We start from the raw sequence: 56534 nt of genomic DNA, 5'->3' as shown, positions 1-56534 counted from the left end.
TTTTTTATCCGCGTAACCACGGTTATAGATGTCAAAAACGGCTTCAGACAGCTGCATACAATCTTCGCCGCGTGTGGTGGCATTGCGGTAAAAGCCGCGCACCTGGTGCGGTTTCGTGATGTAATTCTCTGGTATTTTCCGGATGGCGGACCGGATGAGTTTCACCGGGTCTTTCGCCGCGATCACCACTTCTTTCAGCCCAACGCTCACAGGCTCCAGTTCAATGTGAAGGACCACGCCGGCCTCCAGTGCGGCCAGCGGCAGGTATTTTACCCTATAACCCAGGCTGGAAATACGCAGCGTGTCAGTGGCGATATGGGACACGACCAGCCTGAATTCACCCAAACTGTTGCTGACGGTGCCGGTACCGCTCCTGTTCACAGTGATGTTCGCGCCCGGAAGCGGCGTTTTGCCGTGTGCGCCTGAAATGTGGCCCCTGATCTCTACGGGCGCCTGCGCATGGGCAAGGGCGGGCATACCAAGGAAAAGGAGGACGAAGGGATAAAACCTGTCAAGCATGGCGATATTGTTAAGGGTCAAAAACGGTGATCAAATGTATACATCCCGTTACTTCCCTGTGTTTCGCCGGCTGTTAAAAATTGTATAATAAAAAAACAGCCACCCTTGCGGATGGCTGTTCAATTATTTATTAAAAAAACGGCGCTTATGCTGCTTGCTTGGCTTTCTTTGAAACCTTGATCTTAGCGGTTGCCGTTTCACGGAGCTTGATAATGCCTACCCAGTGCATGGCTTTCATCACGGGATAAGTGGGGTCGAACTCGTACCATTTTTTGGCGAAGTTCGCGCTGTCTTTATGCTTGTGGTGATTGTTCTGGAACAGTTCACCCAGCAGGAAGATGCCCCAGGGTTCGGAGTTACGGGAATGATCGCCGTTGTCGAAGTTGCTGTAACCGTATTTGTGGCCGCACCAGTTTACCACCGCGCCCTGTACAGGCCCAACCAGGAAATGGATCGGCAGCAGCAGCCACCACCAAAGGCTGGGCGCGAATACTGCGTAGAACGCCACGTAGATACCTACCCATGCAAAACGCGTCCAGCGGGAATCGCCGAATTTGTCCATCGCGTCCCAGGTGGGCAGCGGGTCTTTGGTGAATTGCGGCTCCGGCGTGCGGGTGCCGGTCACAAAACCTGCATAGATCTCGCGGGTGTGCGTCATCATATGCCATACATCCTTGAAGAAGTGCGGCGAATGCGGGTCGTGCTCAGTATCGCTGTACTCATGGTGCATGCGGTGCATTACGCCATAAGCCCTCGGAATCAGGTAAGAAGAACCCTGGAAGAACCAGGTGCAGAAATAAAACACGCGCTCCCAGCCTTTGCTTGTATCATACATCTGGTGAGATGCATACCTGTGCAGGAAAAATGTATGAAAGAACAAAGAGAGGAACCAGTGTGAAAAAAAGAATATCAGGATCGCTATCATGTTATACCACTCGTTAAAAGATAAAGAAAATGAACCGCAAAGGTAACTTAAATATTCTCTCCAGGGCAATTATTTAACGCCGTGTTAATGAATATATTAATATGTGATATGAAGGGCGCGGCCCCTACTCTATCCGCACCCGCCGCAATTCCAGCAAATTCAGGCCATTGCTGGTCAAACCGCTCACATTCGGCTGGCGGAAACGCACAGAAATATCGTAGAACAACGGTACCACCGGCGCATCGCTGATCACCATCTGGTCCATTTCCTGGTAAAGCCGGTAACGGAGGGAGTCGTTCGTTTCCAGCAGGGCCTTTTCGTACAGCTTGTCGAAAGCCGGGTTGTTGTAACGCGTATAGTTGGGCGGCGCGGGATTTTTACTGTAGAACATGGCAAGGTAGCTCTCCGCATCGGGGTAATCAGCTATCCAGCTGGCACGGAAAAATGGCACGGCCGATTTGGCCACCTGGTCCATGAGCGTTCCCTTCTGGATCGCTTCCACGTTCACCTGTATCCCGATATCCTGCAACTGGTGCGCCACGTAATTGGCCAGGTCTATATAAATGGGAATAGACACCAGCTTGATCGGCGGCAACCCTTTCCCATCAGGGTACCCGGCTTCTTTGAGCAACTGTCTTGCTAAAGGGATATTGTAATGATAGCCCTTAACGACAGCAGTATCAAAGGAAGGCAGGCCTGCGGGCACAAACCCTGATGTGGCGGGAATGCCGATGCTGTTGCGCAGGTAGGTCATCATTTTCGTACGGTCGAAACCGTAGTTGATGGCCTGCCGGATGCGGATATCCTGCAAGGGAGAACCTTTCACGCCAGCCTTCTCCGGGTCCATCACGATCCCGAAATATTCGGTGTTGAGGTAAGGCGCTTTCACCAGCGAGATCTTCCCTTCCCATTCTTTTTTTAATTCTCCCTGTTTGGTAAGTACTTCATCTTTGAAAGAGGTTTCGATATCGTTCACGAAATCGAGCTGGCCCTGGCGAAAGAGCAGGAACTCGGTGCCTTTGCTGTCCACAAAGCTCACCTTTACCGCATCAAGATACGGAAGCCGCCGGCCCTGTTCGTCTTTTTCAAAGTAATTCGCATTTTTATGCAGGATCAGCGCCTGGCCTTCGTCCCAATAATGAAAGATGAACGGGCCTGTGCCTACCGGGTGTTTGCGGAAATCCTTCCCATATTTCTCCACTGCTTCATGCGGCACAACCGAACAATACTGCATACTGAGAATGCCCATGATCGGGTGGAACGGCCGCAGCAGCGTGAGCTGGAACGTGCTGTCGTCAAGCGCGCGGAAGCCGTTTGCGGGATCCACTTTATCGTTGAATATCCATGCGCCCGGCGACGCGGTGGAAGGCTCCATCACTCGGCGGAAACTGTACACTACATCTTCAGCCGTCATCCTGCGGCCTTTGCCGCCGGGAAACACTTCATGGTCATGGAAAAACACATCGTTCCTTAAATGAAAAGTATAAGTGCGCCGGTCTGCAGACACCTCCCAGCTCCTGGCCAGCGAAGGCCGGATGTTCAGCAGGCTGTCCGGCTCCACCAGCGTGTTGTACAGCTGGCGCACGGCCCACATGATGGCCTGGTTCTTCGCGAAGGCGGGATCCAGCGAAGGAATGCCTTCCTGCTGGTTGTAGCGGAACACCATCTTATGCTGGCTGCTACGCTGGCCGCAGGCAAGCAGCAGTATTGAAAACAAAACGGCTAAGTATCTCATAAAGCGGCTTTAAGGTAGCCAGAAAAATGCAGCCATCCAACACGCCACCGGTCAAAAAAGCAATGGCTGTTTCCCGCAACTAAATTATATTGCTCATCAAATCTGACCTGAATGAGACGCATACTCCCGGTATTCTTCGCCGTTATTCTCAGCACAACCGCCTACAGCCAGCAGTTCACCCGGCAAGACACGCTGCGGGGCACGCTTACAGCAGATCGTTCCTGGTGGGACGTTACCTTTTACGACCTGAGCGTGCGCGTCAACCCTTCCGAAAAATCCATAGAAGGCACCAACGTGATCCATTACCGCGTTACCAGGCCGGCGCAGCGACTGCAGATAGACCTGCAATCGCCGCTCATCCTCGATAAAGCGGTGCAGAACGGGCAGGAGCTTGCCTTTACAAAAGACGGTGATGCCTGGTTCATCACCCTGCAATCGCCTCAAACACAAAATTCCATCCAGCAGCTGACGCTCACCTACCACGGCCTGCCCCGCGAGGCCAAACGCGCTCCCTGGGATGGCGGCATCGTTTGGGGAAAGGATTCCCTCGGCCGCCCCTGGATCGCTACCGCCTGCCAGGGCCTCGGCGCCAGCGTGTGGTGGCCCAATAAAGACCACCAGACCGAAGAGCCGGACAGCATGCGCATCCGCGTGACCACCCCGCGAGGGCTTGGCAACGTTTCCAATGGAAGGCTGATGGATGTGTACGTGAATGAAGACCGTTCCGTGACCACCACCTGGTTCGTAAACAATCCCATCAACAACTACGACGTGGCGCTCAACATCGGCCACTACAAACATTTTTCAGATCAATACAAAGGCGAGAAAGGCACGCTGGACCTGGATTACTGGGTGCTGGATTACAACCTGGACCGTGCAAAGGCCCATTTTGAAGTGGTGAAACCCATGATGAAATGTTTCGAGCACTGGTTCGGCCCCTACCCTTTTTACGAAGACAGCTACAAGCTGGTGGAAACGCCGCACCTGGGCATGGAGCACCAGAGCGCCGTCGCGTATGGCAACCAGTATAAAATGGGCTATCGCGGCACCGATCTTTCCGGCAGCGGCTGGGGCCTGAAGTGGGACTTCATCATCATCCACGAAAGCGGCCACGAATGGTTCGGCAACAACATCACCACGAAAGACATTGCTGATATGTGGGTGCATGAGTCCTTCACCAACTATTCCGAAACAATATTTATCGGCTGCCAATATGGTATGGACGCCGCAAACGCTTATGTACAGGGCATCCGCAATAAGATCGCCAACGACAAGCCTATTGTGGGGCCTTATGGTGTGAACACAGAAGGCTCCGGCGACATGTATTACAAAGGCGCCAATATGCTGCATACCATCCGCCAGATCATCAACAACGACGAGGCTTTCCGGAAAATACTGCGCGGGCTGAACAAGACCTTCTACCACCAAACCGTGACCTCAGCCGATGTAGAGCAGTACATCAGCAAAACCAGCGGGAAGAATTTCAGCAAGGTGTTCGACCAGTACCTGCGGCATACCAATCCTCCCGTGTTTGAATATTCCATAGAGGGCAACCGCCTGCGGTACCGCTGGGTGGCAGACGTAAAGGGTTTTGACATGCCGCTGAAGGTGGATGCGGGAGACGGGAAATCCCAGTTCATTCAACCGGGAACGGAGTGGAAAACACTGACGTTGAAAAATGCTGCAAAATTTTCAGTGGATAAGAATTTCTATGTGAAGACCAGGAAGGTATAATGCTGACAGCCCGTCATTGAGGAGTCCCGTCATTGCGAGGAGCAGCAAAGGGATCCGGTGCAACAGAATACGCGACGAAGCAATCTCCTCAATGTATTGGAGTATATCAAATTCAATGAAAGAGATTGCTTCGTCGCCCCAGCCGCTTAGCTCTGCTGCTCCTCGCAATGACGTTTTTTCCGCGCATTTAGCCGCACTTCCCTAATATCCTGTTAAAATTTATTGCCGTAACTTCATTCATACCAAAACCGCAAGAAACAGGTTGTACAGGCATGAAAACGAGTGTTATTTGCAATAAAAAAACGATGCACCATTACGAAAAAATTGCAGCCGCCATCGCATACATCCATGCGCATCACACGGAGCAGCCTTCGCTGGATGAGATCGCCGCTGCCGTACACCTGAGCCCGTATCATTTTCAACGCCTTTTTACGGAATGGGCCGGCGTAAGCCCGAAGAAGTTCCTGCAATACATCAGCCTGCAGCATGCAAAAGGTTTGCTGGCAAAAGATCATACCGTGGAACAGGCTACTTTCGAAACCGGCCTTTCCGGCACCAGCCGCCTGCACGATATGTTCGTGAACCTGGAAGCGATGACGCCCGGCGAATACCGCAATGGCGGCGAAGCCCTCACCATCCGTTATCATTTCATGGATACCGCGTTCGGCCCGATGCTGGCCGCGGCTACCGAAAAAGGCATCTGCTCCATCGCGTTTGCGGACGACCGTACAGCCGCACTCGAAGATCTGCGCCGCCAATGGCCCCAGGCGAAATTCCTGGAAGAAGTATCTCCTTTCATCAGCAGCGTAAAAGCATACTTTGAAGAAATGGAGCAGGATACGGCTAAAGCGAAAAATGAAAAGGCGATCCGCCTTCACGTGAAAGCCACGCCCTTCCAGCTGAAGGTTTGGGAAGCGCTGCTGAAAGTGCCCGCAGGGCAGGTAGCCACCTATGCCCGCATCGCGGAGCAGATCAGCCACCCGAAAGCGGCCCGCGCAGTGGGTACTGCCGTGGGCGACAACCCGGTGGCCTTTCTCATCCCCTGTCATCGTGTAATAAAGTCCACAGGCATATTCGGCGGATACCATTGGGGGCCTGTGCGTAAAACTGCCATCCTGGGCTGGGAATCCGCAAGGAATCAGCCGCTTGTATTAACCGCGGCTGAAGAATAGTCCACGCTGGCCCCGTGTTTGTGGGTTTACGGGAAAAAACTGTTATGGATAAACAGAAGATCAAGGCATTTTTCGCAGCGTATGAACAGCGGTTCAACGATTCCCTTGCGGGCAAGCCTATAGACGTCGAGAGCCAGGTGGCTGCTTTTGCCGATTATATCGTGGGCACCAATCCCAATTCCACGATGGGCGGGAAAAATGATGATACGTATAAGGACTTTATATTAAAGAACCAGGATTTCTACCGCAACATCGGTACGAAATACATGAAGGTGATAGACATGGAGCTCATCGAACTGGATGATTTGCATGCCGCTGCAAAGGTCTATTGGGATTCCGGTTACGAAAAGGACGATAAGGAGATCAGTATCCGGTTCTATGTGATCTACCTCCTCTCCTTCGCGAAAAATATGATCAGGATATTTGCTTTCATTACCGGCGACGAAGAGAAAGTGCTGAAAGATCATGGCTTGATGCCCGAAGAAAAATCATAGTTCCTTCATGCGCGTTCCTTATCTTTGCTGCATGCGAAACAGAGTGGTCAGCATGGGCGATGCGCTCAAGGAATACCTGAACAAAAGCCGGTTCAAACCGCGGCTGATGGAGGTGCGCATCCAGGAAAACTGGGAACAGGTGGTGGGCAAGACCATCGCCCGGTATACGGAAAGCGTGCAGCTGTTTGACGGGAAGCTGGTGATCACTACCACGGTGGCGCCGCTGAAGCAGGAGCTGAATTACTCTAAAGACAGGATCATCAAGCTGGTGAATGATATGCTGGGAGAAGAGATCGTGAAGGAAGTGATGATCCGTTAGTGCGTTTCGCCGGCCAGGGCCACATCTTCATCCGCTGCTGCAGGAACTTCATCTTTATTTTTCCTGCCTTTATCCTCCCTCACTTTTTCATTGATCTTATTGGCAATACGGGATACATCGCTCATGGTGAGCTTTGTTTTCAGGTGCACCATCACCATGTCTTCCGCGTCGTTGATCAGTACGACCAGATTGTCTATCCTGTCGTCGGTTTTGGCATTGCCCAGCACCTGCACATGGCCTTCGGGATGGCGGATGTCTACCAGGGGTTCATATTTGCTTTCATTGTAGAGGTCTTCTTTCAGCCGGTCGACAGATTCGCGGGACACAGGCTCCCCGTTGTCCATTTGAATGGTATAGAGTTTCACGCTTTTCACTTTCTTCAGCAGCAGTTTTACTTCGCGGGCGTCACCATCCCAGGCGCTGCCGGGAATGAACCAGCTTACAATGCGCAGTGGCAGGAAGCTGAGGCCGATGCGGTGGGTTTCGGCAACGGCGCAATGTTCGTTGGTGAACCGGCGCAGCTGTTTGCGCTGGGCGGAGGCGGTGATGGCCATCGTGCAGGCGAGGGAAGAAAGTAAAATTATGCGTTTCATAGAGAAGCTGTTGGAGGGTAATGGTTTATGGATGGAGTGAAGAAATACGCCGCGGATGGATACGGCGTGTTCCTTATTTTTTCCATTTTTTGTTTTGTTTGTTCTTGAGCTGGCCCAGGTTCTGGAAGCCGTCTATATTCATGCCGCCGGCTATTTCGCTGATCTCGCTGATGCTGAAATCGCCGAAGAGCGTGAGCGCCAGGAACTCATCGGAGCTGCCTACCAGCATTACCAGTTCCTGGATATTGCCTTTGGCATTTTCACGGACCATGAACTTCAGGTCGGTGTCCTTATCGCGGAGCGACATCAGCTCTTCCATGCCCCCGCCCAGGAACTGCGCGGCTTCGCGGTAGAGTTTCTGACCGTCTTTAGTGTCTTCCTTCATCAGGATGCGCAGGCCTTTGAGTTTGGCGGCCAGTTCGGTCACCTTTTTGGCGTCAGGGTCGTCGCTCGAGAACTTCGAGAACATGTTGAACATTTTGGGCGTGATGTTGATCACGGTAAACGACTCATCGTCCTGGTACTTCTGGAAGAATTTGTCGATCGTGCTTTGCGCCAGCGCAAGTTCGCTGCTGCATAAGACACATATGATCATGATAATTCTTTTCATTGTTCGGAATTTGTGTTGCTGATAATAAATAATTGGTATGCAGTTCTAGAATAGCCATTAGTTGTGATTGCCCTGTATGATCTCCTGCGCTTCATTGAAGTAGCCCAGTTTCTCCATCTGCGATTTCCCCTTGTTCAGGTTGCGGCTCAGGATCTGGAGGGCGCGCTGTGTCTGTTCATAAGCCAGCTTCGGATCTTCGTAGGTATCCCTGAAGGCCGTTGTTTCTTCGGATTGCCCGTGCAGCTTCAGTTGGTATTGGTTCACCGAGTATACCATGCCGGCGGCGGCCAGCAATACGGCGGCGTATTTCATCCAGCCCTGCCAGAAGGGGCGGATGATCTTTGTTTCCTTTGCTGTTTCCCAGGGCGCGCGGCGGTCTGTGAACAGTTCGGGCATGTTAAATTCCTTTTTTTCAAAAGCACCCTCCCCTTCCGCATGGAAATACCGGAACAGCGGCGCCGCTTCCTGCAGGTCCGCAGGCAGGGGCTCTTCGTGGGCGGCGTAAAACACGCGCAGCTCCGCTTCTTCCGCTTCGGTGGTTTCGCAGGCCCAATACTTTTCCAGTAAGGCCCTGATGTTATTGTATTCCATACACATGCAAATTTTGTAGTTGTTCCCGCACCTGTTTCCTGGCACGGTGCAGGTTTACTTTTACTTCACTCAGTTCTATTTCAAGCACTTCGCCGATCTCCTGGTAGCTCAGCCCGTCTATGTCCCGCAGCTGGAGAATGGTCCGGTATTTTTCGGGCAGCCGGTGGATGGCGCCGTGCACCCTCCGCATCAGGTCACTTTTTTCAGTGCTCTGATGCGGGCTGTGATGGGTGGCGGGCACTTCGCCGGCACGTTCCAGGTCGTCAGTTACCCGGTATTTCCGGCTCTTGAGCTTGTCCAGCGCCAGGTTCCGCGTGATGCGCATGCACCAGGCCTCCAGGTTCTGCAACTCGCCCATTTTATCTTTGTTGTTCCACACCTTCACGAAGGCATCCTGGATAATATCCTTAGCATCCTCTTCGTTGCCCAACAGGCGCAGCGCGAAGCGGTACAGCTTCTCCCTGAAAGGCATGATTAAAGAGATAAATACTTCAGACGACATATCACAGTTTTAGTTTGGCGGAAGGAAGCACTCCTTTTTGTTGTGTGTTACATAAAGAAGACGACTGCCAAATGTCTTTGTTACAAAATAACAGAAAATATTTCTGTTGTTTTGAAAACCAGCTAGTTAGAGGTGCCGATCTTATAAGAGCGGGAGAATAGGCGGGGTTTAATTCCCCAGCCTGATACGCGGGTCAATAATGCTGTACAGCAGGTCCGCCAGCAGGTTGATGATCACGAAGATGCCCGCTGTTACCAGCACGGCGCCCATTACCACGGGGAAGTCGAATTTCTCCAGCGCATCTACCGTTACTTTGCCGATGCCTTTCCAGCCGAAAATATATTCTACAAAGAAAGCGCCCGCCAGCAATTCGGCAAACCAGCCGGTAATGGCCGTGATCACTGGGTTGAGCGCATTGCGCAGCGCGTGTTTGTAAAGAATGACGCGGCTGTTGAGGCCTTTGGCGTAAGCGGTGCGGATGTAATCCTGGTTCAGCACGTCCAGCATGGCGCTGCGGGTAAGCTGCACGATAATGGCCAGCGGCCTGATGCCCAGCGTGATGGCGGGCAGGATGAGGTTGCGGATGTTGAGGATGCGGCCCTCGAAGGGATCTATGTCGAACAGGCTGCCGGTCATGTGCAGGCCGGTATAGTCCGCAAGCACGAACCCGAAGATGTAAGCCAGCACAATACCGGTGAAGAACGATGGTGCGGAAATGCCGATCACGCTGGCGAACACGGCGCCGGTATCCATCCAGGTGTTTTGTTTGACGGCGGATAAAATGCCCAGCGCAATACCCGCCACTGTAGCGAAGATCATTGCAGCCAGCGCCAGCACCAGCGTGCCGGGCAGGGCTTCCATCAATATCTCCCATACGTCTTTCTTCCCCTGGTAGCTCCTGCGCAGGTAGGGCGTTTTCAGCACCAGCGCCTTATTGCCGCCCGTGCTGAAAAGCGCCACGCCGTTCAGGGATTCTTTCAGCTCCTGCCGGGTATGAATGCCGAGCGGGCTCAGGTCGTTCAGGTACAGCAGGAACTGGATGCTTTTCGGCTGGTCAAGATGAAGCTCCTTCCGCACATTTTCCAGGGACGTGAGGTCCGTGCGCTGCCCCAGCGTAAGCCGCGCGGGGTCTGCCGGCAGCACGTTGAACAGCAGGAAGATAACGATCACCACACCCAGGAGCACCAGGATGCCGTAACCGAGCTTGCGGAGGAAAAAACGGAACATTATTTAAAACCAGGTATGTCGTTATAATGCCATTTGCCTTTGACCACGGCTTTTTCCAGCAACAGCAGGCAAGGCGTACTGCGCCCCGCGGTCTTGATGGCGGTGCCGTCCATCTGCAGGAACTGGAAGCTGATGCCCCGCTCCTTTTGGAACTGCTCCACCTGCTCTTTATTTGAACTTGTCACGCCAAACAGCATGATCTTTCCTTCTTTGAACTGCTGCTCCAGGGCCTGCATCTTCTTTTCCCAGCCTTTCCCCGCTTCACGCACGTCGCGCACGAGGAAGAGGTATACGGGCAGCGATTCCATCAGCACGCCGCGGTTCATATTGTTGCCGTCGAAGTCGGTGAGCACAAAGTCCTTGATGGCGGGTTCGGCATTGCCTTTTTTTACCAGCTTGTCTTTCCGGTCCACGAACTTCCAGGTGCTGTCTTGCCAGGGATAGTTTTCCGTGGTGTATTCCTGCTGCTTGCCGTCCTTTTCATAGATCAGCACGGTTTCGTACACGTCGGGCGTGGAGCCGGGCGGCACTTTCATTTTTTCCATGATGTTGTTGCCCACTTTGTAAGGAAGGCAGTCTACCACCGGCAAATGTGCCAGGGTAAACCATTGCAGCGCAATGGGAAACAGCACGGCCAGCGCCATGATGATATTCGTGGCCTTCGGCGGGAATACGGGCTGTATGCGTTTGTGGTAAATGAAAATAACGAGGATCATCACCAGCAGGATAAGGTCTTTATAAAAGGACTGGTCTGCCGTGAGCTTGATACAGTCCCCAAAGCAGCCGCATTCCCGGATGAGGCCGCTAAACAGGGCGAAGCCGGTGAGGAAGGTAAAGAATATAATGAGGATCAGCAGCAGGAAGGAAAAGAACCGCATGCGGTAACCCAGCAGCACGGCAAAGCCTGCGATGATCTCAAAAGCGTTCATAACGAGGGAAAAGGCGAGCGAGGCCGGGATAAGGAAATGCAGGTGGAGCACTTCAAAGAACTCGTCCATTTTATAACTCAGGCCCAGTGGGTCGTTGGCTTTGATCAGCCCGGAAAAAATGAACAGCACGCCTACGAGGATGCGGAATAGGATCAGGATCGGTTTCATCAGTTAATTTAGTCTTTTTTAGCGGCCTGATGGAACCTCGCCGGAAAGGCTCGGTTTCATTGGTCTTTTTTAAAGGTCGGATGGAACTTCGCCTAAAGGCTCGGTTACACGTTGGTTTTATTTCAGTCTCAAAATATCAATTATTCTGTTTTTCTTCTATCAATATAAGTGCAAACACCGCATAATTAACGATATCCACATAGTTAGCGTCCATTCCTTCGGAAATGATGGTTTTCCCGTCGTTGCGGAGTATCTGCTTGATGCGCAGCAGCTTGGTCAATATGAGGTCCACGAACGATTCCTGGCTCATGCTGCGCCAGGCTTCGCCATAGTCGTGGTTCTTGGCTTCCTTTACTTCGCTGATGAATTTTATTTTCGCGTCATACAGCTTTGCCACGGTCTCAACGGGCAGGTCGGTATACGGATCATCCCCGCCAAGGTCCATCTGGATGAGCGCGATCACCCCGTAATTGATAATGCCCCTGAACTCGTTGCTGATATCGTCCGCCACTTTCTGCACGCCCAGCTCCTGTATGGTACGGATGCGCTGGGCTTTGATAAAGATCTGGTCTACAATAGACACCGGGCGCAATACCCGCCAGCTGGTGCCGTAGTCTTTGGTTTTTTTGAGAAAGATTTCCTTACTGCTGTCAATCACCTGCTGATAAGTCATTCAATGCGGATTTATAATTCGAATTACGGCAAGGCTAATCATTTTTTACGATACCTTTGAAGGTATTCCTTCATTGTTAATACCTTATTAGCGCTTGGGTTTCAAAAATACATTATTACGCAAAGATTTTACCATCCGCTGCCGCGGAAAGTTGATACCGCTCGCCCAGCCGCTGGTGATGGGTATTATTAATATCACGGACGATTCCTTTTACGCCAACAGCCGGAGCCGCAGCCTGCAGCACATCGTAGCCCGCGCCGGCGAAATGCTGGAAGCGGGCGCCGCCATGCTGGACCTTGGCGCCCAAAGCACCCGCCCGGGGGCTGAAGAAGTAGGCGCCGCGGAAGAACTGGAGCGCCTGCTGCCCGTTATCCATGCGCTGGTGAACCACTATCCCGAAGCGGTCCTTTCCATTGATACCTACCATGCGTCCGTGGCCGAAAAATGTATCCTGGCCGGTGCCGCCATTATTAATGATATCAGCGCGGGGGAAATGGACCCGGATATGATCCCCGCAGCCGCGGCCCTCAAAGTGCCTTACATTGCCATGCACATGCAGGGCACGCCGGCGGATATGCAAAAGAACCCCCGGTATGAGGATGTAGTGCAGGAAGTACTGGATTATTTTATCTACAAAACAGACGCCTGCCGCCGCGCCGGTATTGCGGATGTGATCATCGACCCCGGTTTTGGTTTCGGGAAGACCCTGGCTCATAACTACCAGCTGCTCAACAGGCTGGAACTGCTGCACCTGGCCGGCGCGCCCATCCTGGCCGGCGTTTCCCGCAAGAGCATGATCTACCGCCTGCTGGGCGGCACCCCGGCGGAAGCCCTGAACGGAACCACCGTGGTCAATACCATTGCTTTGCAGAAAGGCGCCTCCATTTTACGGGTGCACGACGTAAAAGAAGCCCTGGAAGCCGTGCGGATCGTTTCTTTTTTGCAGGACGTTTAGCTAAGACAAATATTTTTATTTTTACGACATGAAGGATGTATACCAATTTTATGGATTTGAGTTTCGCTGGCTGAACGTGATAGACCTGCTGATCGTTATTTTTCTCGTCATCCAGCTGTACCGCCTGCTCAAAGGCAGCCTGGCCTTTAATATATTCCTGGGGCTGCTGATGGTGTATGCCGCCTTTTTCCTGGTGCGTTCGCTCCAGATGCCTATTTTGACCAATATCCTGGAGAATTTCATCAACATCGGGCTCATCGCGATCATCATCATCTTCCAGCCCGAGATCCGCAAGTTCTTGCTGGTGCTGGGGAAAAAGACGCCCCTGAGCAAAGACAGCTTCCTCACCAAGCTGTTCCTGCCAGACCGTTTTAAAAGCTATAAGGAAGAAGAACATATCATCAACGAAGTGATCACCGCCGTGAGCCATATGGTGGCCAGCCATACGGGCGCGCTCATCGTGATCGCCACCACTTACCGCGTGAAGTTCGATACCGCGTCGAGCATTGCGATAGACGGCAACGTGAGCGCCAAGCTGGTGGAAAGCATTTTTGAAAAGAACAGTCCCCTGCACGATGGCGCACTGATCATCGTCGGGAACAAGATACTGGCCGCGAAAGTGATACTCCCCATGTCTGAAAACCCCAACCTGCCCACGCGCATCGGCATGCGGCACCGCTCGGCGGTCGGCATTACAGAGCATAGCGACAACCTGGCGATCGTGGTGTCTGAAGAAAGAGCCACCATTTCTTACGCGAAAGACGGCCAGCTCACGCAGAACGTGTCGCTGGAAGAGCTGAAAGTGAAGCTGTATGAAGTGCTGGTAGACGGGTATTAATTTTCATTCTGCTCCCAAAAATACAAAGTCCCCCGAAATGCTTCGGGGGATCTATGTTTGGGGGGATGACTCTATATGATAATAAGTTATTGCTCCAGTTTCACATCCAGCTGCTGCCCTTTTACCTGTACCGTGTATTTCCCGGCGGGAAGGGTGGCTAACTGCAACGTATATACGCCGCGCGCGTGTCCTGCTTCCAGCGGTATCATTCTCACGGGCACCTGTTGCGCGTCATAAATGGTGCATTGCACCGTTCCCTGCTGATAAGCGAGCGTGGGCACTTGTATGCGCACCTGTCCCCTGTTGGCAGGCAGCTGCTGCATATCAGTCACATTCATATGGATGAAAAAAATTAAGCTCCAGCAATTCATAAAGAACCTTTTATAGGTTGATCTTGGTTCTTTACAGGAGGTGGTCAAAAGATTGGATGGTCAAATATACAACTATTTAATTCCTGTTATATGTGGATTTTGTTAACTCGGTGTTAACCAAGCCCTAAGCGTTCAGAATACATCTTCGAGATGTATGATTTCCATGGGGTTATTGCCTGTTAATGTAATGGCAATAATGTCGAAGCGGACTTCCCTGGCATGGGGCATAAAGTGTTCAAGATAACATTCCGCCACCCTGCGCATATGTTCTTCCTTGACGCCGTTCACCGCTTCTTCCGGCATGCCGAACAGCTGGCCGCTGCGCGTTTTCACTTCCACGAACACGAGCGTCGGCCCCTGCATGGCAATGATGTCTATTTCCTTCCTGCCCGATCTCCAGTTGGTATGGAGGATGGAATATTGTTTACCGCGCAGGAAATCAGCCGCGATCTCCTCCCCCTTTTTACCCAGCGTATGATGAGAAGCCATCCTATTTATATATTTTTACAGCTCAACAATATGAAAATGCCTGACCCGAAATTATTCTATCTCAAAGGAAAAGTACAACATTACGCCTGGGGCGGATTCAAATACATCCCTGAATTGCTCGGCCTGCCGGTGACGGACAAGCCCAGCGCGGAATACTGGATGGGCGCCCACCAGAGCGCCCCTTCGCAGCTGGAAACCGCCTCCCCCCTGCCGCTCAACGAATATATCGCATCCGATCCAGCGGCTATTCTCGGCCAGGAGGCGGCGGACCGTTTCGGGGAACTGCCTTATTTATTTAAGATACTGGATGTGAAAGATATGCTTTCCATCCAGGTGCACCCCACCAAAGCCGAAGCCGAAAAAGGATTTGCGCGGGAAAACGCGGAAGGCATTCCCCTCAATGCGCCGCACCGCAATTATAAAGACGCCAACCACAAGCCGGAGATCATGGTGGCGCTCAGCGAGTTCTGGCTGCTGCATGGCTTTTTGCCTGAAGACAAGCTCAGGAAAGTGTTGCAGGACGTGCCCGAGCTGCGCTCACTGGCAGGCATATACGAAAAGGAAGGTTATTTCGGTTTATACAAGACCGTGATGGAAATGCCGCAGGAAGAAGTGAACACCATGCTGCGCCCGCTGGCGGAGCGCGTGCTGCCGCCCTACCAGGCCGGTACCCTGCAAAAGAACGATCCCGCTTTCTGGACGGCCCGCGCCATTGCCAACGACCCCGAAGGCATGAACCGGCTGGACCGGGGGATCTTCTCCATTTATTTCTTCAACATCGTGTATGTGTCACCGGGAGAAGCCGTGTTTCAGGACGCCGGCATTCCCCACGCCTACCTGGAAGGCCAGAATGCGGAACTGATGGCCAATTCGGACAACGTGCTGCGCGGCGGTCTTACGCCCAAGCACATCGACGTGGCTGAACTGCTGAAACACACGCGCTTTGAGGCCGTTCACCCGAACATCCTGAAAGGCGAACCCCTGCAGGAGGGCAAAGAAAGGATCTACCCCACGCCCGCGCCGGATTTCGTGATCAGCACCATTCTCCTTAAAACAGGCGAAACTTATATCCACATTGCCAACGCGCCGGAAATCTGGATCGTGCAGAGCGGTCAGGGTAAAGCCGTAGGGTCTGCCGAGCTGCCGCTGGCAAGAGGCACTACCGTGTTTGCGGCTTACGGCGAAGCCTATTCCATTGTTGCTGATACCGAACTGGTGATCTTTAAAGCATCTATTCCTTAATTGATTATATTTGTATTGCTAAAGCAAATGTTTGCATATATGAAGAAAGAAACATTATCCAGGGTTTTACTGATCGGCGGACTGATATTCCTTACCGTTCTGGCCCGTTTGATCACGAACCATCTTCTTATCTATAACTTTACAGCCATGGGCGCGGGCGCGCTGTTTGCCGGCGTGGTGCTGAAGGACAAGAAGTATGCTTACGTGGTGCCCATCCTGGCGCTGTTCCTCAGTGATTTGTTCTTCCAGCTATTTACGTCCATCCAGGGCTTCTATGGCGGCGAGATGTTCTTCGTTTACGGCGGGTTCATCCTCATCACTTTTATCGGCACAAGGATCCGCAAAGCGAACGCAGGAAATATCTTCCTGGCTTCCATTGCTTCAGGGCTGGTATTTTACCTGATGTCCAACTTCGGTACCTGGCTCTTCCGCGACACCTACCCGCACACGCTGAGCGGCCTGATGAGCTGCTACTGGGCGGCTGTGCCGTTCTACCGCAATGAACTGTTCGGCAGCTTCTTCCTCAACACGATCATGGGCAATGTATTCTACAGCGGCGTGCTCTTCGGGGCTTACGCACTGCTGAAACCCGTGTTCATCAAGGAAGAGGATAAACAATACGCTTAATACGCCTTAAGTACCCGATACAAATAAATGGGGAGGTAAAAGTATCATTCTACTTTTACCTCCCCATTTGATTTTGAAGCAGTATTTGGTCAGCCCTAATGCTATCAGAAATCAACTGTTTCTGTACTTTCCCAATCCGTTTCCGTGATGATAGGGTTGAGATCTGTGCGGCTGCTCGCGGAGACAGTTACCTCTATTTTCGTAAGCACGTTACGTTTGAAGCGGATGGTCTTTTCGCCCTATTATTTTACGTCCCAGTCCAGGAACCAGTATTGCTCGTGTTTCACCTTACGGTAAGCGGGCAGGTTCACCGGGATGCTGAACAGCGGGCAGTCCGTTACCACGGTATGAAATTCCCCGTTCTCCCCGCAAACGTCTACCCCGGCGGCTTCGAGGTCCGCGATCAGCACATCGTCCAGCTGGCGGCCCAGGAAATTTTCTCCCAAATGTTCATTGCAGGAAACGATGCGGCATTTGACGCCCTGCTCCAGCATGCGGTATACCAGCATCTTGCGGTCCAGCTGCCAGAGCGGCAACACAGCGCGGAGCCCTGCCGCGGCGCAGACCTTTTCTTCCCAATCGCGGTGCGGCTGCAGGTCTATGTCGCCAAACACGGCGGCGGTGGCCTGGTATTGTTCGCGTATAGTAGTGAGCGTTGCGGTGAAATGCTGTTCGTAATCAGTCCAGGTGGAAGGCTGCAGGTGGATGGGAAGGCCCAGCGCGGCCGCCTGCTGTTGCAGGATAGCCGGCGGAAGGCCGTGGGAGCGGGAAATGCGACCGTTCTCGTTCAGGATATTGAGCAGCGCGACGGGCCTGTGCCCTTGCTGTACGGCCTGCATGAAAGCGAAGCAGCTGTCTTTGCCGCCGCTCCAGGAGCAGATGATATTTTCCGGGGATTGGGTCATGGCTGGTTATAAAACCGTTATTGGAGAAGCCCCTCATTGCGAGGAGCGGCAGAGCCAAAGCGGGCGGGGCGACGAAGTAATCTCCTACATTGGATTAACGTACTCCAAGCCATGGAAGAGATTGCTTCGTCGCGTCTCCTGCGGCAGAGCATCCCTAGTCGCTCCTCGCAATGACGGTCTTTTCGGAATCTTCGGAGCCGGTTTAATCATCCAGCTTCAATACCGCCAGGAAGGCTTCCTGCGGTACTTCTACGTTGCCGATCTGGCGCATACGTTTTTTACCTTCCTTTTGTTTCTCCAGCAGCTTGCGTTTGCGGGAAATGTCGCCGCCGTAACATTTGGCGGTTACGTCCTTACGCATGGCGCTGATATTTTCCCTCGCCACGATCTTCGCGCCAATGGCCGCCTGTATGGCGATCAGGAATTGCTGGCGCGGCAGCAGCTCTTTCAGCTTTTCGCAAAGCTTGCGGCCGAAGTCCTGCGCGCGGCTGCGGTGGATAAGGGCGCTGAGGGCGTCTACTTTTTCGGCGTTGAGCAGGATGTCCATTTTCACGATATCGCTTTCGCGGAAACCGATGGGTGAATAGTCGAACGAGGCGTAGCCGCGCGTCTGGCTCTTGAGCTTATCGTAGAAGTCGAACACGATCTCGGTGAGCGGCAGCTCGAACATCAGCTCCACGCGGGTGGTGGTAAGGTAGCTCTGGTTCAGCAGCAGGCCGCGTTTGCCGAGGCAAAGCGTCATGATATTACCGATGTATTCCGGTTTGGTGATGATCTGCGCACGGATCCAGGGTTCTTCGATGCGGTCCAGCTTGGTGGGGTCCGGCATTTCGGAAGGATTGTTCACGATGATCAGCTTGTCTTTGGTATCGTATGCCTTGAAACCCACGTTGGGCACGGTGGTGATCACGGTCTGGTTGAACTCGCGTTCCAGCCTTTCCTGGATGATCTCCATGTGCAGCATGCCGAGGAAGCCGCAACGGAAGCCGAACCCAAGGGCCTGGGAGGTTTCCAGCTCATAGGTCAGCGATGCATCGTTCAGCTGGAGCTTGTCCATGCAATCGCGCAGCTCTTCAAAATCTTCGGTCACCACGGGGAAGATGCCGGCAAATACCATCGGCTTCACCTCTTCGAAGCCCTGGATGGCTTCTTTGCAGGGATTGGCCGCGAGGGTGATGGTATCGCCCACTTTCACTTCCTTGGCGTTTTTGATGCCGGTGATAATGTATCCCACATCGCCCACGTTCACCTGGTTCTTTGGCTCCAGGCCGAGCTTGAGGATGCCCACTTCGTCCGCCTCGTATTCCTCGCCGGTGTTCACAAATCGGATCTTGTCCCCTTTGCGGATAGAGCCGTTGTACACGCGGAAATAAGCGATGATGCCGCGGAAGGAATTGAACACGCTGTCGAATATCAAAGCCTGCAGCGGCGCGTCCTGCTGGCCTTCCGGGGCAGGGATGCGGTGCACGATGGCTTCCAGTATTTCTTCGATGCCGATGCCGGACTTGCCGGACGCCAGCAGGATGTCTTCTTTTTTCACCCCGATCAGTTCAATGATCTGGTCGGTCACTTCTTCGATCATGGCGCCTGCCATGTCGATTTTATTGATAACGGGGATGATCTCCAGGTCGTTTTCCAGGGCGAGGTACAGGTTGGAAATGGTTTGCGCCTGGATGCCCTGGGCGGCGTCTACCAGCAGCAGCGCGCCTTCGCAGGCGGCCAGCGCGCGGGATACTTCGTAGGAGAAGTCCACGTGGCCGGGCGTATCTATCAGGTTAAAGATATATTGCTCGCCATTGTTGGCCTTATAGCTCATCTGGATGGCGTGGCTCTTGATGGTGATCCCCTTTTCCCTTTCCAGGTCCATATCGTCCAGCACCTGCGCCTGCATGTCGCGGTCAGAGATGGTTTTGGTAAATTCCAGTAAACGGTCCGCCAGGGTACTTTTACCATGGTCGATGTGGGCGATGATGCAAAAATTCCGGATATTCTTCATATATAAAAAACAATTACGAACCGTCAGTCACGGATAACGAATGATGTAAAAATGGCGTTCAGCAAAGACTACCGGCAGCCCCCGGGCCCAATGGGCCTTCATTCGTGATCCGCAGCTGTCAATTCGTAACTCATTATTTGCGCAAAGGTATTAAATTTTGTTCTTCTTTTATGTGTGGAGAAGGGCTTTTGGGGGTATTTCTTTACTTTTAACAGCAAAAACAGAACATGGCACTGCAACAATCATTTGAAGAGGCCGTGGCGGCCAGCAAAACACTGGATTCCAAACCGGATAACGACATTCTCCTGCAGCTCTATTCCCTCTACAAACAGGCCACCGAAGGCGACATCAATATAGAGCCCCCCGCCAACATGTTCGACTTCGTGGGCAAAGCCAAATACGACGCCTGGAACAACCTCAAAGGCAAAACCAAAGAAGAGGCCATGGAGCAATACATCACGCTGGTGAATCAGCTGAAGAATAAGTAACTTTACCGCATGGTACCAAATTATACAATCAGTGAACGGACGCAGCATTACCTGGCCCTGGAAGAAGAGTTCGGCGCGCACAATTATCACCCCCTGCCCGTGGTGCTCAACCGCGGCGAAGGCGTTTTTGTGTGGGATGTAGACGGTAAGCGGTATTTCGATTTCCTTTCCGGCTATTCCGCTGTAAACCAGGGGCATTGCCATCCCAAGATTGTCAGCGCGCTGATAGAACAGGCGCAGCAGCTCACCCTTACCTCCCGAGCTTTTCACAGCCAGCTTTTAGCAGAGTTCGCGGCGTATATCACCCGTTATTTCGGCTACGACAAAGTGCTGCCGATGAATACCGGCGTGGAAGCCGTGGAAACCGCCCTGAAGCTTTGCCGCCGCTGGGGGTATGTCGTAAAAGGCATCCCGGAAAATAAAGCGAAGATCATCGTTTGCGCGGAGAACTTTCACGGCCGCACACTGAACGTCGTTTCTTTCAGTACCGACCCCGTGGCCCGCAGGGCTTTCGGCCCCTACATGCCGGGCTACGAGGTGATCCCTTTCAATAACCTGCCCGCGCTGGAAATGGCCCTGCAGGACCCGAACGTGGCCGGTTTTATGGTAGAGCCCATCCAGGGCGAAGCCGGGGTAAAGGTGCCCGATGAGGGATACCTCTCCAAAGCCCGCCAATATTGTACAGACGCCAATGTGTTATTTATAGCAGACGAGATCCAGACCGGCCTCGCCCGCACCGGCATGATGCTGGCCTGCGACCACGAACAGGTGCGGCCGGATATCCTGATCCTCGGCAAAGCCCTCTCCGGCGGCATGCTGCCGGTTTCGGCCGTGCTGGCGGATGATCCTATCATGCTCACCATTCACCCGGGCGAGCACGGCTCCACTTACGGCGGCAACCCCCTGGCCTGCAAAGTGGCCATGGCGGCGCTGGAAACGCTGCGCAACGAACGTATGGCTGAGAATGCCACGAAAATGGGCGAACTGCTGCGCAACGGTATCCGCGCGCTCAACTCCCCGCACATCAGCGTGGTGCGCGGCAAGGGACTGCTGAACGCCATAGAGATCAAACATGCGCATGAAGACGCAGCCTGGGAACTATGCCTGGCGCTGAAAGAGAACGGCCTGCTGGCCAAGCCCACCCATGGCGACAAGATACGTTTTGCGCCGCCGCTGGTGATCGATGCTGCGCAGATCGACGAATGCGTGGGCATTATTCAAAAAAGCCTGGAAACTTTATAAATGAGTACAAACAGCAAAGCCATCCGGAGCTCCGGGTGGAAAACGGATATGATGATCGGCTTCCCTGACGGGATACTGCTGCTGCTTTTCACAACCCAGGTGCTTTATTCCAAAAGCCTGACGGTACAGGCGTTCTATACTATTCATTTCCTCGTGCTGGGTTTTGCCACCCTGCTGCTGATGATCGCCGTATTCCGTGCCAACCGCGGGGATGGCGACGATGGACTGATGAGCCCTGAAGAAAAAAGCAAACTGGAAAAGCTGGACATTTCTGAAACCACCATCGCTCACATTGCCGATGAAATGCAGAAGGATCAGCAGGTTTGGGAACAGACCCTTCAATCCGAAAAAGTAACGCTCCGCTCCTACGGCACCCTGCATGCGATCAGGAGCATGGTGGCCACGGGAGTATTTTTCTTCCTCGGCGGTTGCCTGGTATTCCTGCCGTATTTGTTTCAGGAGAATTTCCCGGCAGCTTCGCGCATCAGCCTGACAATCAGTGTTATATTCCTCATATTATTTGCCCTGCTGAAATCCCGCATTACGGGGCAGGGCACCGTTCGCATGACCATGCGGTACCTCCTCACCGGTGGCGCGGTGGTGCTGGTCTCTTACCTGATCTCTTCGTTTATTTAAGGGCTAATTCCGATCGTGACCCGATCCAGACCCGATCTGGTTCCAATCGAGACCCGATCGTTTCATATTGTAACAGCAGAGGAAAGGCGTTCAAAAAGCGGGGTAAAAGCGTTCTAACCGTATACTAACCGTAAGGCTTTAGTAGGGCTTTAGTAGGGATACCGTAAGGGAACCGTAGCAAATCGATTTAGAAAAATTTATATGTATTGATGTCCTGACGGCACCAGGCCTGCTTACTTCACCAGGTTCTTCCAGTTCCACAGCACGCAGCCAAATACTGCCAGCGCGGCAATAAGGCTTAGCCACAAACCAATTTGCTGTTCCGGGCAGATACCCATTTCACAACGGGAAAAAAGCAGCATGTTACGGAAAGCCCATGCGGCAAGGAAAGCGCTGACAAAGAGGTTGACGCGCGGGCTCCAGGCTTTGCGGATGAGAAAGAAGATGATAGCGAGCACAGATACCGCGATGCTCAGCTTGCCGGGCTCGCCGAAGCTGGAACCTTCGCTCTGCAGGCCGCTGAATACCAGGTGCTGCCCGTCCACATGCACGCTGATCCATGGAAGAAAGGCGCTGATAATAACGATCACTGCTGCAATAATGCCTGAAACGGAGGATTTTAACATGTTGCGGTATTGTTGGATGCGCAAAGTAAGGGCGAATTTCTGAAAAAGGAAAATAATGAAGGGCTGACCGGTCATGATACTGGTCAGCCCTCGTGATATTATATACAATGGTCTATTTCGCGCCAGGGGGACAGTTCTCTTTCAGGAACTGCGTGTACAGGGCGGATAAATGCTCTGAAGTGCCCTCCCCTTCATAAATGCCGTGGGTACGGTTCGGGTAGGCCATCATCTGGAAGATCTTCTTGTGTTTGATCAGTTCATTGATCAGCATTTCCGCGTTCTGGTAATGCACGTTATCGTCTCCCGTGCCATGGATATACAGCAGTTTGCCGCGGAGATTTTTAGCGTGGGTGATCGGCGACCCGGCGATAAAATCTTCCCTGTTCTCGGAAGGCAGGCCCATATAACGTTCCTGGTAGATATTGTCGTAGGTAAGCTCGTTGGCCACCGCCGCAATGGCAATGCCGGTCTGGTAGATCTCGGGGTATTGGAACAGCAGGTTGAGCGTCATGGAACCGCCGCCGCTCCAGCCCCATACTGCGATGCGGTCTTTGTCCACGTAAGGCAGCTTGAGTATTTCTTTAGCGCCCATGGCCTGGTCGCGGGCGTTGATGAGCCCTACTTTGCGGTAGATGCTTTTGCGCCACTCGCGGCCTTTAGGCGCAGGCGTGCCGCGGTTGTCCAGCGAAATATAGATGTAGCCGTCTTTGCCCATATCGCCTTCGTAGAGGAAATTATTGGTGGCGCCCCAGCTGTCTGTGATCTTGAAAGATGCGGGCTCGCCATATACAAAAAATACAACGGGGTATTTTTTGGTGGAGTCGAAGTTGTCGGGTTTGCTCATCCAGGCATCGAGGGTAACGCCGTCTGCAGTGGTCACCTGGAAGTAGCTGGTATTATCCGGCCTTTTGGCGGCGTTGGCGGCTTCCGCGGTAAAGTCTTTCCCGGAAATGCTCTGATGATCAGGCAGGGAAACGAATTCCGCGGCAGGGCTCAGCAGGTGGCTTTCATAGGAATGGCCCGCCACTTTGCCGTTCGGGGAAATCTCGTATTTGTGCGTACCCGGCTGGTCTTTCGGCGTTACGCGCGTTGCGGCTGCGCCGGAAAGGTCCGTCCTGAACAGGTACTGGCCGGTAGCATCGCCGGGCGAGGCCAGGAAATAAAGCTGTTTGCCGGCTTCGCTGTATTGCAGGAGATTGATCACGTCATAATCGCCGGGAGTGAGCAGCTTGTGTTTCCCGCCGGCCACATCTATCTCGTACACATGACGCCAGCCGTCCATTTCGCTGACCCAGAGGAAAGACTTCCCGTTGTTCAGCCAGTCCCAGCCGGTAATGTCACCGTCATCCCAGGAGGATTTTACATCCACCCAGGCCTTGTCTGTTTCGGTAAAGATGGTATTTGCCTTGCCTGTAGCGGCTTGCAGCTCCATCAGGCGCGAGGTGTTCTGCTTGCGGTTCAGCTGCTGGATGATGAGGCGGTTGGTACCGGGGATCCATTCCATGCGCGGGATGTAATGCTGTACGGGGTCGCCGGGCACCTGCATCCAGGTGGTCTTTTTCGTCTGAAGGCTCACCACGCCCACTTTACAGGCGGATGGGTTCTGCCCTGCCTTGGGATATTCTACTGGTATGGTAAAGGAATAGATGGAGTCGGTATTGTTGATCATCAGGAAGTCGCGGATGTTCTTGGCGTCTATCTGCCAGTATGCGATGCTTTTGCTGTCGGGGCTCCAGCGGAAACCGTCGCGGCAGCCGAACTCTTCTTCGTAGGCCCAGTCGAAGGTGCCGTTGATCAGCTTGCGGGTGCCGTCTTTGGTGAGCTGGTCGGTCTTGCCCGTGGCAAGATCTTCCACGTACAGGTTATGCCTGCTCACGTAAGCGGCCTTGGTGCCGTCGGGCGATATTTTGGCGAACATGAGAGAGGCTTCCGGCAGGCCTTTGCCCAGCTGGCGGAGCTTTTTGGTGGCAAGACTGTAGAACCAGTAATCGCCGCGGGTTTCATAGCGCCATACCCTTTGGGTGTTGGTAAACAGCAGCAGGCCCTTTTCGTCGGGCGTGAAGGTGAAGCGGCGGGTAGACAACGGTTTGGAAGCGCCGGCAGGAGTAAGTTCCGCAGCGGTGACCAGCGCGGTTTGCTGGCCGGTGGTGGCGGAAACGGCGTAGATGGCACCTTCCCGGGCCTGGTAAAATGCGTCCCCGGCGGTGTTCCACTTCAGGTTCTGGGCGTAGGCGCCCATGCCGGCGGTAACCAACAGGCAGAGCAGCAGGAATAGTCTGTTAAATGATTGCATACTGGATATTATGAAATTGATATGAGCATAAAAATAAGGGTTTCAGGGGCAAACCGGGGGCTGGAATATTATAAATGGTAAGTGGTAACATTTCGGCCCTAAAATTGATTTATTAGCGTAAAGTTAATACTGCGGCGGGTTTGAAACCTTTTTAGCTATGTATTGATATGACTTTTATATAAATTATCCATAATAAATTTTGACAATTTAATAAATTCAGTATTTTTATGGCATCAAGATATCCTAGCGAAAAAACCGAACAGATGGTACAAGTATCCTATTCTTACAAAAACCGGGAATTCTTCCAGCTTGAGGATTCCATTATGAACCAGATCGCGGAAAGCGGCAAAAGGATGCTGTTTGCCCTGCTGGAACCTATTCACGACGTTTTAATCACTGAGAACGGTAAGATCAGGATCTGCCTGGACGAGCGTCCGAACATTGAACTGGAGGGCTTCAGCGCGCCTGTTAAGCACCAGATCGAATGTACGCTGCGCGGGGAGGAATATGAGAACTAGCCCTCGCCCGTTTCCCCTGCTTAACTGAATACACATAGATACTACCTACTGATGCTGCGGTGCATGCTTTTGCACCGCAGTTTTTATAAACGGGCATGCCCATGGCCAACATTACCCGGACTATCCGGATCAGGGCGGGCCGCAGGCTGACGGGTCAGCTGCTGCGCCTGCTTTTTTTCGTTATTAACCTGGCGCTCTTTATTACCGGCATTATTTCCAGGAAACCAACCTACATTATTACGGGAACCTTGCTGCTTACTGTCATGATCGTGATAAGGCTGGGCCGCCGGTCTATTACCGTAACGCTTAATGCCAGCGGCATCCTTTTCTCCTGCCCTTTCTGGAACAGGCATTTTCCCTGGAACGATATCCGGTCTGCCGGCGTATATATGATCCGCAACGGCGAGGTCGTTTTCCGCGATCCGAAAGCCGCCCAGGCCGGCGAGCGGCTGATCATCTTCGTGTCTGTCCATCACGGGTACCGGCCCCGGCGCTTCGACCGCTTCAACAGCCGCCATTCCATGCATTTCCGCTGGAACCGCGATGGCTGGGCGGCCATTGCGGGGCGCATACCGCAGGAGGCTTATATGGCCAATTCTTCAATACAACTCTGAATCCGTCATTACGTGTAAAGGTCCGTCATTGCGTATCCTAAACTGTCATTGCGAGGAGCGGCATGGAATTCTGTGCGGCGGGAGATGCGACGAAGCAATCTCCCTTCAAGTATTGGAGTATGTCAAATTCAACGAAAGAGATTGCTTCGTCTCACCCCCGCTTTGGCTCTGCAGCTCCTCACAATGACGGGCTTTTGCCCTGCATCGTTGCCCTTCCCCCAATGACGGGCCTTCCCATATTCGTATGCCCATTGCAGTTATAGTTCCGGACATAAAAAAGCCCCGGCATTTCGCCGGGGCATGAAAATTTCCAATTGTAGTATTACCTGATGAGTGCCAAGTTATACAATAATCCGGGAATAACAAAATATTGCACTTATTTCACTCGTCCTTCGCTCCTTTTTCACCTGTGAACCAGTGTTCCTTATCCCGGAACAAAACATTGAAAGTAGTGAGCGATCCGTATACGCGGGTGATGTATTGCTGGAGGTTCACCTTGTCTTCGTCTCCAAGCAGTTTGTGCCCGTTGATCTGTTGCTCCAGCACGCGCAGCCTGTCGCGCACCATCACGATCTTGTGGAAGAACACATCGATGGGCACTTCTTTTCCTTTCAGGTTCGGGTCTTTAGGCTGCAGCAGCAAAGTGCCGCCGGCCCAGCGTTCGCCGATGGGCACCACTTCGCTGAAGCCGTTCCAGAGGCGGAGCATCTTCAGCAGCGAGGTTTCCACCTGGGAGACGGTCTCTATTTCAATGGTCTTGTTTTCGGTGTACAGTACTTCAAATAGCGGGTCTGTTTTGTCGATCTCTTCAATGCCGCTGTTCATAAAGGTGACCACGTACTGGGCGTATTTCACGCCAATGATAACGCCCGGCCCAAATCGCGCATGCTGCACCCGGGAACCGATGCCTGCGGTTAATTCTTCCATTGCCTGTTTTTTGAGGAGTAATATACGAATAAGTCCAGATGGAATACAGCATACTACAGGGAATCTTCCTGCGCATTCACCTCCCTGCCGGAGAAAGACAGGATGGTATTGATCAGCAGCCTGCGCATCTTGCGCTCAGTTTCCTTGTCGGGCCGCGGGATGAGGAACTGTACCTTGTAATGCACGAGGTCTTTTTTGATCTCCAGTATCTTCAGTGAAAAACTGTTTTCGGTGATATTGGTGGAAAACGGCCGCAGCACGCCCTTCAGCTCTTTTTCCAGCTCGTCAGGCGAGGACTGGTGCCTGAGGTCCAGCTCAAATTCTATCGTCAGTTTTTTGATGTTCTGCTTGCTCTGGTTGAGCACCATGGTGGAAAAGATCACGCTGTTGGGGATCAGCACGATGTCATCGTCGTCGTTCTGCAGCACTACATTGATGAGCGTGATGTCCAGCACCTTTCCGCGAAACTCCCCCACCCTGATCTGGTCGCCCAGGCTTAGCTGGTCGGAGAACATGATGATGAGCCCGTTGATCATATTGGTCACGTAGTCTTTCGATAACAGGGCAAACGCCGCTGCCGCGATACTAACGCTGACGAACATATTAAAAGGATTCACGCCAAACAGCACCATGATGGATATAAGCGCGAATATGGTATTGAGCACAGAGGAAATGCGGTTGATGCCCAGCACGAAGTTGTCTCTCGTAAGCCGCTGCATGCGGTTTTTGCGGAGGTACCAGGATATCATCACGATCCACCCGATGGAAATAAGCAGGTTGGCGCCGAGGAAGATCGAAAGGGCGTTGGTAATGCGCGCCACGAGGGTGTGGGTCTCAAACCATTTGTGCTGGGTGAGGTTTACATACACAATAGAAAGGTACACCGCCAGCTTGATAATAAAGATAAGTACCTGGTTCCGGAATTTTTTCCTGTTGTAAGTTGCCTGATCTGTCACCATGATGGGCACAAAATTACAGAATTACCGCCGCTCCGGGAAGCATTAAAAGTGTACCGGTTAAAATCGCCTTTATATCGGTTAAAATGCTGTTGATTTGAATAAGGGGAATTGTGTTATTTTGAAGTACACGTCTACTCTTTAAAACCTCGTATGAAAAAACTGATCCTGCCTTTGATGGCCGTGATTGCCGGCTTCCCGGCATTTGCACAGCTGAAACCTTCGCACAACCTCGTGTTCCCCGCCCTGGCTTCCCGCTGGGACGAGGCCATCCCGCTCGGCAACGGCATGCTTGGTGCGCTCGTCTGGCAAAAGGCCGGCCGGCTGCGGCTTTCGCTGGACCGGGTGGACCTCTGGGACGAACGCCCTGTTCTTGACCTTAAAAAATATTCTTATCAATGGGTGGAACAACGGGTGCTGGCCAAACAATATGATACCGTGCAACGAGCCATGGACGAGCCTTACGAGGCTATCCCCTGGCCTACCAAACTGCCTGGCGCAGGCCTGGAGTTCAGCCTTGAGAACCTCGGCAGCGTTACGCGCAACGAGCTGGACCTTGCCTCGGCATTGAATACCATTACGTTCAGCAGCGGTGTGACGGCGCATTTTTATGTGCATGCCAGCCGGCAGACCGGTTATTTTTCTTTTGAAAACCTCGGCACGGAAGCTTTCCTGCCCGAACTGACGGTTCCCGGTTACAATACCGGCCGCCAGCGGGGCAACAGCAACAGTGTGGAGGGGCTTGGGCTGGAAAAGCTCGGTTATCCCGCAGGCACTATTACCCGCACAGCAACCAGCGTTCACTACCGCCAGCCTACAGCACAAGGGAAATATTACGAAGTAAAAGTGAACTGGAAACGTTTCCCGGGCAACAAGGTCATCGGGCAATGGACGATCAGCAACAACAAACCCGCGCAGCTGCCGGAGCTGAACACTGCGCTGAAAGAGCCCACCGGCTGGGATAGCCATATTGCGTGGTGGAAACGGTTCTGGTCAAAGTCCGCAGTGAGCCTGCCCGATACGCTGCTCGAAAAGCAGTATTACCGCGATATGTACAAGCTGGGCGCCGCCGCCCGCAAAGGCGCGCCGGCCATCAGCCTGCAGGCGGTGTGGACGGCCGATAACGGGAACCTCCCGCCCTGGAAAGGCGATTTCCACAACGATCTCAACACGCAGCTCAGCTATTGGCCCGCTTACACCGGCAACCATTTGCAGGAAGCGGAAACATTTACGGATTGGCTCTGGAACATTCGCCCCGCAAGCCGGCAGATGACGGAGGATTATTTTAAAGTAAAAGGCCTGAATGTACCGGGCGTGGCCACTATCACGGGAATTCCCATGGGCGGCTGGATACAGTATTCCCTCTCTCCTTCTTCCGGCGCGTGGGTGAGCCAGCATATGTACTGGCAATGGAAATACTCGATGAACAAACAGCTCCTGCAAACCCGCGTTTATCCATGGTTGCAGGAATCCGCTGCGTTCCTGGAAAATATCACGCGGCAGGTGAACGGCGTTCGCAGGCTGCCGCTCAGTTCCAGCCCCGAGTATCACGACAATAGCATCAGGGCCTGGTTTACGGATTGGACGAACTACGATCTTTCGCTCGCACATTTTCTTTTCGGCGCCGCCTCGGAAACAAGCAAGGCCATGGGTAAGCCTGCGGAGGCAGCTCATTGGGATGCTGTCCGGAAACAGCTGCCTGCGCTGGACGTAGATGAATACGGCTTAAGCGTTGCGCCGGGAGAGCGTTTGGACGGCTCGCACCGCCACTTCTCGCAATACATGGCTATTTACCCGCTGGCGCTGCTGCAGGTTGGCAAAGCGGAAGATGCGGAGATCATCAAACGCAGCCTGCGCCGTATCGAAGAGAAGGGCACGCGGGCATGGGTGGGTTATTCCTTCGCGTGGATGGCCTGCATTTATGCGCGCGCCAAAGAGGCGGACAGCGCGGTGAAACACCTGCGCATTTTTGCGTCCAACTTTGTATCGGCCAACAGTTTTCACCTGAACGGCGATCAGAAGGGCGGGCAGTATTCAAGCTTCACCTACCGGCCTTTTACGCTGGAAGGCAACTTCGCATTCGCGCAGGGCGTGCATGAACTGCTGATGCAGCAGCAGGGCGATGTGCTGGAAATATTCCCGGCATTACCCGCAAGCTGGGAAAAAGTAAGTTTCACGGACCTCCGCGCTGAGGGCGCTTACCTTGTGAGCGCTTCCGTCGTAAACGGGAAACCGGCTTCAGTAAAGGTACATGCTGAAAAAGGCGGTGTGCTGCGCATCAGGCTGCCCTTTACGCCCAAAGGCAGGGAAAGCAGCCTGGTGGAGTTGAAATTGCTGCCGGGACAAACAGTTTCCTTCACCAACCCATAAGCTCACTCCTGCGGCGGCGTCAGTTTCCGCAGGATCTTCCGGTCGATATAGAACGTGCCGAAAGGAATGACGCATGCCAGCAGCACTTTCCAGGTGGTCTGCCTGAATTTCCACTGCTGCTCTACACCCACACTTAACGTGTTGAACACAAACAGCAGGAAGAGAGCGCCGTGCACCGGCCCGATCAGCTTTGTACCCGCAGGGTTGCCGAAATAATATTTCATGGGCACGGCGATGAATACGAGCACCAGCAGGGACAGGCCTTCCAGCGCGCCGAGTATCCTCAGCCGCCCCGTTTTTGTTTGCAATAAATGTTTCATGTTTTATCTGATGTATGGTCTGCCTGCTAAAGGAGAAAACGGCCAGGGTATGGCCACCAGGATCAAACTCAGCGCCAGCGTGAACCATAGCAGCATGGTGCGGAACTTTTCCCGGTCTTCTTTTTTTCGTTTGGCCATGGCCGAACCGATGGTGAGCAGCACGATGGCCGTCATCATCAGCGGCAGGTGCAACGCGCCGAAAAACGTGATGTCCCTCTGCTGCAGGGCGGCTTTTGTGTTGTTCCAGAAGTATTTCACCACCGGGCTCTGCGTGTACAGCAGCATGCCCACCAGCAGCTGGATATGCGCGAAAGTGGCCGTCCAGTGCCTGGCGGCGTTATCTGCGCGGGCAAAAGGCCTGTGGGAAAAATATCCCCTGGCGGCGCGGTAAATGGCATACACAAGGCTGAGCAATACCAGCCATCTTACAATAGAATGAATAGATAAAAGCGCCGGGTACATTGTGCTGTTTTTTAAACCGGCGTAAAGGTAGGAGAAAAAACATACTAATCGGTATGTTTTTATAAAAAAAATTATGCCAGCCCGTCCAGGTAGGCTTTCAGCGCTTTCAGGTAGGGCTTGTACGCCTCCCTGCTGCCCGACAGTTTGCCAAAGTTCCGGATGCCCCAGTAGCCGGACATTACGAACAGCGCCACCTGCTTTGCGTTTACCTTCTTATCAACGAAACCTTCTTTTTTACCTCTTTCTATACTTTTTACCAGCGCGTCGTTCCATTTGCCGGTAAGCTCGTCCAAAGCCTTGCTGAAAGCCTCGTTCCAGGGAGCCATTTCCTGCGTGAGATTGGCCGCAGGGCAGCCGTATTCCACTTTCAGGAACTCGTTTTCCATCAGCAGGCTGTGCATCATGCGGTAGATGAGTTTCAACGGATCGGCCGGCTGTTGCATGGGTTTGATGTAATTCTCCGTTACGGCGGGTTTCAGCACCTCTTCGATAATGGCCAGCCCCATTTCGTCTTTGTTTTTGAAATGGTAATAAAACGCGCCTTTGGTCACTTCCGTGGTGGCGAGAATATCGTCCAGGCTGGCGGCCTGGTAGCCTTTGATATATATCAGCCCGAATGCTTTTTGCAGGATGGCGAGCCGGGTGGCTTCAGCTTTTTTCATAAGATACCGTTTGGTATTTTATTCAAAGGAACGAAATTCTTTCCATGAAAAAAGGCGCCCGTTACCGCGCACAGTTATTATTGTCTTAACCATCCGAAAGAGATTAACAAACAATCCAGGATTAACAATGCTATTCAGCATTCAAACATTAACCCGTCAAATACTTTCTTTCCACTTCTTGTATGCAGCCCGCATACAATGCCCGCAGGGACGGTAGCCGCTTGCCACAGCGATTTTTTCGCTGGTGAAGAACACCCTGTTCTCCCGCTTCATTCTCTTGCCGGAGCTGCATTGTAAAGTGCCATATATTTTCAGCCTGCGGTTGCCGCCGAATTTTATCTTTCCCGCGCGGATGAGTGCGTGAAGATCGCTGCTGCTGAGCTGGCTGTGTGAGATGATATGCATGCGGACTGACAATTATTGCGCATCATGGAATATAATGCCGAGCGTATACCGGTGGCCGTCTTTCACTTCGCTCACGCCGTGTTTCATGTTCACGCGGTAATATCCCCTGCTGCCGTGAACGGGCCGGAAATTGGTGGTAAAGATAAGCATGTCTCCCTTGCCGGGGCGCAGCACGATAGGCTTGGACTGTGCGCGGGGCCGCTGTTCCACGAGCACGAACTCTCCGCCTGTATGATCCTGGCCGGGTTGTGAGAGGAACAGCACGAGCTGGAACGGGAAGAACACATCGCCGTAAAGGTCCTGGTGGAGCGTGTTGTGGCCGCCCTGCCCGTATTGCAGGATGAGCACGGTGGGTTTGTCCTGCCCCGCGTTCCTGCATTCTTCCAATAATTCCTCGTGGGTAGGCGGGTAAACGCGGGGAATGTCCAGCACCTGCATCCAGCGGTTGGCAATGGGCGCCAGGTGCGGGTACACATTTTCGCGGATCTGCCGAATAAGCGGCGGCAGCGGGTAACGGAAATATTTGTATTCGCCTGCGCCGAAGCGGTAACGTTCCATGGAAATGGTTTTCCGGTATAGCTGCGGGTCTATGTAGGCAACAGTGAGGGCTGTGCATTCCAGCGGGTTGAGCATCCCGGGAACAACTGCGTAACCTTTATCGTGCAGTTCCGCGGCAATGGCGGTCCAGTCTGCCTGTTCGATCTTCTCTTTCATGCCTGCAAGTTACCCATGCCCGCAGCGCTGCGCCACCCGGAACTTGCGGAAATGCTCAGGCTTTTATGAACCGCTGGTGGTATGCTTTTTCCAGTGCTTCCCGATGGTCGGGGTGCGCGAGGCTGATGAGGGCTTTGGCCCTTTGTTTCAGGTTCTTACCAAACAGGTCTGCCACGCCGTATTCCGTTACTACCCAGTGCACATGCCCTCGCGTGGTGACCACCCCTGCTCCTTCTTTGAGAAATGGCGTAATGCGGGAAACGCCTTTGCCGGTCACGGAAGGCAGGGCGATGATGGGCTTGCCGCCCGGGCTCAGCGACGCGCCGCGGATGAAATCCATTTGCCCGCCGATGCCGGAGTATTGGTAAGTGCCAATGGAATCGGCACATACCTGCCCGGTGAGGTCTATTTCAATGGCGCTGTTGATGGCCGCTACTTTCTGGTTTTGCCTGATCACGGAAGTATCGTTCACATAGCTGATGTCCATCACGCGGATGGAAGGATTGTCGTGCACAAAGTCATACAACTTTTGCGTGCCGGTCATAAATGCGGTTACGGATCTGCCGGTGTTCAGCTTTTTGCGGCTGTTGTTGATCACGCCGCTCTCTAATAAGGGAATTACGCCGTCGCTCAGCATTTCGGTGTGCAGGCCGAGATCCTTATGCCCGGTGAGGTTACGGAGCACCTGGTCGGGGATGGTGCCGATGCCGAGTTGCAGCGTGGCGCCGTCTTCTATCAATGTGGCTACATGCTTGCCGATCTTTTCCACCGCGGGCGATGCGGCGGATGAATAATCTACCACCGGAAGTTCCGCTTCGTGCCATACCAGCGCGTTTATTTTGCTGGCGTGAATGAAACCGTCTCCATGCGTGCGCGGCATCTTCGGATTTACCTGTGCTACCACGTAGCGCGCTGTTTCCACCGCGGCGCGGGCAATATCCACGGAGGTGCCCAGGGACACATATCCGTGCGCGTCCGGAGGGGACACCTGGATGAGCGCTACGTCAAGCGGGAGGATGTTACGGTAAAACAGCTGCGGTATCTCGCTGAGGAATACGGGCACATAATCGCCGGCCTCACTGTTCACCACGCTGCGCGTGGCCGCGGAAACAAACAGGGAATTAAAGAAGAAGGACCCGCGCAGCTCCGGCCTGTCGAAATTCACATTGCCGAGGGAAGTAATACTCACGAGCTCCACATCTTTCAACGCCGTATGTTTTGCCTGCAGGGCTTCCAGCAGGTGCACGGGTGTAGCGGCGCTGCCATGGATGAACACGCGCTGGCCGGATTGAACGGGCTGCAGGGCGGTGGCTGCGTCTGTATATTGAATACTATTCATTAAACGGATTTTTGCAAAGGTACGGCATGGTTCGTTGGGGCGTGTATGATAGCTATCAGCATTACTGCAGACCTTCATCAGCCTGAATCTACGGATGCCGGCTTACCCGGACTTTACCGCGGGAGATCATTATCTGGGCTCAAAACGGACAGGCAGGTTGAATAGCACCGGTACCGGCTTACCGTCGCTGATCCCGGGTTTCCAATCCGGCATCTTTTTTATTATACGGATAGCTTCTTCATCCAGTCCGTAACCTTTGCGCGCCCCAACGGTCTTCACATTGGTTATTTTCCCTTCCGCGGTAACGATAAAAGAAACATATACGGTGCCGCCAATACCTTTCTTTCCTGCTTCGGTAGGATATCTTAAGTTTTTACTCAGGTATCTGCTCAATGCAGCATCCTCTCCGGGGAAGCTAGGCAGAGAATCATTGGGGCCGCTGAATGTCGGCGCCGGGCCTGTGAAGTAATGGATGCCCGCAGTGTCGGTTGGCTGGGGCGGAGTCTTTTCAAAACCGCCGGTGGCTATGATCAGATCATCTGAATTGATCCCTTCAAATACGCTGTGCGGCTGGCCGGCGGTAAATTCACCTTCCGGCGTGCTGTCAAAAAATTCAAGGAAAGCCCCGAGGAGATTACGTTCGCCCAATACCCCGTCTACGAAGTAGTACTTGTTTTTGTACCGTGGTTCTTCTGTGATGACCTTATTCCCCGCCAGTGTGCCGCGTATAATTTCCTGCGCTTTTTCTTTGTCCTTTACCAGCTTATTCTGCGGCCCTGCATAAAGCTTCAGCTCGATCTTTCCATTTTCGAGGATCACGATGTAATACCAGTTATCCGCCGCATTGCGGAACCTTTTGGCGCCGTAGGTGAAACCAGCCGGGTAGCGGGGATTGGGCTTATCCCCATTGGTTTTGCGGGCAAAAAGATACATCGCGTACTCCGTCAGTTCTTCCGTACGGGTAAGCGACAAGCCGATGGACGCCATATGTATGCGCTGGGTTTCCCTGCCGCCGTTCATCCTGAAGGTAGCGTCCAGCACGGCAGCAAATATTGCAGAATCCTTCCCGGCTTCTTCCAGGATTTGCCGTAGATCGAAAGGTTTTCCGGGCTCCTGGAGCAGGATACTTAGCTTTTCTTTGAATTCCGGCTTATCCCGCCGGTATTCTTTCAACATGGCTTTGGAGAATTCCGCCATCGCGGCGGGTTTTGGGTTGAGCGGCTGGGCGGTGGCCCTCGTGGCGGTCAAAATGAACAACAACAGGATGAACTGCTTCATAGATATAAAAATTGCACCGCGAAACTAAGAAAAAAGCTATTCGCGTCAAAAACACAAAAAAGCCGGCCCCGAATTCAACGAGTATGACAGGTTATTTCAGCGGGGCCAGTCTATCAGGGAACAACATCTTACGCCAGAACAATATTTTTATTCAGCCTTTTGGTGTATTTTTCCGTATCCGTAAAACGTGCTATAAAATATACCCTTTGTATTCGTCAGTAAACCCGATGCACAACCCGGCATCAATAGTATAAAGAAACATTAACGACAAAAATCCTGAAACCATGAAAAAGATTCTTACAAGTTTTGTGATTGTAGCCCTATCAATGATGTCAAAGACCGCTCTTAGCCAGCAATGGACGGGGCCAGATGCAAATCAGGCCATTACCAATTCGAATACAGGCGCCATTAACATCCGGGGCTTCTTAAATCAAAGTTCTTATAATCCACCGGGTAGTACGATTCAGCCTGGTACAACTTTTTCAAATGTCAACGCAAATTTTGGCGGATTGATAATTCACAGTACGTCGAATACACCGGCAGTAATGAACATGTTTTGGGGGCAAAATTTTGATTACCATAATAACGAGAATATAAGATATCGTATCAATGGTCCTGCAGCTATGCAGCAATTTGTAAATGGGAATATGTATTTCTACACTGCTTCCAGCGGGCTGGCTGATGCGCAGATCGATTCTTTTAAACATACACCTAAGATCAGCTTGGCCAACAATGGAGGATTTGCTATTGGAAGTATATACGCAATCAATAACTTTTTGGGCTCAGGAATCCTGGTAGTGGAAAAACGTATTGGCATCGGCACTCAAACACCCACCGACCAGTTACATACCACCGCAGCCGTGAGATTCGAGGGGTTGACCACAGGCGGTACTCCTAATAACATTGTTACGATAGACGCCAATGGACGGCTCTGGCGGTCTCCGTTAACAGGCACGGGCATCCAGAACCTGTGCGCTACAGCAAATTTTATTACCAAAACCGGCACCGGTGGGAACCTGAGCTGCAGCCAGTTATTTGATAACGGCACCACCGTCGGTATTAACCAGACTACTGGCTTTAACTATACCGGGTTAACTGTTGTAGGCAGCACAACAGCTCCTGCTACCGGTACCGCAAGGCTTGCTGTGAACGGCGTCACAATGAGCCTAGCTTATTTTGCCACATCTGATGAAAGAATGAAAACGGATATCCGGAATATCCCCGATGCCCTTGGGAAAATTAAAAAATTACAGGGCAAATCGTATCAATGGAAAACAGACCAACTCAGGAGTGCTGGAGCAGACGACGCCCGGCAAATTGGATTTATGGCGCAGGACCTTGCCAAAGTACTGCCGGAAGTTGTTATAAAAAAGGAAGACGGCACATATGCTGTTAATTATAATGGGATCATTCCTGTGTTGACCGAGGCGCTTAAAGAGCAGGCCGCAAATATGGAAGAATTGAGGAATGAGATCGTGACTTTGAAAAATGAATTATCGAACCTGAAAGGCCGGACCAATAACAATAACTCGGGGGCAAAATATTTTACCATTGCTCCCAATCCCTTCAGCCAGGATACAAAAATTACGTACGACCTTCCGGGTACCAATTCCAAGGTGTTATGCCTGGTGTATGATCTCCAGGGCAAGATCGTTAAGCAAATGAATGTGCCGGCAAACAAAGGTGCCGGCAACCTGTTTCTCTCAAGAGAAGGACTTCCTGCCGGCGTTTATTTTGTTTCGTTTACAGCAAACAACCAGGAAATCCAGGTGGAGAAAGTGGTTTTGACAAATTGATTAAAACTGCATAGTTCCGGGTTGATCTGACAGTCGGGTTAAATATCGGGCAGCTGGCGGTACGTCGTCCAGCTGCTTTTTCTTTAGCTAAAGATGAAGATGAGGCATCCATGCATCCACAAAAAAGCCGGCCTGATCGCTCAGCCGGCCCTGAATTCATTGGGTGCGAGAGTTTACTTCAATGTCGCCATATCTATCACGAAGCGGTACCTTACATCGCCTTTCAGCATTCTTTCATATGCCTCGTTGACATAATCGATATCGATCACTTCTACGTCGCTCACGATGTTGTGCTCCGCGCAGTAATCCAGCATTTCCTGTGTTTCAGGAATGCCGCCGATCATGGAACCGGCAATGCTCCTGCGGTTGCCGATCAGGCTGAAGCCATACAGCTCCAGCGGCGTGGGTGGAACACCTACGCAGATCTGCACGCCGTTGGTGCGCAGCAGGCTTTGAACCATGTTGTAATCGTGGGGGGCAGACACAGTGTCTACAATAAAATCGAAGTAATTGCGTACGGGCTTCAGTTGCGCAGGGTCTGAAGTGAGCACGAACTTATGCGCGCCAAGGGCCCTGGCATCTGCTTCTTTTTTGGGAGAAGTGCTTAGCATGGTCACTTCTGCACCGAAGGACGCGGCAAATTTTACGGCCATGTGGCCCAGCCCGCCGAGACCGATCACGGCTACCTTATGCCCCTTACCGATCTTCCAGTGGCGCAGCGGGGAATAAGTGGTGATGCCCGCGCACAGCAGCGGGGCTACATTGGCCAGCGGCAGCTTGTCTGATACTTTCAATACAAACTTTTCGTCCGTCACGATCATGCTGGAATACCCGCCGTAGGTCGGCGTTTTTTTGTCCTGCTCATAGGAGTTATAGGTGCCTGAAGAACCGTTCTCGCAGTACTGTTCCAGCCCGTCCTTACAGTTACCGCAATGGCGGCAGCTGTCTACCAGGCAGCCTACCGCGGCCAGGTCGCCCGCTTTGAACTTCGTTACCTTGTCCCCTACTTTGGTAACCCTGCCTACAATTTCGTGGCCGGGCACCATGGGGAAAATGGAATTGCCCCATTCGTCGCGGATCTGGTGAAGGTCGCTGTGGCAAACGCCGCAGTAAAGGATGTCGAACTGTACATCGAACGGCCCGGGATCCCTTCTTTCAAAGGTCCAGGGAGCAACCGGAGCGGTGGCGTTCTGGGCGGCATATGCTTTTACGCTGGTCATACCTTAATATTTAAATAATTAACAAAGCGGCAAACCTATTATTGAATTTTGAATCAATATTGAAGCTGTCACAGGCGGTCAAATCAGAGTGTTAACAACCATTCCGGGTAAATGGTTGTGGCATTCCTTCCACAAAAACAAATTCAACCTGATGGTAAGGGCCTTGTTTTCCACGTTCACTTCAAAGGCGGCTTCATCTAAATCCGCGGGGCGCATGGCGGGGCATGACGTTGTTGGAGAGGCCGTATTTTTTGTATGGTCTGGCTTTTGAGGGAAATAGTATAACTAAAAACCCATTTTATGGCAAAGTATGCAAAGAAAGCGGGTGATAAGGTGGAACGGGCGATGCATGAAATGAAGGAAGGGAAATTAAAGAGCGGCCGCAGCGGCCGGAAAGTGACCAGCCGCAAGCAGGCCATCGCCATCGGTTTGAGCGAAGCCCGTGAAGAAGGCGCGAAAGTGCCGAAGAAAGCCGCGGGCAAAAAAGCCGCTTCCCGCAAGGGCGGCGCCAAAAAAGCTGCTGCACGGAAAGGCGGCGCAAAGAAAGCGGCCGCCAAAGGCAGAACAAGGACCACCGCCAAGAAGGCCACCGCCAAACGCGGTACCCGTAAGGCAGCTACTAAACGTGCTTCCCCTAAACGGGCCACGCGTAAAGCCGCCACGAAAAAAGCAGGCACTAAAAAATCCACCGCCAAACGCGCCACCCGTAAGCGGGCGGCAGCTCATGCCTGATAAAGGAAACAGCAGACAGCAACGGGCCGGCTTCATGGAAGACCGGCCCGTTTCGCTTTATAAAAAACAAATGAGCGGGATGGTAACGATGAACAGGTAAACGAACCAGTGATAGGTCTTATCGTCCGCTTTTGGCGATTTATACATCCACAAACGTAGCGCCACGGCCCAATGCCACAGCACTTCCACGATCACGATACCGGTGAGCAGGCGGCTGGCGAATATTTCCTGTACGCCCGTTTGCGTAAGCAGGATGCAGAAATAGACCAGCGGTGAGAACAGGAAAAAATAGGCGCTCAGCAGTATTCTCGCAGTGGTGTCGCCCACGGAAAGCGGCAGCGTTTTACGCCCCATAATGCGGTCGCCCACCTGGTCGCGCATATCCTGCAAAGGCAGGCCCAGCCCGGCCCACAGGCTGATCACGATAATGTAGGCCCATACATTGCCATTCACAGGCCCCACGATATTCCATTCCGCGGCCAGCAGCGTAACGGTGCCGAGAGATATGCACACCACGTTCTTGGTAAACCAGTGATTGCTGCAACCCCATTTGCACAGCATCTGCGTAACGATCATCCACGCAATGGCCAGCAAGAGCAATTGCAGGCATATGGCCACGATCAGGAAAAGGATGCTGTAAGCCACGAAGCGCCTTTTTGTTTCGGCTTCGGTCACCAAACCCTGCACCAGCGGCCTGTCTGGCTTATTAATGCGGTCTTCTTCGACTGAATTCACCTGGTTGGCGATGCAGAAAGTGAGGATGTAGAGAATGGTGTAGAGCACGGAAAACAGGAAGTACAGCGGGAAATCGTCTACCGGCTTGCTGTGGTAGACCCAGGCGCTGATGAAGGTAATGAGGCAGGGGATCACCGTGTCCCAGATGTCGTTGTTGATAAAGCGCCAAATAATGTAGAGCTCCCTTACAGAAGCGGTTACTGCCGATTTACATAGGTAGATCATAAAATTGATTAACTCAGGGTGAGAATAAGACTGTCCTCACTAAAATTAATCAATTTAGCGGCAAATGGGGTGAATATTGCGCGGGATGGGCTTATCCGGCCACCTGCTTAAAACGGGCGGGCAGGTATTTTTCCAGCAGTTTATGAAGATCGGCGTAGAGAAAGGGTTTCACGAGATAGTCGTTTGCTCCGGCCGCCATCATTTCTTCACGCGCTTCGTTGAAAGCATCGCCGGAAGCGATGATCACGGGAAGGTGGCGGAATGCGGGGATACCGCGAAGGCGCGCCAGTACGTCTTTACCCTGCATGCCGGGCAGGTGCGAATCGGTAATAACGAGATCAGGGTGGTGATCTTCGAGCAGGGCGAGACCTTCTTCCCCGCTGTCTGCCAGGATGGTTTCCGCACCGGCTTCGGAGAGGAATTTGCGGATCACGTGGCCGCTGAAAAGATCGTCTTCTATGATCAGTACTTTATAGCCATTGAACTCTCCCGCCCTCGGCATGATGCTGCCTGCTTCGGCAGGCGCGGCTGTGGCGGCCTGCAGGGGGATGGTGAAGCGGAACTGGATCTGCTCCCCTTTGTTTTCCACGAGTATGTGGCCGCCCAGCAGCTCCACCAGGTGGCGGGTGATCTGCAGGCCAAGACCGGTGCCTTCCACCTGGCTGTTGCGTTCGGCTTCGAAGGGCTGGAACACTTTGTCCAGCTGCTCGGTGCGCAGGTGGCCGTCGTTCCTCACGCAGCAGGTCAGCTGCTGGTCTTTCCGCTGAAAACGTACGTCTACGGAAGAGCCGGGTGTGGCGAATTTCACGGCGTTGCTCAGCAGGTTGTTCACGATCTTGGTGAGGAAAATATGATCGGTGCTGATGAATTCGGGGATGCTGGGATCGATGGCCAGCTGGATGCGCACTTTGCGGGTAGCGGCCACATAACGGTTCAGCGCTACGCAGCTTTCCGCACTGTCTTTCAGGCTGAAGGCTTCCATTACGGGTTCGCTGTATTTGCCGGCTTCGATCTTGGCCATGTCCAGCACGTTGTTGATGATCTCGCGGGAAAGGAAGCTGGCGGCATAGAGGTAGTTGATGTCCTGCTGCAGCTCGGGATCGTCTATCTGCCGTTTGCGGCTGTGCAGCAGCTGCGCGATGCCGAACACGGCGTTCAGCGGCGTCCTGATCTCGTGGCTGGTTTCGCGGAGGAATTTGGATTTGGCGGCGTTGGCTTCTTTGAGGGCGCTCAGCAGTTCCTCGTTTTCGCGGAGGAACATATCATTCTGCCGGATGATAAAGAAAGTGACGTAAGCCATCAGGATGAGCATACCCACCCAGCAGGCCATTTTCAGCACCGGCACCATGGCGGGTACCATGTACATAGGCTGCACGATATGCAGGTAATTGTTGACCTGCACGGCCACTATCAGGAAAAGGGCGCATCCAACAGACACCAGGCGTACTTTCAGGTTCTTGAATACGAGGAAGGATGCGCCGATCAGGAATGTGAACAGGAATGCGGTGATCAGCTCTATGGGCATGGCATTGCCGAGCACGGAGCCGAAATAGGTGCCGAAGCAGCAATGGATCAGCAAAGTGGCGAGGCTGGCCATGTTGTGGCGGCGGTAATGGTTCAGGGCTATTACACCGGCAAAACAGGCTATTTCCAGCATGGCCGGAATGAGTATAAGCAACGAATCCGTGAACAGGTAAAGGATGGTAGCTACGACGGCGATCAGGATGCCTGTCAATAAAGAGAGCGTGTTGATGATCACTATGGAACGCCTGGCCCTGGAGTCGTCTATTGCTGCTGTTCCGGCGTTCAGTATGCGTTGTATTAGTTTTTTCATCTTGAGCTGGTTATTCGGGACTCGGTTTTCACGTATAGAATATGGGTTACTGGTATCTGGTCTTTGTTGTCGAGCTAAAAAAATACAGTTGTAGTGTAATTGGTTACAATATACGAAACCGGGATAATATCATGAAATTAATATCAGGATTGTGCGAAAATGGCCGGAATTTGGGTATAAGTGCGCATTCATGCCGGGTTTCCCGCGATTCACCGGTCACTGATGCAGCGCACGGAGAAGGCTTCGGTCTTTTCGCCATCGTGATGGCGGTTCATTATTTTGCCGTTCCTGCCGAAGTTGTAGAACCATGCATGTGCGGAATCACTTTCGGTGGCCGTCCAGTAAAAACCATGATCGCCGCCGCGGGCATAATTGCCGGAGGGATCCCTTCCCCCGCCGTAAGTAATATTAAATCCCGATGTGCCGCCGGTTATCAGCGCCTGGTAAGCTGCTTTGCCGCCGTCGTCCGAATCATCGCGGACGCCGCCAAATGATTTGCCTAGTTGCCGCCATTCATCATTGGCAGGCAGGCGCCAGCCTTCGCCCAGCGACCGGCATACCTCCTGTGCAATCGTCCAGGTGTACAGGCGGCCATATTCCCCACATTTCTGCTCTGCGTTCTCATAACAATATGAGCCGGGGACACGGAGGTTGAGATTGGCCGTCATCCATTTTTTATTGTCGGGCATTATTTTAACGGGATAGCTGTTGCCGTCGCGGTCTTTTATAACATCGCTCCGCGGTTGTGCATCAGCTCCGGGCAATGCGGATAACAGGCATATGCCGAAAGCGGCAAGATGAAAGATGAGCCTATGTTTTGTACGCTTCATTGCGCTGAGGTTGTACGATAAGCTGCGTACAACACGTTATTTTAAAGTTTCCACAATGGGCCGGCTGGCAGTGGTATATTCAACCCCAGAAATCCGGTTATACAAACGCTTACGCCCTCATCAGTTACTTTGAGCACATAATCGTTTGGCGTTAGCGTAAAGTCCTGTCCACCTAATGCGAGTGAAGCGGATAGTGAGCCTGGCACAAAATCACATAAACATTCAAATTCTCCTCCCCCACTGATATTGATCAGTTCACTCTGGGAAAGCTCAACAAATTGATAAGATTGTAGTGCTTGCATAAAATTGGGTTTAACTGAAATAGAATTATCAATCACTAAGTTCGGTTATTTAATCATGCCATCCTAACCTTCACACAGTTATTCGTGCTTTTTTCATAGTTGCACCATTTAAATTAGAGGTTTTTCTCTAATCCCCATGGGCGAATTTTGGGAACCTTACAAAGGGACTTACACAGGAGCAATCCGTTTACGACAGGAAAGAAAAAAACGGAAGCCTGGTTGGACTTCCGGTTTTGTGACTCTGTCAGGATTCAAACCTGAAACCTTCTGATCCGTAGTCAGATGCTCTATTCAGTTGAGCTACAAAGCCATTGTTGTTTTGAACGGGTAGCAAAAGTAGGGATATTTTCTATAAAAACCATAAAGAGCAATAAAAAAATCATATTCAAATTCTTCCTATGATAAAAAGAAAAAACCCGGCAAACGATTCGTGTGCCGGGTTGCTCATTCGTAGAAGACTTGCTTTGTGACTCTGTCAGGATTCAAACCTGAAACCTTCTGATCCGTAGTCAGATGCTCTATTCAGTTGAGCTACAGAGCCGTTGTTCTAATGTTGAACGGGATGCAAATGTATGGAGAATTTTTATTTCTGCAAATCTTTCACTGCTTTTTTTCTGCATCCGCCTTTTTCCATTTATTTTTGAACTAACATTTAAACCGCTGAAACCCGTGAAAATACAGCTTTGGAGCATTGGAAAAGAAAATGATGCGTACATCAACGAAGGCATAAAAATATTCCAGAAAAGATTACAGCATTATACAGATTTCAGCATAAAACTGATCCCTACTGTAAAGCAGGCGGCCAGCCTTTCTATCCCTGAACTGAAAAAAGCGGAAGGGAAACTGGTGCTGGATATGCTGCAGCCGGCAGACTACCTCCTGGCGCTGGATGAGCGCGGTAAAAGTATGAGCACGCTGCAGTTGTCAGAATTCCTGCAACAGCGGGAAAATGCCGGCACCCGCCAGCTGATCGTGCTGATCGGCGGCGCTTTCGGGCTGGATGAAGCATTGCTGCAACGGGCGCAAACCAAAATGTCGCTTTCAGCGCTCACCTTTCCTCACCAGATCGTGCGCCTGATCGTAACCGAGCAGCTTTACCGGGCCTATACCGTACTCAATAACGAGAAATATCACCATCAATGATTATTTTTACAGCTTAACAGAAGAATTTATGACCTTTACCATAGCCATCATCGTTATCACCTGCCTTGTATCTATCACCTCTTTTAACCGTCCCGAGCAAGTAGACAAGCTGAGTTTCTGGCCCTATAAAGTGAACAATGAACGCCAGTATTACCGTTATATCACTTCCGGCTTCGTGCATGCGGATTTCATGCACCTGTTTTTTAATATGTTTACGCTGTATTTTTTCGGAACCATTGCGGAAGGTTACATGCAGGCGTATATGGGAGGAAAGATTTATTTTGTGCTGTTGTATGTGCTGGGATTGGTACTACCCGATGTTTCAACGTATTTCAAATACAAGGACGTATACGGATATCGTGCCATAGGGGCTTCCGGAGCCGTATCAGCCGTTCTTTTCTCTTCTGTTTTATTCGCTCCATGGGCACCAATTTATGTTTTTTTTATTAAGGTGTGGGCTATACTCTACGCAGTTTTGTTCCTCATCTATTCTGCATACATGTCCAAACGTGGTGGGGATGGCATTAACCATGATGCACACTTCTGGGGTGCGGTGCTGGGGCTTGTATTCCCAATTGTTATGAAGCCCGAACTTGCCAAATATTTTCTTGAACAACTCACAAGATTGCCGTTCTAAACAGCCGCTTCCGTCATCGTGATGCGCAGCACCTTCCGGGTTTTTTCCGTTATGCGGAACCGGTTGTCTATCCGCATGCCCGCCACCCACACGATCTTTTTACCTGATTCCAGCACCCAGACCTTTTCTTTCTGCGGCAATGAAAGCTTCTGGTCGATGAAAAAGCGGCTGAGCTTCTTTTTGCGGACCATGCCCAGCGGGTAAAAATAATCCCCCTGCTTCCATTTGCGGAGCATAAGCGGGTATTGCAGCGCAGCTTTGTCTATGCAAGCCACCAGCGGGTCCGCGCTAATCGCGTGCGCGCTGTTCGCCGCTTCGCGGAAACTGAATTGCAGCCCGGGCAGCTGCAGCAGGTCCTGCCCTTCTTCGATGATAAAATAACTGGCTTCGGCAGTGTTCAGCGGGGTGATGATGAACCATTTCCTGTCGCGCACGATGCGGTGTGTGCCGGTGCTGATATATTTCCCCGGCTCTGCATCCAGCAGGGCTATTACCTGCAAGGCCTGTCCGGCGCTGCAGTTGAAGGGTTTCAGCAGTTCATATGCAATCGTGGCCAGTGGTTTGGCCTGGCTGAAGCGGGTAAGCGGGATGAAGAATTCCTGCCCTTTCTGCACTAGCAGTTTCTTTTTATGAACGTCCAGCGCCTGCTGGTAAAGTTCTTCCGCTTCGCGGAAACGCGCAATGGAAGTGCCCGTTTGTTTCACCACATCCGGATAGATATCACGGAGCGGCGGCAGGATGTGATGGCGGAAATAATTTCGTGTATACTTATCAGTTATATTTGAACTGTCTTCCACGTAATCCAGCCCTTCTGCCGCTGCATACGCTGCGATCTCCTCGCGGGTGGCAAACAGCAATGGCCTTGCAATGCGGCCCTGCAGGGGAAGGATACCGTGCAAACCCGCCATGCCGGTGCCTTTGGAAAGATTCATCCAAAGCGTTTCCACGTTGTCCTGCATGTGATGTGCGGTAACAACCGCTGCCAGGCCCCGTTCCGCCCTCAGCTGTTCCAGCCAGGCATACCGCAGTTCGCGGGCGGCTACCTGGGTGGATAGTTTATGCTGTTCCGCATAAGCAGCGGTATCGAATGCAGTGACGTGCACAGGCGCCTGGTATTTTTTACCCAGCGAACGCACAAAAGCCTCGTCTCGCCTGCTCTCCTCTCCTCTCAGCTGGAAATTGCAATGCGCGATCTCCGCCTTCCAGCCGGCATTAATGAGCAAATAGCAAAGCACGGATGAGTCCAGCCCGCCGCTAACGGCCAGCAGCAGCCCGTCTCCCGGGTTGAAGATCTTTTCCTTCCTGATAAATTCCTGTAGCCTCTCAATCATTGTGTATTGTTTTAGAGGTCTTCGCGCGCGGCCTGCAATTCGTTATAAGCGTGCATGTCCCTCACTTCGCGGGCCACCTCCATGCCCTTTTCATAAGCAGCGATAGCGGCGTGCTGCTCGCCGAGCCTTTCCAGCAGTTTGCCCAGGTGATAATAAGAGCCAACATATTTGGGATCGTTGGCCAGCAGGGCCTCGAACGCTTCCCGGGCGCTCCGGTCGTCATTGATCTTGATATATTCCAGCGCCAGCGCATGCCGCAGGAAGCTGTCTGCCGGGCTTTCCGCCAGGAATGCCTTCAATTGTGCGATTCTGTCCATTTGCAAAGATGCTATTTTTAAAAGCTGACGAGCGTCACTGATTGCCAGATTGCTAAATCCCATATATTTGTACACACTGTATTTTTCAATAAAAACCAGTATACGGATATGAAGATATTAGTATGTATCAGTAAAACGCCCGACACCACTGCAAAAATAGCTTTCACAGACAACAACACGAAATTCAGTGAAGCGGGTGTGCAGTTCATCATCAATCCATACGACGAATGGTATGCGCTGGTGAGGGCCCTTGAGCTGAAGGAGACGCTGAATGCCACCGTGCACCTGATCACCGTGGGCGGAGCTGATACCGAGCCTGTGATCCGCAAGGCGCTTGCCCTTGGCGGCGACGAGGCATTCAGGGTGGATGCGGATAGCCATGACAGTTATTACATCGCTTCGCAGATAGCGGCGCACGCAAAGCAGGAGAATTACGACCTGATCTTTACCGGTAAAGAGACCATCGATTATAACGGATCGTCTATCGGCGGCATGGTTGCCGAACTGGTGGGCATCCCCTTTGTTTCCATCGCTTCAAAGCTGGACCTGAATGGCGCTACGGCTACGCTGGTGCGCGAGATCGAAGGCGGCGAAGAAACCGTTGAAGTGAGCCTTCCCGTGGCTGTTTCCGCCCAGAAAGGCATGGCGGAGGCACGCATCCCGAACATGCGCGGCATTATGGCGGCCCGCACCAAACCGTTGAAAGTAATCGCGCCGGTACCGGTGGATGCGCTTACCAGCGTAGTGTCTTTCGAACTGCCGCCCGCAAAGGCCGGCGTGAAAATGATCCAGCCGGACAGCATGGAGGAGCTGGTGAAGCTGCTGCATGAAGAAGCCAAAGTGATCTGAGTCTCTCATTAAAAAAACGAGTAACAATGTCTGTTTTAATATTTGCCGATCAATTTCAGGGTAACATCAAAAAATCCGCGCTGGAGGCCGTACAATACGGCGCTAAAGTAGCGCAGCAGCTGGGTACACAGGCTACCGCCCTTGTACTGGGCGAAGTAAGCGCCGAAGAACTGGCCTCCCTGGGCCGGTATGGCGCCACGAAAGTGCTGCATGTGGCCGACGCGCGGCTGAACGAGCTGGAAACCGGCGTGGGCGCTAAGATCGTAGCGGAAGCCGTTGCGAAAGAAAATGCGGATGTGATCGTGTTCTCCCACAACTTTTCCGGCAAAGCCATTGCGCCGCAGCTGTCTGCCCGCCTGAAAGCCGGCCTGGTAGCGGGCGCTATTGCCCTGCCTGATACTTCGGCAGGTTTCGTGGTGAAGAAGAACGTGTTTTCCGGCAAAGCATTTGCCAACGTAAATATCTCCTCTCCCAAAAAGATCGTTTCCGTGCTGCCCAATACCTTTGCCCTGGAAGCCGGCAGCGGAACCGCTACAGTGGAGGCTTTTGCGCCTGCGCTCAGCGACGCGGACTTTAAAGTGAAAGTGGTGAAAGTAGAAACCGTGAGCGGCGAAGTGCCCCTTACCGAAGCGGAGATCGTGGTAAGCGGCGGCCGGGGCCTGAAAGGTCCTGAGAACTGGGGCCTGGTGGAAAACCTGGCGCATGCCCTGGGCGCAGCCACCGCCTGCAGCCGTCCCGTAGCCGATGCGAACTGGCGCCCGCACCACGAGCATGTGGGGCAAACCGGCTTTACCGTAAGGCCCAACCTGTATGTGGCGATCGGTATTTCAGGTGCTATCCAGCACCTGGCGGGGGTAAACGGGAGCAAGGTGATCGTGGTGATCAACAAAGACCCGGAAGCGCCTTTCTTTAAGGCTGCGGACTATGGCGTGGTGGGCGACGCTTTCGAGGTGGTGCCTAAACTGACCGAAGCTGTAAAGAAATATAAAGGGAATTAATTATAATCAGCCGGCTGCTGGGGAGCGGGTTCGGGGCGGTCAGCTACCGGACAGCGTTATTCTTCAGCAGCCAATGCTTTTTAGATATCGAATATTTTTCTAACTTCACGTCTTACACAGTATAAACGTGAAGCGCTTACGCGTAATGACAGTATGAGAAAAATAGAATTGGAAATAGTTGCTTTGTCGCATAGCATTACACAGACCCATTCGTATGCCGTGGTACTGGGAGAGGTGAACGGACTAAGACGTCTGCCGATCGTGATAGGCGGGTTTGAAGCTCAAGCCATTGCAGTAGCGCTGGAAAAAATGCAGCCCAGCAGGCCGTTGACCCACGATCTCATGAAAAATTTCATGAATGCATTCAATGTTGAGTTACACGAAGTAATTATCAGCAATTTACAGGAAGGTATTTTTTATTCCAAGCTGATCTGTTCCAATAACGACGATACGATCGAGATAGACTCCCGTACATCTGATGCCCTGGCGCTGGCGGTGCGGTTTGGCTGCCCGATCTACACATACGAGAATATCCTTAACAGCGCGGGCATCCTGCTGGATGACCCTGCGGGTAAGAAAACTACCAAAGCTTCCGGCAGCCCCAGTATTTCGGAGCATGAGAAAGGCGCGGAAGATGATCTCAAGGCCCTCAACCTGGAGGAGCTGAACACCCTTTTGCAGGAGGTATTGGAGCAGGAAGATTATATCCGCGCCATTGCCATCCGCGACGAGATCAACAGCCGTAAAAGTAAATAGTACATAGTGATCCTTTTCCCCAATTGTAAGATCAACCTGGGTTTGCATATCCTGCGCAGGCGGGACGACGGCTTCCATGACCTGGAAACAGTATTTTATCCACTGCCCCTGGAAGACGCGCTGGAAGTGATCACCGCGGAAGAGAACATCTTTTCCCACAGCGGCCTCGAGATTCCCGGCGATGCGACAGATAATCTTTGCAACAAAGCCTATTCCCTTCTTAAAACAGACTACCCGCAATTACCGCCGGTGCATATACACCTGCACAAACACATTCCCATTGGCGCCGGCCTCGGCGGCGGCTCGGCAGACGGAGCCTTTGCGCTTAAACTATTGAATGCCAAATACAACCTGGGTTTGCCCGAAGAAAAACTGGAAGCATATGCAGCCCGCCTGGGCAGCGATTGTCCTTTCTTCATCCGGAACCGGCCCTGTTTTGCTACGGGGCGCGGGGAAATCATGGAGCCCTGGGACGTGGACTTGTCCGGTTATTCTTTCCTGCTGGTGCACCCGGGGATACATGTGAATACGGGCTGGGCTTTCGGCCGGCTTACTCCCGGGCAGCCTGCCGTGAGCCTGAGGGAGGTGGACTGGAAAGATGTGCGGAGCTGGAAGGGTGTGTTGACGAATGACTTCGAGGGGCCGGTGTTCAGCGAATACCCGGCTATCCGGAATATTAAAGAGAAGATGTACAGGGCCGGGGCAGTGTATGCCACGATGAGCGGCAGCGGTTCGGCTGTGGTGGGGATCTTTGAGAAGTGTCAATGGCCGGAGGCGGTTTGGGAGCCGCATTACAGGGTGTTCCAGCTTTAAGTTGCGTTTTACGCAATTGGGATAAACTGGCTGTGGGTGAGCCCTATTGATTTAAGGGGTATTTTACACAATTGGTATTTATAACTGATTTTCAATGTTTTAATGTAGAAAGGTTATAGGCACAAAAAAACCGGCTACTGTTGGTAACCGGTTTACTTATTTAGAGAGAATAAGTACTTATTTTACAGAAGCGATGAGGCTTTTGAATGTTTCAGGTTCGTTCATTGCCAGGTCTGCCAGTACTTTCCTGTTCAGGCCGATGTGTTTTTCTGACAATTTATGAATGAACTGGGAGTAAGTCATTCCTTCAGCGCGGGCCGCAGCGTTAATACGGGCGATCCACAAGGTGCGGTATTCTCTTTTCTTCAGTTTGCGGCCTACGTAGCTATAGGTAAGGCCTTTTTCCAGAACGTTCTTCGCTACGGTATATACGTTTTTACGTTTACCATAGAAGCCTTTGGCTTGTTTTAAGATCTTTTTCCTTCTGGCTCTGGACGCAACTGCGTTTACTGAACGAGGCATGTTATGCTTTTTAAAACTTGTTTAATAAATTGGATTCAATTAGCGAAGTACGAGCATACGCTTCACCAGGTTCAGATTGGCGTCAGCCACCAGGCTACTTCCTCTCAGAGAACGTTTTCTTTTGTTGGACTTTTTAGTCAACAAGTGACTTTTATAAGCGTTCGGGCGTTTGATAGCGCCGCTGCCGGTCACCGTAAACGTCTTCTTCGCACGGCTATGAGTCTTTACTTTAGGCATCTTACTACGAATTTGGTCTGCAAAGGTAGGTAATTATTTTAAAAATAACATATTCTGTCAAAAAAAATTGAAACCCCTCCCCGATTCCTCAAAAAAAGTTAACAAATTTTCCACGGTTTTAACGGCTTGAATTTCAAATCACTCATACAATATAAACATCATATAACTGTTTTTTTGCCTGCCTGTGATAAATTCATATTTTTGATTTCTCTATATTATCATTAATTTTAATTTCAAATAAGCCGAATTTATCCATACAACCTATTGAAAAGACCGAATACGAATAACCGAAGCCTATGAAAACGATCCTTTACACCTATGTACCTGTGTGCAGCATCCGGCACATCTTATTGTCTCAAACAATTTCCAGTAAAACGGTGCCTCCGGCCTCCCGGAAATAACCGCCGCCTGCAGCCTATCACCTGCATCGGACCTTGTTTCACTTAATTGTTTGCTACAATGAGAAGAATTCTACTCCTTATACTGTTTTTATTCACGGGCCTCTGGGCTTCGGCACAATCCTTCAGCGACAACAGGAGACGTCCTTATATGACCGCTCCGCAGACCGTCTGCTCCGGCGCATATGCATCCATGCATGCCTGGCTGCAGGACGCCATAGGCGGCGACTGGAACGGGAATAATAAAACCGCTGTGGACAGCGTAAGATGGACCATTACCCTGCCCAACGCAACGAACTTTGTTTACAGCCGCCCACGGGGAGCCAGCCCGCTGGTACGGTGGATTGCCAATAACAGCGAGTCTATTACCTTCAACGTTAACCAGATAGGGACATACACCGTCAGGGCAAGGCTATATATAGGAACCACCTACACGGAGGTCACCAAGACATTTGTGTCAGAAGATTGCTCCATGGACGTTTGCGAAGGCACCTTCACCCCGTCTACCAACTTCAAGGAAACTTTCGGCACATTTGCCACCAATGAAGCGCCCCGCGCTCTACCTCCTCCCGCCACCATCGGGTATACTTTCGACGGCGACGGAGAACTGAGGGATGACTTTTATTCCATTCACTACAGTGCAAGGATTGGTGGTAAAAACGAATGGGGCGATATATTTGACCATACCAACGATGGTAATGGCGGTATGCTGATCGCGAACTCTTCTGAAGAACCCCGCCTCTTCTACAGCAGGCTTGTTACAGGTTTGTGCCCCGGCGCGAAATACAACTTCTCCGCATGGTTCATCAACCTTAACTCTCTTGGTGTTTTAAATAATGTCTGTGAAAACTGGGATGACCCATACCAATATGCGGGAGTTACTTTTATTGTAAGAAATGCAGCCGATAATAGTATTATCGGCCAGTTCAATACCAACGACGTATCGATGGACCTTTCCATCAATAACGGCGGGAACCAGCGGATGACCGGCTGGCAACAATTTGGCGGCACCGTAACTTTAGGTCCCGGCGAAACGAACGTGTATGTTGAGATCAGGAACAACAACCCCGGCGGTTGTGGTAACGACATTGCGGTGGATGATATCGAGTTCGTATTCTGCGCGCCCAAGATCTATTCCTATATCGATGGTTTGGGTGTGGAAGAAGACCAGGTGTGCCCCGGCGCCGAACTGAACGTTACTTCCGTTATCCAGCCGGCGGACTACTTCACCAACCCGGTTTACCGCTGGGAATACAGCAAGAACGGCGCTCCCTATACTACCATCACCGAGGCCGGTTATACCGGTGTAAACACGCCTGTGCTGCACATCGGGCCCGGCGTGTTAAAGGAGAGAGACGTGATCAGGTACCAGCTGATGGTAATTGAACAGGGCAACCTTGCCGCCAACCAATGTTATACGCCATCCAACCGCGTAACGATCTCTGTGGCCGAACTGCCAACCATCAATGCGACGAGGGACGTTTTGTGCCGCGGAGACTCGACCATATTAACGGCCACACCGCTGGAAGCCCCGGGCGTCGTCGGTTACGAGACCTTTACCTGGGCAGGGCCGGATATATTACCATGGCCGGGGCCCGGCCTGCAGCCGAAGAACCAGATACTGATCAGTCCCAGCGTTACAAGTAAATATTACGTAACGGGCAGCATACAATATGGCGCATACGTAAACGGCCAGCCCCGCGTGTGTACCAAGCAGGACAGCATCGTTATTACCGTGGACCAGCCGCCTGTGGTGGAACTGGGGCCGGATCAGCTGCTTTGCGTGAACTCGCCCGTGACGCTGGATGCCGGCGCGGCCAATGCCGGTTATAACATTACCTGGCAGCCGGGTAACCTGCACACGCAGACCATCAACATTACGGCTCCTTCCAACGCCAGCACACAGGAATATAAAGTGAACATCCAGAACGGGCAGTGTACCGTGAGAGATTCCGTGAAGATCACCGGCGCGGTGGTTACGCCCGCCGGCATAGACGGCAGTACCAGCTATTGCTCCGACGTGGTGCTCACCAATATCAATCTTAGGCCCACAAACACTGTCAGCACATCTGCCAATCCTCCGCAGACCGTAACCTGGTCTTTCGTAGGCCCCAGCAACGGTGCTACACTGGTGGTAACGAACCCTTTATCCCCGAACAACCGTTCGCTCCGCACCATGCCGTTTAATACACCCGTGACCGTTAGGCTCACCATCCAGGTGAACGGCACGAGCTGCATCAGCACCGCGGAGAAAACGTTTATCGTGGAAACCACGACCAATGCGGCCGCCAGGGATCTCGCCCAGTGTACCAATGTGTTTACCCTGGATGCAGACCCGGTGAAAGATACCAGCATGACCGGCACCTGGACGGTGATCTCAGGCGATGTAACCATCGATCCCGCCGAGATACACAACCCGCATGCCGTTGCCACGGTGAATAACGGCCCGCAGACCGCTGTGCTCCGCTGGACCGTGGTGAAGAACCGGCCGGGTTCCGCCTGTCCGCCCAGGTATGTGGACATCTCGCTTGATTACGCAGCGCCGCCAACCATCGCGGTAGCTTCGAATATCGCAGAATGTAAAGACGGTTCCGGCCGCTTTGACCTGCCCTGGACTTCCACCAATGATCCCGAGCAATACGACCTCGAAGCAGTGGGCGCCAACCCGATGCCTGGTTTCACCAACATCATAGACGAGCCGCTGTTCGCTACCAGCGGTACGTTCAGCGTTCCCTACCCCGCAGGCGTAACGCCGGGCGTATATACTTTCCGCATCCGTGCTGAAAAAATGACGCTGACAGGCGATATCTGCTTCACCGAATCGCTTTTCACCGTAACGATCAATACACCATCTACCGCCCCAACTATCAGCCTGCCCACGCCGAATATCTGCGTTGGCGCATCGGCTACCTTGACGCTGACGGGCGGTACGCTCGGCTCCAACAGCCAGTGGGTATGGTACCGCGGCAATTGCACGACCGGCACGGAAATAGCCAGGGGCGTCAACAGCATCACGGTGAATCCGACAACCACCACTACTTACTCCGTAAGAGCGGAAGGCCCGATGACGTGCAGCAATTCAGCCTGCGTATCCGCTACGGTGACCGTGTACCAAATGCCTGCCGCAGCCGATGCCGGCCCTGACCAGGACAATTGCAACAACGCGACCTTCACCATGAATGCCACCGCGCCCGGCATCGCAGGCGCACAAGGCACATGGACGGTAGTGCCCGCCGGGATCACCATCAGCGATATCCATAGCAGGAACGCTACCGTAACCGTACCTGCCGGCACAACCGCCACTTTAACATGGACCATTACGAACGGGTCCTGTACTTCAACGCCCGACGACGTTATATTGATTAACAGGAACCCGGTTGCGAATAACACGATACAGCAAAACCAGGTGCTTTGTCCGCCCAACACTACGCCTGCAGCACTTACCGGCTCTGCCACGGTAACCGGCGGCACCGGCACTTATACCTACCAGTGGGAAAGCAGCTCCAACGCTGCCAGCGGCTTTACGGCCATCGGCAGTGCAACCGGGGCAACCTATCAACCTGGCGCATTGACCGCTACTACTTATTACAGGAGAGTGGTTACTTCCGGCCCCTGTACTTCCATCAGCAACGTGATAGAAGTAAGAGTGGCCGCAGTGCCGGACTTCACCATCACAGACCTTGTTTCCGCCTGTAACGCTTCCGGCAAGTTTGAAGTTCAGTATGCAATTGTCTCCGGGGCGCCCAACCGTTATGACCTGTTCGCCATCCCCGGGTACGAGCTGCCTGGCTTTACCAGCCAGCTCAACCAGACCCTCTCCGGCGGGCAGATCACCATCAACTATCCGCCTACCACGGCTGCCGGCGAATACCGCTTCAGGATCGTTATGCGTAACGCGGATGGTTGTGAAAAAGCAGATACTTTCACGACAACACTTGAATCATTATCCATCCCCGCATGGATTGAAATAACCCCCAGCAGGATCTGCGAAGGCCAGACCGTTACACTCACCGCAAGAGGCGGTACACTCGGCTCAAATGCGGACTGGGTATGGTATAAAGACAATTGCGGCGTCGGCGCTTCCATTGGTACCGGTACCAGCATTACCGTTCAGCCTACAGAAACCACCACTTATGCGGTGAGAGCTGAAAGCGACAGGGCCTGTAAGAATACGGTGTGCGCTACCGCTACCATCACCGTAGATAAAATGCCTGCCGCGGCCAATGCCGGCGCTGACCAGGAACATTGCGACGATGAGACCTTTGTAATGGACGCCATCGTTCCGAATATCGGAACCGGTACCTGGACAGGGCTTACTCCCGGTATGACCATCAGCAACGTAAACGATCCCAAAGCGACCGTTACCCTGTCTGCCGGCCAGACCGCAACCCTTACCTGGACTGTAACAAACAATACCTGTACGACTGCAGGTGATAACGTTGTGCTTATTAACCGCAATGAGATCGGTAACAATGTGATCCAACAGAACCAGGTGATTTGTCCGGGTGCGCAACCCAGCCAGCTGACAGGAGTTGGTGTGCCTTCCGGCGGCGCCGGTTCCTATACCTATGCGTGGGAATACAGCACTACCAGCGCTACAGCAGGTTTCGCGCCTGTTCCATCCGCTACGGGCAGCATCTTCCAGCCTCCTGTGCTGACGCAGACCACCTGGTACCGCAGGATCGTAAGATCCGGCCTGAACTGTGAAAGCACCAGCAATGCAGTACAGATCACTGTTTCAACGGCGCCGCCTTCAGTGGTGACCACTCCTCCCCCGGTGAGCACCGCTTGCGCAACCGGTACAGATTATACCACGCTGTTCGGTACGCCAACATTCAGTCACCCGCTGGGCTTAACGCTGAATATCACCCATAGGGATTCGACGGCGGCGCAGGCTTGCGGCATTACGATCTCCCGCATCTGGACGGCTACCGATCCCTGCGGCAGGACGGCTACCACGATGCAGACGATTACGGTGACGGATAATACCGCACCTGTATTTGCAACGGCTGCACCTGCGAATGTGACCGTGGAATGCAGCAACATACCTTTGTTTAACGACATCGCGGTAACTGACGAGTGCAGTACCGTAGATTATGATAAAGACGAGCAGATCACACCTGGTGCCTGTGCGAATAGCTATACGATTGTACGCACCTGGACGGCAAGAGATGCTTGTGGTAATGAGACGGTATTGACCCAAACTATTACTGTACAGGATACCACCAGGCCGACGTTCACCGTTGCTCCGCCGGCCAATGTGCTTGTAAATTGTGATGCTATCCCGGCTGTTCCGCCGCTGTTAACAGCTACGGATAATTGCAGTGCTGCTCTCGTAACGGTGAGCTTTAATGAACGCCGTGAGTCCGCTCCGGGTGCTTGTATAAATAATTAC

General features: G+C 52.5%; 57 protein-coding genes and 2 tRNA genes (1 of these 59 running past the window's edge). 23 read left to right on the top strand and 36 right to left on the bottom strand.

Going from position 1 to position 56534, the window contains the following annotated elements; all coding sequences use genetic code 11:
• The 3 genes from R3I13_RS26675 to R3I13_RS26665 all read right to left on the bottom strand — a co-directional run.
• A protein-coding gene (locus R3I13_RS26675) for a serine hydrolase (protein WP_346321052.1) crosses the window boundary here: on the bottom strand, positions 1-519 show its 5' end (the start). It extends 1758 nt beyond the left edge of the window; the window shows 519 of its 2277 coding nt (coding positions 1-519); it begins with the start codon at positions 517-519; its stop codon lies off the left edge, out of view.
• Between the two features lie 145 nt (positions 520-664).
• Positions 665-1444 carry an acyl-CoA desaturase gene (locus R3I13_RS26670; protein ID WP_346321051.1) on the bottom strand — a complete coding sequence of 260 codons (780 nt, stop codon included), beginning with the start codon at positions 1442-1444 and terminating at the stop codon, positions 665-667.
• A gap of 124 nt (positions 1445-1568) precedes the next feature.
• Entirely contained in the window at positions 1569-3179 is a 1611-nt protein-coding gene (locus tag R3I13_RS26665; protein ID WP_346321050.1) for an ABC transporter substrate-binding protein, read from the bottom strand.
• A gap of 111 nt (positions 3180-3290) precedes the next feature.
• On the opposite strand from R3I13_RS26665, the gene R3I13_RS26660 reads away from it, so the two are divergent.
• The 4 genes from R3I13_RS26660 to R3I13_RS26645 all read left to right on the top strand — a co-directional run bounded on the left by R3I13_RS26660 (position 3291) and on the right by R3I13_RS26645 (position 6898).
• Positions 3291-4913: a M1 family metallopeptidase gene (locus R3I13_RS26660; protein ID WP_346321049.1), complete on the top strand. Its 1623-nt coding sequence runs from the start codon at positions 3291-3293 to the stop codon at positions 4911-4913.
• Between the two features lie 305 nt (positions 4914-5218).
• Complete coding sequence (locus R3I13_RS26655; RefSeq protein WP_346321048.1) at positions 5219-6085, top strand: methylated-DNA--[protein]-cysteine S-methyltransferase; 867 nt, start codon at positions 5219-5221, stop codon at positions 6083-6085.
• Between the two features lie 44 nt (positions 6086-6129).
• A complete protein-coding gene (locus R3I13_RS26650) occupies positions 6130-6579 on the top strand; it encodes a hypothetical protein (protein WP_346321047.1) in 450 nt (149 codons plus the stop codon).
• 31 nt (positions 6580-6610) lie between these two features.
• Positions 6611-6898: a DUF721 domain-containing protein gene (locus R3I13_RS26645; RefSeq protein ID WP_346321046.1), complete on the top strand. Its 288-nt coding sequence runs from the start codon at positions 6611-6613 to the stop codon at positions 6896-6898.
• Here R3I13_RS26645 and R3I13_RS26640 read toward each other — a convergent pair.
• From R3I13_RS26640 to R3I13_RS26610, 7 genes are all read right to left on the bottom strand, one after another.
• Complete coding sequence (locus tag R3I13_RS26640) at positions 6895-7491, bottom strand: DUF4252 domain-containing protein (protein WP_346321045.1); 597 nt, start codon at positions 7489-7491, stop codon at positions 6895-6897. The genes R3I13_RS26645 and R3I13_RS26640 overlap by 4 nt on opposite strands.
• Before the next feature lie 73 nt (positions 7492-7564).
• Positions 7565-8101, bottom strand: coding sequence for a DUF4252 domain-containing protein (locus R3I13_RS26635; protein WP_346321044.1), 537 nt, complete (start codon positions 8099-8101; stop codon positions 7565-7567).
• A 57-nt stretch (positions 8102-8158) separates the two neighbouring features.
• Positions 8159-8692 carry a hypothetical protein gene (locus R3I13_RS26630; RefSeq protein ID WP_346321043.1) on the bottom strand — a complete coding sequence of 178 codons (534 nt, stop codon included), beginning with the start codon at positions 8690-8692 and terminating at the stop codon, positions 8159-8161.
• Positions 8679-9194: a sigma-70 family RNA polymerase sigma factor gene (locus tag R3I13_RS26625; protein ID WP_346321042.1), complete on the bottom strand. Its 516-nt coding sequence runs from the start codon at positions 9192-9194 to the stop codon at positions 8679-8681. Before R3I13_RS26625 ends, R3I13_RS26630 begins: the two co-directional genes overlap by 14 nt.
• 168 nt (positions 9195-9362) lie before the next feature.
• Complete coding sequence (locus R3I13_RS26620) at positions 9363-10421, bottom strand: ABC transporter permease (protein WP_346321041.1); 1059 nt, start codon at positions 10419-10421, stop codon at positions 9363-9365.
• Positions 10421-11518 (bottom strand): BT_3928 family protein, encoded by a 1098-nt coding sequence (locus R3I13_RS26615; protein ID WP_346321040.1) that lies wholly within the window; start codon positions 11516-11518, stop codon positions 10421-10423. Before R3I13_RS26615 ends, R3I13_RS26620 begins: the two co-directional genes overlap by 1 nt.
• Before the next feature lie 136 nt (positions 11519-11654).
• Entirely contained in the window at positions 11655-12191 is a 537-nt protein-coding gene (locus R3I13_RS26610) for a DUF1599 domain-containing protein (protein ID WP_346321039.1), read from the bottom strand.
• 94 nt (positions 12192-12285) lie between these two features.
• On the opposite strand from R3I13_RS26610, the gene folP reads away from it, so the two are divergent.
• Both folP and R3I13_RS26600 read left to right on the top strand, forming a co-directional pair.
• On the top strand, positions 12286-13146 hold the full coding sequence (folP, locus tag R3I13_RS26605; RefSeq protein WP_346321038.1) for a dihydropteroate synthase: 861 nt from the start codon (positions 12286-12288) through the stop codon (positions 13144-13146).
• Between the two features lie 28 nt (positions 13147-13174).
• The gene (locus tag R3I13_RS26600; RefSeq protein WP_346321037.1) at positions 13175-13984 is read left to right on the top strand and encodes a diadenylate cyclase; all 810 of its coding nucleotides are present in this window, start codon (positions 13175-13177) and stop codon (positions 13982-13984) included.
• Between the two features lie 86 nt (positions 13985-14070).
• Here the strand turns inward: R3I13_RS26600 and R3I13_RS26595 are convergent, their stop codons facing one another.
• Positions 14071-14322: a hypothetical protein gene (locus tag R3I13_RS26595; RefSeq protein WP_346321036.1), complete on the bottom strand. Its 252-nt coding sequence runs from the start codon at positions 14320-14322 to the stop codon at positions 14071-14073.
• A 165-nt stretch (positions 14323-14487) separates the two neighbouring features.
• Positions 14488-14844, bottom strand: a complete 357-nt coding sequence (locus R3I13_RS26590) for a YraN family protein (protein ID WP_346321035.1) — start codon at positions 14842-14844, stop codon at positions 14488-14490.
• A 36-nt stretch (positions 14845-14880) separates the two neighbouring features.
• Here R3I13_RS26590 and manA point away from each other — a divergent pair, with 36 nt between their 5' ends.
• The gene (gene manA / locus R3I13_RS26585) at positions 14881-16086 is read left to right on the top strand and encodes a mannose-6-phosphate isomerase, class I (protein ID WP_346321034.1); all 1206 of its coding nucleotides are present in this window, start codon (positions 14881-14883) and stop codon (positions 16084-16086) included.
• A 39-nt stretch (positions 16087-16125) separates the two neighbouring features.
• The gene (locus R3I13_RS26580) at positions 16126-16713 is read left to right on the top strand and encodes a DUF6580 family putative transport protein (protein WP_346321033.1); all 588 of its coding nucleotides are present in this window, start codon (positions 16126-16128) and stop codon (positions 16711-16713) included.
• Positions 16714-16955: 242 nt separating this feature from the next.
• Here R3I13_RS26580 and R3I13_RS26575 read toward each other — a convergent pair whose 3' ends face one another.
• Together R3I13_RS26575 and lepA are read right to left on the bottom strand one after the other, a co-directional pair.
• Positions 16956-17618, bottom strand: coding sequence for a diphthine--ammonia ligase (locus tag R3I13_RS26575; protein WP_346321032.1), 663 nt, complete (start codon positions 17616-17618; stop codon positions 16956-16958).
• A 202-nt stretch (positions 17619-17820) separates the two neighbouring features.
• A complete protein-coding gene (gene lepA, locus R3I13_RS26570; protein WP_346321031.1) occupies positions 17821-19614 on the bottom strand; it encodes a translation elongation factor 4 in 1794 nt (597 codons plus the stop codon).
• Between the two features lie 227 nt (positions 19615-19841).
• On the opposite strand from lepA, the gene R3I13_RS26565 reads away from it, so the two are divergent.
• Genes R3I13_RS26565 through R3I13_RS26555 form a run of 3 tightly spaced genes read left to right on the top strand, consistent with a single transcriptional unit; the run spans position 19842 to position 21980 of the window.
• Positions 19842-20102, top strand: coding sequence for an acyl-CoA-binding protein (locus tag R3I13_RS26565; RefSeq protein ID WP_346321030.1), 261 nt, complete (start codon positions 19842-19844; stop codon positions 20100-20102).
• Positions 20103-20111: 9 nt separating this feature from the next.
• Complete coding sequence (rocD, locus tag R3I13_RS26560) at positions 20112-21344, top strand: ornithine--oxo-acid transaminase (protein ID WP_346321029.1); 1233 nt, start codon at positions 20112-20114, stop codon at positions 21342-21344.
• Entirely contained in the window at positions 21345-21980 is a 636-nt protein-coding gene (locus R3I13_RS26555) for a VIT1/CCC1 transporter family protein (protein ID WP_346321028.1), read from the top strand.
• A 233-nt stretch (positions 21981-22213) separates the two neighbouring features.
• Here R3I13_RS26555 and R3I13_RS26550 read toward each other — a convergent pair whose 3' ends face one another.
• Both R3I13_RS26550 and R3I13_RS26545 read right to left on the bottom strand, forming a co-directional pair.
• On the bottom strand, positions 22214-22606 hold the full coding sequence (locus R3I13_RS26550) for a hypothetical protein (RefSeq protein ID WP_346321027.1): 393 nt from the start codon (positions 22604-22606) through the stop codon (positions 22214-22216).
• A 112-nt stretch (positions 22607-22718) separates the two neighbouring features.
• Complete coding sequence (locus R3I13_RS26545; protein WP_346321026.1) at positions 22719-24899, bottom strand: DPP IV N-terminal domain-containing protein; 2181 nt, start codon at positions 24897-24899, stop codon at positions 22719-22721.
• A gap of 263 nt (positions 24900-25162) precedes the next feature.
• Here R3I13_RS26545 and R3I13_RS26540 point away from each other — a divergent pair, with 263 nt between their 5' ends.
• A complete protein-coding gene (locus tag R3I13_RS26540) occupies positions 25163-25417 on the top strand; it encodes a hypothetical protein (RefSeq protein WP_346321025.1) in 255 nt (84 codons plus the stop codon).
• 101 nt (positions 25418-25518) lie between these two features.
• Entirely contained in the window at positions 25519-26031 is a 513-nt protein-coding gene (locus R3I13_RS26535) for a hypothetical protein (RefSeq protein WP_346321024.1), read from the top strand.
• Between the two features lie 381 nt (positions 26032-26412).
• On the opposite strand, the gene R3I13_RS26530 is transcribed toward R3I13_RS26535, so the two are convergent.
• Positions 26413-26958: a hypothetical protein gene (locus R3I13_RS26530; protein WP_346321023.1), complete on the bottom strand. Its 546-nt coding sequence runs from the start codon at positions 26956-26958 to the stop codon at positions 26413-26415.
• A gap of 53 nt (positions 26959-27011) precedes the next feature.
• Positions 27012-27917, bottom strand: a complete 906-nt coding sequence (locus R3I13_RS26525; protein WP_346321022.1) for a mechanosensitive ion channel domain-containing protein — start codon at positions 27915-27917, stop codon at positions 27012-27014.
• 150 nt (positions 27918-28067) lie between these two features.
• Between R3I13_RS26525 and R3I13_RS26520 the strand changes: the two genes are divergently transcribed.
• Positions 28068-30284, top strand: coding sequence for a glycoside hydrolase family 95-like protein (locus R3I13_RS26520; protein WP_346321021.1), 2217 nt, complete (start codon positions 28068-28070; stop codon positions 30282-30284).
• Between the two features lie 2 nt (positions 30285-30286).
• Here the strand turns inward: R3I13_RS26520 and R3I13_RS26515 are convergent, their stop codons facing one another.
• From R3I13_RS26515 to R3I13_RS26485, 7 genes are all read right to left on the bottom strand, one after another.
• Positions 30287-30604: a DUF3817 domain-containing protein gene (locus R3I13_RS26515; protein ID WP_346321020.1), complete on the bottom strand. Its 318-nt coding sequence runs from the start codon at positions 30602-30604 to the stop codon at positions 30287-30289.
• Between the two features lie 3 nt (positions 30605-30607).
• Positions 30608-31066, bottom strand: coding sequence for a hypothetical protein (locus R3I13_RS26510; protein ID WP_346321019.1), 459 nt, complete (start codon positions 31064-31066; stop codon positions 30608-30610).
• Positions 31067-31137: 71 nt separating this feature from the next.
• A complete protein-coding gene (locus tag R3I13_RS26505) occupies positions 31138-31728 on the bottom strand; it encodes a TetR/AcrR family transcriptional regulator (protein ID WP_346321018.1) in 591 nt (196 codons plus the stop codon).
• Between the two features lie 156 nt (positions 31729-31884).
• Positions 31885-32133 (bottom strand): Ada metal-binding domain-containing protein, encoded by a 249-nt coding sequence (locus R3I13_RS26500; RefSeq protein ID WP_346321017.1) that lies wholly within the window; start codon positions 32131-32133, stop codon positions 31885-31887.
• Between the two features lie 12 nt (positions 32134-32145).
• Positions 32146-32847, bottom strand: coding sequence for a 2OG-Fe(II) oxygenase (locus tag R3I13_RS26495; RefSeq protein ID WP_346321016.1), 702 nt, complete (start codon positions 32845-32847; stop codon positions 32146-32148).
• A 55-nt stretch (positions 32848-32902) separates the two neighbouring features.
• Positions 32903-34186, bottom strand: coding sequence for an acetyl-CoA hydrolase/transferase C-terminal domain-containing protein (locus R3I13_RS26490; RefSeq protein ID WP_346321015.1), 1284 nt, complete (start codon positions 34184-34186; stop codon positions 32903-32905).
• 129 nt (positions 34187-34315) lie between these two features.
• Positions 34316-35464: a TonB family protein gene (locus tag R3I13_RS26485; RefSeq protein ID WP_346321014.1), complete on the bottom strand. Its 1149-nt coding sequence runs from the start codon at positions 35462-35464 to the stop codon at positions 34316-34318.
• A 284-nt stretch (positions 35465-35748) separates the two neighbouring features.
• On the opposite strand from R3I13_RS26485, the gene R3I13_RS26480 reads away from it, so the two are divergent.
• A complete protein-coding gene (locus tag R3I13_RS26480; RefSeq protein WP_346321013.1) occupies positions 35749-37260 on the top strand; it encodes a tail fiber domain-containing protein in 1512 nt (503 codons plus the stop codon).
• A 173-nt stretch (positions 37261-37433) separates the two neighbouring features.
• Here R3I13_RS26480 and R3I13_RS26475 read toward each other — a convergent pair whose 3' ends face one another.
• Positions 37434-38480, bottom strand: coding sequence for an NAD(P)-dependent alcohol dehydrogenase (locus tag R3I13_RS26475; RefSeq protein WP_346321012.1), 1047 nt, complete (start codon positions 38478-38480; stop codon positions 37434-37436).
• Between the two features lie 300 nt (positions 38481-38780).
• On the opposite strand from R3I13_RS26475, the gene R3I13_RS26470 reads away from it, so the two are divergent.
• Positions 38781-39212, top strand: a complete 432-nt coding sequence (locus tag R3I13_RS26470) for a DUF6496 domain-containing protein (protein ID WP_346321011.1) — start codon at positions 38781-38783, stop codon at positions 39210-39212.
• Between the two features lie 57 nt (positions 39213-39269).
• Here the strand turns inward: R3I13_RS26470 and R3I13_RS26465 are convergent, their stop codons facing one another.
• The 6 genes from R3I13_RS26465 to R3I13_RS26440 all read right to left on the bottom strand — a co-directional run bounded on the left by R3I13_RS26465 (position 39270) and on the right by R3I13_RS26440 (position 43679).
• Complete coding sequence (locus R3I13_RS26465; protein WP_346321010.1) at positions 39270-40172, bottom strand: UbiA family prenyltransferase; 903 nt, start codon at positions 40170-40172, stop codon at positions 39270-39272.
• Between the two features lie 91 nt (positions 40173-40263).
• Positions 40264-42006 (bottom strand): response regulator, encoded by a 1743-nt coding sequence (locus tag R3I13_RS26460; RefSeq protein ID WP_346321009.1) that lies wholly within the window; start codon positions 42004-42006, stop codon positions 40264-40266.
• Between the two features lie 209 nt (positions 42007-42215).
• Positions 42216-42836: an FISUMP domain-containing protein gene (locus R3I13_RS26455; RefSeq protein WP_346321008.1), complete on the bottom strand. Its 621-nt coding sequence runs from the start codon at positions 42834-42836 to the stop codon at positions 42216-42218.
• Positions 42837-42877: 41 nt separating this feature from the next.
• Positions 42878-43138, bottom strand: a complete 261-nt coding sequence (locus R3I13_RS26450; RefSeq protein WP_346321007.1) for a pepsin-like aspartyl protease — start codon at positions 43136-43138, stop codon at positions 42878-42880.
• 236 nt (positions 43139-43374) lie between these two features.
• Positions 43375-43448: transfer RNA gene (locus R3I13_RS26445), tRNA-Arg, on the bottom strand.
• A gap of 157 nt (positions 43449-43605) precedes the next feature.
• Positions 43606-43679, bottom strand: a tRNA-Arg gene (locus R3I13_RS26440).
• Between the two features lie 128 nt (positions 43680-43807).
• On the opposite strand from R3I13_RS26440, the gene R3I13_RS26435 reads away from it, so the two are divergent.
• The gene (locus R3I13_RS26435) at positions 43808-44281 is read left to right on the top strand and encodes a 23S rRNA (pseudouridine(1915)-N(3))-methyltransferase RlmH (protein ID WP_346321006.1); all 474 of its coding nucleotides are present in this window, start codon (positions 43808-43810) and stop codon (positions 44279-44281) included.
• 28 nt (positions 44282-44309) lie between these two features.
• A complete protein-coding gene (locus R3I13_RS26430) occupies positions 44310-44918 on the top strand; it encodes a rhomboid family intramembrane serine protease (RefSeq protein ID WP_346321005.1) in 609 nt (202 codons plus the stop codon).
• Here the strand turns inward: R3I13_RS26430 and tilS are convergent.
• Entirely contained in the window at positions 44915-46249 is a 1335-nt protein-coding gene (gene tilS / locus R3I13_RS26425; RefSeq protein ID WP_346321004.1) for a tRNA lysidine(34) synthetase TilS, read from the bottom strand. The genes R3I13_RS26430 and tilS overlap by 4 nt on opposite strands.
• Before the next feature lie 11 nt (positions 46250-46260).
• The gene (locus tag R3I13_RS26420) at positions 46261-46566 is read right to left on the bottom strand and encodes a tetratricopeptide repeat protein (protein WP_346321003.1); all 306 of its coding nucleotides are present in this window, start codon (positions 46564-46566) and stop codon (positions 46261-46263) included.
• Positions 46567-46674: 108 nt separating this feature from the next.
• Here R3I13_RS26420 and R3I13_RS26415 point away from each other — a divergent pair, with 108 nt between their 5' ends.
• The 4 genes from R3I13_RS26415 (at position 46675) to ispE (ending at position 49982) form a co-directional block, all read left to right on the top strand.
• A complete protein-coding gene (locus R3I13_RS26415; protein ID WP_346321002.1) occupies positions 46675-47415 on the top strand; it encodes an electron transfer flavoprotein subunit beta/FixA family protein in 741 nt (246 codons plus the stop codon).
• A gap of 26 nt (positions 47416-47441) precedes the next feature.
• Positions 47442-48413 (top strand): electron transfer flavoprotein subunit alpha/FixB family protein, encoded by a 972-nt coding sequence (locus R3I13_RS26410; RefSeq protein ID WP_346321001.1) that lies wholly within the window; start codon positions 47442-47444, stop codon positions 48411-48413.
• A 153-nt stretch (positions 48414-48566) separates the two neighbouring features.
• On the top strand, positions 48567-49169 hold the full coding sequence (locus tag R3I13_RS26405; RefSeq protein ID WP_209147416.1) for a bifunctional nuclease family protein: 603 nt from the start codon (positions 48567-48569) through the stop codon (positions 49167-49169).
• 6 nt (positions 49170-49175) lie between these two features.
• Positions 49176-49982, top strand: coding sequence for a 4-(cytidine 5'-diphospho)-2-C-methyl-D-erythritol kinase (gene ispE, locus R3I13_RS26400; RefSeq protein ID WP_346321000.1), 807 nt, complete (start codon positions 49176-49178; stop codon positions 49980-49982).
• Positions 49983-50159: 177 nt separating this feature from the next.
• On the opposite strand, the gene rplT is transcribed toward ispE, so the two are convergent.
• A complete protein-coding gene (gene rplT / locus R3I13_RS26395; protein ID WP_120515919.1) occupies positions 50160-50504 on the bottom strand; it encodes a 50S ribosomal protein L20 in 345 nt (114 codons plus the stop codon).
• A gap of 39 nt (positions 50505-50543) precedes the next feature.
• Positions 50544-50741, bottom strand: coding sequence for a 50S ribosomal protein L35 (gene rpmI / locus R3I13_RS26390; protein ID WP_343704772.1), 198 nt, complete (start codon positions 50739-50741; stop codon positions 50544-50546).
• Between the two features lie 459 nt (positions 50742-51200).
• Between rpmI and R3I13_RS26385 the strand changes: the two genes are divergently transcribed.
• The coding region (locus R3I13_RS26385; protein ID WP_346320999.1) for a hypothetical protein at positions 51201-56534 on the top strand (5334 nt) is incomplete at its 3' end.

Source organism: Chitinophaga sp. YIM B06452 (assembly GCF_039655965.1).
Taxonomy (GTDB): Bacteria; Bacteroidota; Bacteroidia; order Chitinophagales; family Chitinophagaceae; genus Chitinophaga.
This window is presented reverse-complemented; position numbering and strand designations above follow the sequence as displayed.

Bases quoted from the DNA above. Each gene is read 5' to 3' on its own strand.
- R3I13_RS26670 (WP_346321051.1), bottom strand. From the start codon at position 1,444: ATGATAGCGATCCTGATATTCTTTTTTTCACACTGGTTCCTCTCTTTG.
- R3I13_RS26665 (WP_346321050.1), bottom strand. From the start codon at position 3,179: ATGAGATACTTAGCCGTTTTGTTTTCAATACTGCTGCTTGCCTGCGGC.
- R3I13_RS26660 (WP_346321049.1), top strand. From the start codon at position 3,291: ATGAGACGCATACTCCCGGTATTCTTCGCCGTTATTCTCAGCACAACC.
- R3I13_RS26655 (WP_346321048.1), top strand. From the start codon at position 5,219: ATGCACCATTACGAAAAAATTGCAGCCGCCATCGCATACATCCATGCG.
- R3I13_RS26650 (WP_346321047.1), top strand. From the start codon at position 6,130: ATGGATAAACAGAAGATCAAGGCATTTTTCGCAGCGTATGAACAGCGG.
- R3I13_RS26645 (WP_346321046.1), top strand. From the start codon at position 6,611: ATGCGAAACAGAGTGGTCAGCATGGGCGATGCGCTCAAGGAATACCTG.
- R3I13_RS26640 (WP_346321045.1), bottom strand. From the start codon at position 7,491: ATGAAACGCATAATTTTACTTTCTTCCCTCGCCTGCACGATGGCCATC.
- R3I13_RS26635 (WP_346321044.1), bottom strand. From the start codon at position 8,101: ATGAAAAGAATTATCATGATCATATGTGTCTTATGCAGCAGCGAACTT.
- R3I13_RS26630 (WP_346321043.1), bottom strand. From the start codon at position 8,692: ATGGAATACAATAACATCAGGGCCTTACTGGAAAAGTATTGGGCCTGC.
- R3I13_RS26625 (WP_346321042.1), bottom strand. From the start codon at position 9,194: ATGTCGTCTGAAGTATTTATCTCTTTAATCATGCCTTTCAGGGAGAAG.
- R3I13_RS26620 (WP_346321041.1), bottom strand. From the start codon at position 10,421: ATGTTCCGTTTTTTCCTCCGCAAGCTCGGTTACGGCATCCTGGTGCTC.
- R3I13_RS26615 (WP_346321040.1), bottom strand. From the start codon at position 11,518: ATGAAACCGATCCTGATCCTATTCCGCATCCTCGTAGGCGTGCTGTTC.
- R3I13_RS26610 (WP_346321039.1), bottom strand. From the start codon at position 12,191: ATGACTTATCAGCAGGTGATTGACAGCAGTAAGGAAATCTTTCTCAAA.
- R3I13_RS26600 (WP_346321037.1), top strand. From the start codon at position 13,175: ATGAAGGATGTATACCAATTTTATGGATTTGAGTTTCGCTGGCTGAAC.
- R3I13_RS26595 (WP_346321036.1), bottom strand. From the start codon at position 14,322: ATGAATGTGACTGATATGCAGCAGCTGCCTGCCAACAGGGGACAGGTG.
- R3I13_RS26590 (WP_346321035.1), bottom strand. From the start codon at position 14,844: ATGGCTTCTCATCATACGCTGGGTAAAAAGGGGGAGGAGATCGCGGCT.
- manA (WP_346321034.1), top strand. From the start codon at position 14,881: ATGCCTGACCCGAAATTATTCTATCTCAAAGGAAAAGTACAACATTAC.
- R3I13_RS26580 (WP_346321033.1), top strand. From the start codon at position 16,126: ATGAAGAAAGAAACATTATCCAGGGTTTTACTGATCGGCGGACTGATA.
- R3I13_RS26575 (WP_346321032.1), bottom strand. From the start codon at position 17,618: ATGACCCAATCCCCGGAAAATATCATCTGCTCCTGGAGCGGCGGCAAA.
- lepA (WP_346321031.1), bottom strand. From the start codon at position 19,614: ATGAAGAATATCCGGAATTTTTGCATCATCGCCCACATCGACCATGGT.
- R3I13_RS26565 (WP_346321030.1), top strand. From the start codon at position 19,842: ATGGCACTGCAACAATCATTTGAAGAGGCCGTGGCGGCCAGCAAAACA.
- rocD (WP_346321029.1), top strand. From the start codon at position 20,112: ATGGTACCAAATTATACAATCAGTGAACGGACGCAGCATTACCTGGCC.
- R3I13_RS26555 (WP_346321028.1), top strand. From the start codon at position 21,345: ATGAGTACAAACAGCAAAGCCATCCGGAGCTCCGGGTGGAAAACGGAT.
- R3I13_RS26550 (WP_346321027.1), bottom strand. From the start codon at position 22,606: ATGTTAAAATCCTCCGTTTCAGGCATTATTGCAGCAGTGATCGTTATT.
- R3I13_RS26545 (WP_346321026.1), bottom strand. From the start codon at position 24,899: ATGCAATCATTTAACAGACTATTCCTGCTGCTCTGCCTGTTGGTTACC.
- R3I13_RS26540 (WP_346321025.1), top strand. From the start codon at position 25,163: ATGGTACAAGTATCCTATTCTTACAAAAACCGGGAATTCTTCCAGCTT.
- R3I13_RS26535 (WP_346321024.1), top strand. From the start codon at position 25,519: ATGGCCAACATTACCCGGACTATCCGGATCAGGGCGGGCCGCAGGCTG.
- R3I13_RS26530 (WP_346321023.1), bottom strand. From the start codon at position 26,958: ATGGAAGAATTAACCGCAGGCATCGGTTCCCGGGTGCAGCATGCGCGA.
- R3I13_RS26525 (WP_346321022.1), bottom strand. From the start codon at position 27,917: ATGGTGACAGATCAGGCAACTTACAACAGGAAAAAATTCCGGAACCAG.
- R3I13_RS26520 (WP_346321021.1), top strand. From the start codon at position 28,068: ATGAAAAAACTGATCCTGCCTTTGATGGCCGTGATTGCCGGCTTCCCG.
- R3I13_RS26515 (WP_346321020.1), bottom strand. From the start codon at position 30,604: ATGAAACATTTATTGCAAACAAAAACGGGGCGGCTGAGGATACTCGGC.
- R3I13_RS26510 (WP_346321019.1), bottom strand. From the start codon at position 31,066: ATGTACCCGGCGCTTTTATCTATTCATTCTATTGTAAGATGGCTGGTA.
- R3I13_RS26505 (WP_346321018.1), bottom strand. From the start codon at position 31,728: ATGAAAAAAGCTGAAGCCACCCGGCTCGCCATCCTGCAAAAAGCATTC.
- R3I13_RS26500 (WP_346321017.1), bottom strand. From the start codon at position 32,133: ATGCATATCATCTCACACAGCCAGCTCAGCAGCAGCGATCTTCACGCA.
- R3I13_RS26495 (WP_346321016.1), bottom strand. From the start codon at position 32,847: ATGAAAGAGAAGATCGAACAGGCAGACTGGACCGCCATTGCCGCGGAA.
- R3I13_RS26490 (WP_346321015.1), bottom strand. From the start codon at position 34,186: ATGAATAGTATTCAATATACAGACGCAGCCACCGCCCTGCAGCCCGTT.
- R3I13_RS26485 (WP_346321014.1), bottom strand. From the start codon at position 35,464: ATGAAGCAGTTCATCCTGTTGTTGTTCATTTTGACCGCCACGAGGGCC.
- R3I13_RS26480 (WP_346321013.1), top strand. From the start codon at position 35,749: ATGAAAAAGATTCTTACAAGTTTTGTGATTGTAGCCCTATCAATGATG.
- R3I13_RS26475 (WP_346321012.1), bottom strand. From the start codon at position 38,480: ATGACCAGCGTAAAAGCATATGCCGCCCAGAACGCCACCGCTCCGGTT.
- R3I13_RS26470 (WP_346321011.1), top strand. From the start codon at position 38,781: ATGGCAAAGTATGCAAAGAAAGCGGGTGATAAGGTGGAACGGGCGATG.
- R3I13_RS26465 (WP_346321010.1), bottom strand. From the start codon at position 40,172: ATGATCTACCTATGTAAATCGGCAGTAACCGCTTCTGTAAGGGAGCTC.
- R3I13_RS26460 (WP_346321009.1), bottom strand. From the start codon at position 42,006: ATGAAAAAACTAATACAACGCATACTGAACGCCGGAACAGCAGCAATA.
- R3I13_RS26455 (WP_346321008.1), bottom strand. From the start codon at position 42,836: ATGAAGCGTACAAAACATAGGCTCATCTTTCATCTTGCCGCTTTCGGC.
- R3I13_RS26450 (WP_346321007.1), bottom strand. From the start codon at position 43,138: ATGCAAGCACTACAATCTTATCAATTTGTTGAGCTTTCCCAGAGTGAA.
- R3I13_RS26430 (WP_346321005.1), top strand. From the start codon at position 44,310: ATGACCTTTACCATAGCCATCATCGTTATCACCTGCCTTGTATCTATC.
- tilS (WP_346321004.1), bottom strand. From the start codon at position 46,249: ATGATTGAGAGGCTACAGGAATTTATCAGGAAGGAAAAGATCTTCAAC.
- R3I13_RS26420 (WP_346321003.1), bottom strand. From the start codon at position 46,566: ATGGACAGAATCGCACAATTGAAGGCATTCCTGGCGGAAAGCCCGGCA.
- R3I13_RS26415 (WP_346321002.1), top strand. From the start codon at position 46,675: ATGAAGATATTAGTATGTATCAGTAAAACGCCCGACACCACTGCAAAA.
- R3I13_RS26410 (WP_346321001.1), top strand. From the start codon at position 47,442: ATGTCTGTTTTAATATTTGCCGATCAATTTCAGGGTAACATCAAAAAA.
- R3I13_RS26405 (WP_209147416.1), top strand. From the start codon at position 48,567: ATGAGAAAAATAGAATTGGAAATAGTTGCTTTGTCGCATAGCATTACA.
- rplT (WP_120515919.1), bottom strand. From the start codon at position 50,504: ATGCCTCGTTCAGTAAACGCAGTTGCGTCCAGAGCCAGAAGGAAAAAG.
- rpmI (WP_343704772.1), bottom strand. From the start codon at position 50,741: ATGCCTAAAGTAAAGACTCATAGCCGTGCGAAGAAGACGTTTACGGTG.